The sequence below is a fragment of the Vibrio sp. Vb1026 genome, assembly GCF_033338745.1.
Taxonomy (GTDB): domain Bacteria; phylum Pseudomonadota; class Gammaproteobacteria; order Enterobacterales; family Vibrionaceae; genus Vibrio; species Vibrio alginolyticus.
In genome coordinates this window covers 401,077-457,386 of sequence record NZ_JAWOTH010000001.1, presented here as the reverse complement: position 1 = coordinate 457,386, position 56,310 = coordinate 401,077, and the positions used below count along the sequence as shown (strand labels likewise).

Genomic DNA, 56,310 nt, shown 5'->3' with positions numbered 1-56,310 from the left:
GGTCTCGCCTCTTTCTTCGATTTGCTCGTTTGTGATAACCGCGACACTACCTGCCACTTTTGACAATGGCTGATCGATTTTATTGGCGGTTACCACCACCTCTTCCATTGAGAAAACCTTAGATTCGGCGTGCACTTGACTGGCAGCAAGTACCAAAAGTACTGCCGCTGACACTGGGGTAAGCTTCATTTACTGCTCCGCTTTAGATGTTTTAATGAGTGATAGTAGAAATGCGTATTCTTTTGCTTGTTGTTCTTGCGCTTGTCGTGGGTCCATTTGGTGGCCCGAATTAAAATCAGTTTGCAACAAGTACGGCCCGTTGCGCTCACTTAACGCTGAAACTTTAGCCAGATACTTTGCGCCTTCCCAATATGGCACGCGCTGATCAATTAAACCGACTTGAACCAACATGGGTGGGTAAGCGTTTTTATGGATATTGAGAATCGGATCGTACGCCTTCATTAACGCCAATTGTTCAGGTTTGGTTGGGTTACCCCATTCGCCATACTGCTGTGTGGTAAGCGGAAGTGAGGTATCCGACATACTTGCAACCACATCAACAAAAGGCACTTTAAGTACGACACCTGAAAACAATTTAGGATCTTGATTAACCGCTCCGGCCACCAACGTACCACCAGCACTAGAACCGATGGCGAAAACCTCTCTATTGCCACGTTCGAATGTTTGCAGCGCCTTCGCGGCCGCGACAAAATCACCAATAGAATTGGCTTTTCGCACACCACGGCCTTGCTCGTGCCATTCATCGCCAAAGTACCCACCGCCACGGACATGGGCGATAGCGTAAATCACACCTTGGTCGAGTAAACTGATAACCTGAGGCATAAAGTACGGTTTCATCGTAAAACCATACGCGCCGTAACCGTAAATCATCACAGGAGATTGTGGGTGCAATTTGTCTTTGCGATACGCCAAAGAGACCGGGACAGAAACGCCGTCGTGCTTAATAAAAATACGTTGGGATACATAACGCTGACTATCAAAGTCTTGGTAAGCATCTTGAGAGTACAAGGATTTATTCAGCGTTTTTACATCGAACTCTTCCCACTGAGGAGGCGTAGTCATCGACATGCTTCGGATACGAATTTTGTTTGATTCAAAATCGCCCAATGTGCTTAGCCAAGCGACATTACCATCGTGTTCCAATGGCAGTATCACTTTTTCCTGCCCTTGGTAAGAATACACCGTCAATGTCGACAAATTGTTTGGCTTACTAAGTGCCACAACTCCTGCATCATAAAGGTAGAACTGTTCAAGCGGCTCACGAGGATTGGTAAAGCGTTGCCATGTTGCGCCAAGCGGTGCGAGTTCGGCTTGGTAAAGGGCGAACTTTCCTTCCAGGTTGCTTTTAAGATAAATGTAACCTTTCGCCACATCCGCGTAATATTCCACACCCACTTCAGGCTTTCGCAATGAATCGGAGACAGTGCCCATTTCTAGGTCGACAAGCTTCTGCTCTGTTGTTGACTCGTTGTTGCTTTGCAGCACAGCATAACGGCTATCTGCCGCACGATAGAAAGAAAGTAACCAATCTGACTTGGGTTCATTCCATAGGACTGTTTTTGCCAAAGATTCAGTGGAGATACGTAAGATCTGATGAGGTCGCTGAGTGCGCTTTTCTTTTGCAACGAGGAATGCCACTTTCCCGTTAGGTGACAACAATACGCCACTATCGACGTGCGTCGCCAGTTCCGTAGATTGACCGGAGAGTAAATCAACAACCACAGCACGATATTGTTCGCTGCCGTCGATATCTTCCGTGAAAAGTAGCGTGTCACCATTCACTTGCCATTGACCAAGTTGGTAGTACTGATGCGCAGATTGTCGTTCATCGAAATCGAACACCACGTTTTCTGGTGCATGTTGACTCGCACGGGATAATAGTAAGTAACGACCATCGCGACGCATTAGCGTCCACTCTCTTCCACTCACGATCGACCATGGCTTATCACCTTTGTCTGCCACAATGGTATCCCACTGCGTTAGTAGGTTTTTTGTCAACGTCTGATAACTTTTTTGGTGCTGTTCAGTTTTGTGGTTTTGTTCTGTTAGGTAGGTAAGAACTCGCTCATCTTTACGAGCATCATCTCGAAGCCAGTTGAAATCATCAGCAGCAAAGCCAGAACTAGAGGTAATTATGAGCCCTAAAAAAACATGAGTAAATTTCATATAGAGAGCGAATTCATTTATAGGATTAATACAATGGCGCGTATTCTGCCCTTAAATAAAAATGAGATCAATTATCATTTTCATAATCATGTGAGATTTTTATCTAGTGTGTGAGGAAAAACGTTTGCTTTGACCGAGGTTATAAAACTTAATAACTTCCTAAATTAGCGTTCTATGCTGTTTATATACAACCAGACAGATATAGAAGCTGACTAACGAGTGAGTATGGAAAGACGCTATTTCACCTAGCGACAGACATAAAAAATCCGAGTGCGAACACTCGGATTTTTAAGAACTAAAATCAATGGGAAACTACAGCAGCTTTTACTCTTCAGAGCTCGGTGCCGCTGGTTTTTTCTTAGGGATGAAGACATCATCACCCACAGATACGTTTTTGTAGAAGCTCTTGTCACGCTTAGCTGGTTTTTTCGCCGATTTTTTCGCTTGAGGGCGAGCTTTCTTTGCGGTCGCTTTCTTATTGCGGAAATCTGGTTTAGGTGGCTTAAGGCCTTTAAACTTACCTTTCAAATCTTCGAACAATGAAAACTCAAGATCTTGTTGTAGGTATGCTTCTACACGTTTAAAGCTATCCCAGTCTTTTGGACCAACAAGAGAGATTGCATCCCCTTTATTTCCAGCACGACCAGTACGACCAACTCGGTGTACGTATTCTTCGGTATGCTTTGGCATATCGAAGTTGATGACGTGTGTCACAGTTGCAATATCCAAACCGCGGGAAGCAACATCAGTCGTTACAAGGATCTTAAATACTGCGCGCTCAAACTGACTCATAATGGTGTTACGTTGAGTCTGGTTCAAGTTACCACTTAGTGCTACAGCCTTCAGTTTCTTTTCGTTCAGCTTTTCTGTTAGTCGCTCAGTATCATCACGCGTTGCCGTAAAGATAATAACTTGACGGTATTCAGCCTCAGAAAGAACACGATCTAAAATTGCCTCTTTATGATCTAGGTGATCACACAAGTAAAATTTTTGCGTGATATCTTTATGTTCTTCGTTAGAAACGCCGATAGCAATTCGCTTTGGCGCATTGAGCATTTCAGCCGCGATTTCATTGACGTCTGCATGATCTAATGTCGCAGAGAACATCAACGTTTGACGACGACGATGCTTGGCTGCTTTATGAATGCGACGAAGCTCTGGTGCAAAGCCCAAATCCAACATACGGTCTGCTTCGTCAAGAATCAGCGTTTCCAAACCATCCAGATAAAGCGAACGATGATCTAAGTGATCAGCCAAACGTCCTGGTGTCGCCACGATAAATTTCGGGTAACGACGCAGAGCTTTTACTTGATCGTTAAAGTTCTCACCACCCAAAATCAGTGCTGCTTCATAAGATAGGCCAGCTAGCATAGAACGAAGCTCACCATATACTTGTTTCGCTAGCTCACGAGTAGGAGCAAGGATTACCGCGCGAGGGTCTTTCGCAGAAAACGATTTTGTCTTTAAAGACTTATGAAGCATTGGCAATACAAACGCCAAAGTCTTGCCCGAACCTGTTTTCGAAGATGCCAATAGATCCTTGCCTGCAATCGCAACAGGAATCGCCTGCTGCTGAATGTCAGTCGCTTTTTTAAAATCGTAGTGTTTTAGGTTCTTCAACAATCGGTTGTCTAGGCCTAGATCTTTAAATTGCAAAGTATTCTCCAATAAATCAGTCAGCGTCTGAGCGCTCTGTAGTGTCGTTTCCGCTCTAACGCAGCAAAAAAATAAAGCTCGGTATAATACCGCAAATCATAGGAGTATAGATAGAGATCACACAAACTAATTCCCTGTGGTAACGGTAAAACATCATTTGTGGCTCAGTTCAGAGTAAAGACTAGCCTTTTTGATGAGCAGCTGGACAGGAAGTTTAGAGAAAAGCCGTTCAAATATGCCTTCTATCCATCAACAAAACGACTTAAATAGCAGTTATTTGGGCCAATAAACTTTCATTTGTGTCAATATCGTCTAAATTATTGATATCAGGAACGTGGCAAATACACCTGCTATGAAAACTGTTGTGAGAACGAAATAAAGGATAGGTAGTTAAACTTTGTTAAGTTCAGGTAAAAGTTGACGTCAGGTACTCCATGAAATTCTTGGGTTTTTTTGACTTTTGCTACATCATGTACTGATAAAATGTAACCACATTTAACCTCGCTACTGTATAAAATAATAGTTAGTAGCGAGACTTTCACTATAAGCAAGGAGTTCTTATATGAACAAAACGTTGATCGCAGCTGCAGCAACTTCAGTACTTCTACTAGCCGGTTGTGCTTCTTCTGATGACGCAGCTACAGCAAATGCAGCAAAATTAGACGAACTAAGCAACCAAGTTAGCCAACTAAGCCAAGACGTACAAGCTCTTCAATCTGACGTTCAAAAATCAGGCGCAGCAGCAATGGCTGCTCAAGAAGAAGCTGAGCGTGCTAACGAGCGTATCGATAACATCGCTCAGTCTTACACTAAGTAAGATTAATGCACAAAAATATCCTAATAGTATCAAATGCTTAGAATATAGCTACGTGTAACATGGCGATAGAGTGGCGACATATTTTTATGTCGCCACTTTTGTTTTTACGGTTGTACTACCGCATCAGAAGAGTGACGCAATAAATCCGGCTTAAGCCTACTTTGCCTTGCTAACCAATTTCGGTTACGGTGATTGATAATGTGGTCTTACCAACGCAACAAGAATAAATCATTTAAAATCAAGATGATAAACAAAACAAGATCACTAATTGTCCACAAAATGACTACAACCAAGCACAAATCACACAAAACTTTCGGTCAACGACAATCAACTAAACATAAATTCCTATGCTTATCCAACAAATACAATAGTAATGAAATTCTGTCAGCATTGTGTAAAATTAGGCAATTTGTCATATGTATGCATATGTTATGTAAGGAAGTAATGTGAATAGACGCTTTGAGGTTTTGGATAGTTTACGAGGTTTATGCGCTATAGCCGTCGTAATCTTTCACGTCAGGTTAGAGGGAAGCATAACCGAATGGAGTTTTTTTAGAGGAAGTTATCTCTTTGTAGAACTGTTCTTTGTTCTGAGTGGGTTTGTTATGGCTCACGGCTACGCCACTCGAAAACCTGTCGGTTTCTCACCTTTTGTAACAGCCAGATTTTTTAGAATATTTCCTCTTCATATTTTCATGCTTGCAGTTTTTGTACTTTTGGAATTGGGGAAATATCTAGCTCATACAAAGGGGATCGTAACATTTAATAACCCTCCTTTCACAGGAATGGGAGACCCTTCTCAGTTGATTCCAAATTTACTTCTTGTCCATGCTTGGACCCCTTTCACAAATGTTGGTAGCTTTAATTATCCCTCATGGAGTATAAGTATAGAGTTTTACACATATCTGATTTTTTACGTGACTCTAATAATTGGAGGAAAGAGAAATTGGATTACCTGGTTACTTCTATCAGTATCAATGCTTACGCTATTGGAAAATGGAAGTTCCGTGTTGGAAACTAAGGTTATGCAAGGAGTATCCTCTTTCTTCACTGGTAGCTTAACATATTTAGTCTATTTGAAATTGAAGGATTTAAAGATTGGTATAGCTGTTGGCACCGCAATAGAAATTATCATTTTGGGCTTAGTTATTCTTATGGTCTCTGGTGAAATAAGTCATAGTTTCACCAGCCTTATTGCATTATTTAGCTTGACTGTGTTTATTTTTTCTTTTGAATTCGGATACTTATCAAGTTTTTTGAAGCTAAATCCTTTCCAAATTGCAGGTAAGCTCTCTTACTCAATCTACTTAACTCATGCAGCATTTCTTTTCTGTTATACGGCTTTATTTATGGTCCTATCAAAAATAGTGGGCACAAATTTGACTGTCATGATTGATGATGTGAGATATGTAACTACCGGTTCAGTGGTTGGAAATAACCTCGTTCTAGTAGCGATCATTGCTTTTGTTTTGCTTCAATCGGTATTCAGCTATAAATATATCGAAGTACCATTTATACAAAAAGGTAAGAAGATAATACAGTCCAAAACCAGAAAGGTGGCTACATCTGTTTAGTTGAAAAGGCGGCTTAATGCCGCCTTTTCAATAAGATAGATTGATGAGCATCGGTTTGTTAGAGCTAGAGTAAAGAAGTAACAAGGATACTCACAGAATCCCAAACGTCCACACCTCAATTTTGATACTCTCGATTAAAAGCATGTTTTCCGCCACGGTTTTGTTCTGTTTTGTTGCTTGCTTCTAAAGCTTAATCCTATGAACATTTTTGAAAAAGTGAAACGTCCATCAGGTTAACAGTGAATCCTTGCTACATCTGGCTTTATCGCCACCTAAAGAGATCCTTAACCTTACACACTAGATCTTTTAAAAACTAACAAAAACCAACAAAATCCATTTAAAATCAATAACTTGAAATTGCACACAAGATCGTCACAGATCGTTATTATTGCAATTTATCGAAAAAAAACGCAATTGTTGAAATTCTCTTAGGCGCTTTATAATCCATTTCTGGCTGCGTTTCGTATCACTCGAACCCCTTATAGCAAAAGGCTTTAGCGCATATTCTACTCTTCGCTTAGCCCCGTAGTTTTTCACCAAATCAAAACTGCGAAAAAGCAAGATCGAAAACGTCGCAGGTGGGGAGGAGGAGTGCGGATTACGTCACCGAAAGGTTCGTTTACGTGGCTCAGCGTTTCTGGTTGCCACTCAGACGTTCGGTGTTTGGGATTGCGCTCGATGTTCAGACAAAAAGAAAAGCGCCCGTTGTGGGCGCTTTGGTGTGGTTAAAACGTTATCTAGATGATTGAGTACTTTCCTTTTGAACTACCGCTTGTTACATCTGCTTTGGCATTCTGTGTGATTTCATCATACACAGCATTGGCAATCGCCTCTGCCATCTTGCCTGCCATTGCGAACTCACCAGTAAGGACGAAGCCTTGTGCTTCCAATTCATTTCCTAACTTTTGTTTGAGTGACTCTTTACTCATTGCCATGTTATTTACCTGCCTTAACTGTTTTAGATACATCCACATGATTCTTACCAGAGAACGGGCAAACCGTTTGCCCAGTGCATACACCCGTGCCGCCGTTCATGGTGATGAGATCAGCCACTTCAATGATTTTCTTTGCGGATGTGGACTTTATGTTTTTGACGACTTCCGTGTGGTTGTGGTTGATTTGAACAATCTGGTCTTCCAATACTTGCACCCGTTTATTCAAGCATTCGATGATGTCGTCTTTGTCGGTCTTACTTTCAAAGTTGCCTTCTTCATCAACTAACTGATAAACACCTTGTCTTTGTTGGTATCGGCTTTCACCTTGCTTGATGGCTGGCAACTTAAAACCAAGCGGCAGTACACAACGGATAAAAGGTTTGTCCGGTTGACCGAACATAAAACCAATTTCTACGATGCTACCGATCGCAGGTGGTTCCAGTCTTCCTGCGTACTCACCAACACCTGGTATCGGTAATGGCACCGCTTGAAGTGGTGCTTTGTTCTTGAACTCCACGCCCCTTTCATCCAACAGTTGAACATCCGCTGCGTAATGAGGATAAAATCGATCGGAGATATCTCCCTCTTCTGGCAGCTCTGGTAATGCAACCACCTTTCCCCATCGTGGCAAATGCCATCGTCCGGTTAATTCTGGGAACAAACGAAAAATGATGCGCTGAATCGCTTTTACATCCATGTTAGTTTCACCTCTGTTCCTTGGAAGTCAACGCCAACTAAACGGTGACCATTGACTATCGCACCGGGTCTTAGTTTAGGAATGGCAGGAACTTTCACTGATTTAGACGCTGTTCGGTTGGTCATTAAATTATCTGGGATGTTAACCGGCTTATCAGCCCAATATGAATCTTTCCAACTTCCCACGTAAATCTGACCATTGCCTTGTTGCTGCCAAAACAAGTCATCAATGCTAAAAGCTTGCGCCAATTCATCCATGACACGGTAACCATTACCGTCACTGTAAAAGCAAGGGATTGACGTTTTGCTGTAGGCTGCTTCTGGTACCACGAACTGCAACCCCGTTTTGTTGGTTACGTCACTCAGCAGCTGCATCAATGTTGGGTGTCTCAGCGTGACATCAAGTGGCTTGAAAAGTAATGCCGCTAGTTCGCGGCAAAACAATTCTGACCATCCTTTTTCAGCAGGTTGGACTCTCTCAACATATCCGAGAAAAACACGTGATATGCTGTCACCCCAGCCGATATCGACCGCAACGATAGTATTCACTTTCGGTGAACCTTCCACCTTTATTGAGCAACGAGCAGGCGTGTTCACATCAAAAAGAACACGGTGGTCTTTTGTCTTTACCTTTTGGCTACCGAGATAAGCACGACACGTGAATTTGTTATTTACTGTCATGAGTAACCTTTAAGCCAAAGCATCATCAATTGACTTGAGCACTTTCATTAAACCTGTTAACTCAATGCTTGTGTCCGGTGGTACGTCTTCACTCTTTCCAACTTCAACCGGAGTGGTTACCCCTTGGACTTGCTGCTGTGTCGCAGGTTGGTCTTGTTGACGTTGTTCAACTCGTTCCGGTACCGAAAGATGCTCAACCAACTCAAACGCAACGCTCCATTGTCTTAGGCTTTCTTGTTCATCGGCTCGGATTGTGCCCTGAAACTTTACCTCACGAACTTTGAGCGTCGACGCGGTTTTATTACTAATGCGGTAGATTTGGCGGGCGCTTTCTTGCTGCCCACCTGCCATGTTGAAAAGGTTGCTCAAGATCTCAGGTTTACTGAAAGGGATGATGCCACTCACCGCTAACACTTTGCCCTTGTTACCTGTTTCCGCTTGGTCGGTCGCCGAGGACTGACCGGACATATCCTGTCCGGCGAGTTGTTGGCGAACGCTAATGCGCAGGTTCTTGAGTGAGATTTGAATGCCGTTTAGGGTTAGCATACATTTCCTCTAAACATAGCTAATATTAAGCCGTGCAAATGGTTCAATAGTAGCGTTACCATTTGGGTATGTTCGTGCGATTATTGATACTTCATCACCTGCTATTACGTTTAGCTCTGTACTGTAACTTACGTTATCCTGAGTGGTAATATCTCGATCTAACTTAATTAGCGGACTATCTTTCCCGGCGATTGAGATCGCGATATAGTTTAAATTTGTCCCTTTTACTAACGCATTAAAACTTATCCTAACTCGCCCACCATGCTTCAACTTAGCGATTTTTGTAGATGGGTCCCACAACGAATGCTTATCTCGTCCCGATACTGGGTTAAAATCAACTCTGTAAGCCTCATCTGAACCAACACTCTGCACCCTGTCATTAACCCCAACAAATTCGATTGCAGTTTCTGGGTCGAGATTTTTGATTTTTGATTTGCCTTTCGTACTTGGGAATAACTCTTCAAATGTCGCTGCGTGTACATCTCCTAATGCACCAACTGTCACATTCGCACTTCGAACTTGGTTCTCGTTTTCACCATAGAGCACATCTTTAACTTCTACAGGAAAGTTTTTTAGGTTGTTCATTGTACCGTCCTGTGAAAATTCCTGACGAATAGAACATCCACTACCAATATTCACAACTGCGCCTTCGATAACACTAAAATCTTCAACTCCAAAATCCTGCGGTGTCGTTTGCCCCTCATAATTGTCTTGGTTTGGGTTTGAACCTGCCGCAACATTAACACCTATGAGGTTTACACTGCATCGTTCTCCTTTAAACCTGAATGCTCCGCCAAAACCCTTTTCCATACCACAACCGACTAGGTTTACTTGAAGGCAATCTTCAAAGTCCCACCCATATTCTCCTTTACCCCAATGATCACACGCTACATTGAACCATGTTGTGTAAGAAACCTTTCTTAATGTCCAACCTTCATCACTATTCGTTAAGCCACCATTGTGGTTTTCAAATGTAGTACCACCTGGATGATTGGTAAATCCAACACAGTGTTCAAGCTCATAATCATGAATCTCACAACGGTACACGTTTCTTGTTGAATCTATGACATATTTGAAGCCATTGGCATAAAATCCCTTCATGTATACATGAGACATCCCGTGTCCATATAACAACGATATGGTTTTATCGAATCCAGAACCTCGCCCCATAAAAGAAAAGTCTTCAACCGATATGTATCGCGGTGTTGCATCTACACCACCTGGAATAAAATCACCATTTTGCCCCCCAGTTTGGCGACGGCGAGCAAAAATAAGCAACGATGGCGATTCATAACTATCTGGTAAGTCTTTCCACTTTTGTGGAAGGTTTGGGTGAATCATGTTTGTACTCGGCACAAACTGAGTCGAGAATTTACCTTGTCCTTTGAATCGTATCCCATCAGGGTTGTAGATCAACCCTGGGTAATCAACAGAAAAAATCCCTCTTGGCCATACAATGGTTGCCGATGCCTTATCAAATGTCGTGGAACTTGAAACAATTGCCTCCGCTGCATCAATTGCCATTTGCTGAGCTTCACTAAAAGAGCGTCCAATCATATATTCCCAAACGTGTACCTCTTCTGGTTGAGTGGCATACAAATCTAGGGCGTATTTTTCAGGAATTGTAATTAACGCAATAGTTTTTTTGTTTGTTACACATACTTTTGACTCTAAATCGATACTCTCGATTTTTTCACCTTTTTCTGGCTTATCACGCAAGTGATAAAATGAATCGCTCAATCCACCTATAATTTTAATGGCTTGCTCATTACCAGAAAATGCAACCTTTTTAATTCCATCCGCTGTCCCAGAGATAAAGCCAGGGTTTAAGTTCTGAGTGTCTGTTACTCGCTTCTCTGTTAATCTTAATTGCTTGACACTCTCCCCCTCAGGTCGCAAATCACTCACTGAGCCATCAGCATATACCTGCGCAATCTTACAAACGAAGTGCTTCACATCCTTACCCGTTGACGAGTCGATGTAGTCGTCTTTTTCTTCTGCGGTCACCACAAAGTTGAATAAGGTAACTTGCTCACCTGTTGGTGTGCCTTCACGGTGAGCGTCGATGTAAATACACGATGGCTTATTTGGAACCTGAACACTGCGGTCAAATTCCATAGCGACACGGTTACCAGAAACATAACCAGCACCCGCTTTGATGCTGTATGCGCTTCCCGATGGTGTTACTAAGAAACCGTCTGCGATAAACCAGTCTTTGCCGTTCTGGTCGATGATGGATTGCGCCACATCGCTGTCCATCTTCTTCATACGTTCTGTGGCGTTGTACTGCCAACTTGATGCATCCACGGTGATATTAGTGATCTCGGCAATGTCCTTGTATTCAAGAACAACCGAACGCACTAGTGTATTACCTGCGACACCTGGTTCATCTGCTGTCTTTGGTGTGAGTGCATGGTGGTCAATGGTCACCAACACGCCATATTCCGAGCAGTATGCACCTGTCCAGTTGAAATCGAACGGACCAACATCACTAGTCAACGTAGTGCTGTAAATTACCGAGTCAGCAGAAAGGCGACCGCGCTGCTCTACTTGTTCTTGGTGAACAATATGGTCAGTTGGTACCACATCATCTGGTTGTGGGTACTCTGGACGATTCGGCACATTGGCGAAAATCATCTTGTCGATCACAAGTGCTTTTTCTTCTGCGTTGAGCTGTGCCAACAGTGCTTTACCTGCGGCGGTTAAAATTGACTTATCAGTGCTGTTTGCCATTTTAAAATTCCTTACCCTTTCACTGTGGCTTGGTAATATTCGCAATCAACGTTGAGCACATTTGGAAGCATGCCAACGTTTAGTCGAGTTTTGATGTGTGATGTTGAATACTGCGCTTCTACGTTCTTGCTTCGCGCTGCCAAAGGCATTTCTACATAACTGGTGTATTGATAACGACGGCAGGTTCTGCCGTACTGTCTGATTACTGTATCTAGCAGCTTAGGAACGTTGGTTAAATCGCCGTCTCTGATTTTTAAGCTGATTACATCCCAAGGCACATTGGCTAAACGCTCGTCTTGTCCAATATGCGGATAACCCAACTTGGCGAACATGTCTTCCCAACCTGCAATCGAACCCGCATCACGTGCAAAGCCGTAGGCATGCGCCACGCGGATTCGAAATAACTCTTCCGGCTCTTGCCCTAATCGTTCAATCTCACGCTGCCAAGCAAGGATATTCACTAGTGCCATTGGTGCGGTGAGTGGGTCATGCTGTTGCAATGGCATTTCGAATGCTGCCTTTACATGCCCCCAATAGTTGCGCATAGCTCGGGCGAACTTTGCCAGCTCGCCTCTACCCATCCAGTAACGCAGCTTTATCTCAGGAATGTTCAATCGACACCTCCAACGTATTAATGCGCGGCACGGTCAGATTGTTGATGATGTCAGCGTTATCAAATTCGAGTGATTCAATCTCTGAGAACTGGGCATGTAGCTCTTGTCCTAAGCGAGAGAAACTGAATCGAAGCACCGGATTGGTCACCGTTGGCGAGTAGTCCGTGTTTTGTCGGAATGCTGCTCCGATGAATTGCTCCACCTTCACTCGTAACGCTTCGCGGTCTTCCATCGTCAAAGAGCGTTGCGGCCAAACTCGGCAACTAATATCGTGAGTGGTTTCTGGCATCGCTAAAACTTGCAGATCATCACCGTGACCGTGTTGCCCTTCAATGCGAATGTACTCATTCAAATCGGCAAGCATGTCGGATGAAGGCTCACCCGTATCGAGAAGAATTAACGCGTTGGCAGTACCTGGTCCACGTGGGGCGTTATGCTTAAAATACACGTTGTCGTCATTGATGCCTGCGCGACTAGTAAGCAGTGAACGGTAAGCAGCATCAATATGCCATCGTGCAACCGCGCTCCATTGGTTACGAACACGTAAACGAAGTTCATCATTGCTTTCTTTATCTGAACCCGCCTCGTTCAACCATTCCGCAGGATTTGTCACCGCACCAATGCCCGGTATCGCTGTTGGCAAAATGTGGTAATAACCTTCTCCTAGGTTGTAGCCTGCGCCTTCGTTCTCTGCTTCTACCTTTGCCATCACCATGGTTTCGTTTTCTGGCATCGTGGTATCAGCAAGCACCTTCACACGGTAGATGGTGCCATTAATAGGTTCGGTCTGAATCCAAATATCTTTTGGAATGACTAACGCTGGCCCTTTTGCGGCTGCACGTTGGAAGGCGATCAAACCTTTCGCTTTGGTTGCCCCTTTGCGAGTCAGTTTGCATTGCCAAGCGAGTAGGTCTAACCATTGGTCGACTGCAGTCGCCACAAACATATTTGGCAGTACATAACCCACCAATAGCGTAGTGATGAGCCACAAGGTGACTTTCACCACGGCCGATTCAATCAAGCGCCAGAACGGGGAGAAAGGCGAATCATTAGAGATAATGCACTCTTCCTTTTCCATCTCTTCTTTCAGTACTTTTTTCCAACTCGCTTCATCGGTAGGAATACCGGATTGCTTGACCAGCTCGGCGTAATCTGGTTTTGGAATATCAGACATTGGTTGTCTCCGAAGTTGTGATATCAAGAGTTACGTCGCCAAAGTCTGCAGTCGTGGCGAAAACATAAATGGTGCCTTCGGTTGGTTCTTCTAGTCGCACGGTACCAGGTACCAAACGAACATCTTCTTCAACCAACAGCTCTAACTTGGTGCGAATATCCGCTTTTTTTTGATGGGCTACGTTCTGCGATGAGCTCAACCGCTAAATTGCTTTCGATGATGGCGTGTTTAATGTCTTGGGCGATCACCGCTCGGTCTTGAATCAATACAGGGTTACGGCCTGCATCTAGCACCACATCACCGTTTTCGATTAGGATGTCTTGATAGACGTAATCCGCCATTAGCCTGCCGCCATTTCTAATTCACTTGCCATGTCCTGTGGACTGCTCATGTAAGTTGGATAAATCGCCACGCCACCGTAGTTGGTTGAACTGGTTTGATAGTTGGCAATGCTCTTGGCCGCGCCACCTGGCTGAACTTGTGCGTAAGGTGTCGCGCTTTGGACTGACTTGGATTTCACTTGAATAGATTCATCATCACCACCGAAATCTGGCAGCCAATCAACGAGCCCTTTCAGGCTTTCCCAAATACCCGCTAACTTCTGAGTGAACCAACTAAAGACGCTTCCAAAAATGTTTCGCATCGAGTCGGCCATTTCTCCTATGAAGGCAAAGCCATTGGTATCGGTAAAGCCACTCATCACCCATTGCCAACCTGCTTTGATGAACTCAAACATGGCTCTAAATGGCATCGTGATTAATGTGAGTGCACCTTCTAGTACTTGGAACCAAGTTGTGTCACCAAACGAGGCTTTGAGATCATCCCAGTAGTAAATCAGCGCTCCCACCGCGGCTGTTGCGGCAATAACCGCCCCCACAATCAAAATGATTGGGTTAGCCGCTATCGCAATGTTAGCGGCAAGCATCGCGACACGTAGCGCCGCCATGCCCTTGGTAAGTAAGAAGTTCACGCCAGCAAACAGCTTCATAGTGAGCATGTAAGTTGCCATGACTTGCTTACCCACACCCATCATCAAGGTAAACGCCCCGCCGGCGGCGGCGGCACCTAAAATCGCCATGGCAGCAAAGCCAATGTATTTGGTCAGGTTCGGGAACATCTCGGTCCATTCAATGATTTCCATCGCGCCATCGGCCAAGCTCGACACCACTGGCAAGAGAGAAGGCAACAACGCCGCACCAAAGGCGGTTCGAACGGCAAACACACCTTGTTCGAGTCGTTCCCATTGGTCGGTCATGCTGTGGGCCATCTTAATTGCCGTATTTAAGTTGCTGGCATCGTTAAGCTCTTTGACGCTTGATTGAAGATCACCCGTTTTGCCGATCAAGTCGGTAATCAGCAGCACAGCTTCATCAGAGCCGAAAGCTTGTTTTATCTGGTCGATTTCAAGCGAATCTAAATCACCAAACTGGTTGCGCAGTTTCGACATAATGTCGAACATTGGCAGCATCTTTCCGTTGCTGTCGGTAAACGCCATGCCTAGCTTGTCTTGCGCTTTGACCACACCGTTCATAAATGCTTTGTAACGAGTACCCGCTTCACTGCCAGACATAGAACCTTGCAAAAGGCCAAGAACGGCCATTTGCTCTTGAATGGCTACACCGTGAGTTTTACCCAATGCGCCGACACCCTTGAACGCATCCGACATGCCTTGACCTGTCGTTTTGAACATCTCAACAGATTTGGCGGTCATGCCTGCTACTTGCTCGGCCCAGTTATCTTTACCAATCCGATCAGCCTGGTCTTTGAACACCGAATACATGGTGCCCATGTAGTTGGTAATGGTGGCGGTATCTGCTTTAGTCGCTGCGGCCAAAATAGCCGAGCTCCTTGTGACACCTGCCAGTTCATCACCTGTCATACTGCCCATAGCGGATTTAATGTCGTAAGACGCAGCCACGAATTCAGTGGCCGACTTACCGTATTCAACCGAAAACTTCATGGCTGTTTGGGTAAGGGTTTTCAGTTGATCATCGGCAACGCCAAGTGATTTTACTTCACCTAACGCCCTGTCCATTTCAATCGCTGGCATCAAGGCTTGTTGCAATGCAAAACCAGCACCCACCATGCCTGCCGCACCTGCCACCATGGTATGGGTACCTTGGCGATAGGTGTTGGTGACATCATTCAATTGACGTTGGATATTGCCCAGAGGTTTTGAAATCTGGTCAATCAATCCAACTTGAAATCTGAGTGCTTCTGGTAACATCAACAATTCTCGACTTACTTTGCGAACGGAAGCTTGGTGGTTAACCGCTAAAGGCTTTGGCTACACCGCTAGCGGTTACGGCTAGCATGTTTTCCCAATGGTTCTTCTCTAACCAAATCGCATAAGCAAGGTTCTGATCAGTATCCGGCTCGTTGGGTAGCCACTTTCGCCGCCACGCGTACATTTTTTGCCTGTCGCTGCTCTCAATTGCAGCGACAAGCCCATCTATTTTTTTACCGAGATGGAAAGCTTAGGTGCGTACTCTTTAAGAACCGCACCATAAATCTGTGTTGCCGCGCCAGGGTTCTGCTGAGTAATTTCACGTAGCGCATCTTTTGAGCCTTCGCTAACACAGCTCATCAGGAAATTGTGGGCCGCGCTACTCGCATCACCTTGCAGAATGGTGTTTTGCGCGTCGTCGTACTCGGCTGGCGTTGGGTTGAACTCAAGGTCTGTTGTGCCAACGGTTAAAATAATTGATGTTTTCATGCTGCTTCTCGCTTAAGTGTTTCGTAAATTCGTGTTAGGCCGTTCTCCAATTGACGTTCCAGACGCTCGAAGCCGTCATTCACTTCGTCTTTTTTGGCGTAATACTCGGCCACATGGGTTTTGTATTCAGCAAGCTCTTTAGAGAGTGAAAACAACTTGCTGATAAGAGCACCGGTTAACATCACCAAAAGGGTGGCAAGGGCAACCAGTGCAGATAGCCAGGTTGGGTCCATCGCTATTCCTTCTGTTGGATTTCCTTCAAGCGTTTGCCCTGAAGCGATGCGATAATGTCGTCGACGGTTTCTTGCATCACATCGTTGGTAGTCAAGCCTTTCAGAGTTTCCAAGCCCCACACCACAGCGCGCGTTGCGAAGCGCTCCAGAATAATTTTCCAACTGATCTGAAAGAACAGACCTTTCAATACTTCAAGTAGGGTTTTGCCGATAATTCCGGTAAGGAATGCCATAGTTAATCCTTAACAATAGTGAGGCTTGCTGGCTCTCCGCCAAGCTCAGCCAACAGGTTTTTAAATGCGGCCGTAGAATTCACAACCGCCCATTCGTCCCCCACAAAGCCAAAGTCCACACCCGGCGCCAAACAGCCTTGAAGTTGCTTAGGCGAATTCGCTTTGTGAACCAAAATATGAGTTCGTAGGCTTGGCCCTAGTCGAGTCACACCAAGGTCTTTGCTTTCCAGTGCATAGCACTCACCAAACTTTGGTGATTTATGTGGGAAAAGCGTGTAGCTACCTTCTGGAATACAGGACTTAGATGGCGCGTTGTTCAGCCAAGGTCGCTCAACAACACAACAAACCTGGCTACCATCAGCACGGTGTAACGTTGAATAGGTACCGTGGGGAAAGTAACGGCGCTTTAAAACAAAATGCTTCATCGCTTAAATCTCTCTATGTTGCTTTGGCACTGGGTGCAGTACTTACACCCTGGTACTTTTTGGCGGCGTTCTTCGGGTATTGGGACGCCACATTCGCCGCATTCCTGTGCGCTTTCCCGTTGTTCCATTTGCTTAGCCCTTGCCAGTTGGTTGGCAATCGCCACTTCTGTGAATTGGGTTTCAAGGCCACTGGCATGGTCGATAACATCAGACATTACGCCCCCTGTCTATTGAACAAAAAGCTACTGAACCAAATCTTCGGTTTCATCAGGGCGCAGGTATGGAACGCCGTTGATTTTCACAAAGTCAGGGCTAGTTACTTCGAACGGCAGTTTGTGAACCAATGCACTGCCACCATTTGAATCGGCATCGAGAAGATCAGAGATTTTGATACGACAACCGAAGGCTTCAATTTTCAGCTCGTCTTTATCAATCTTGCCGTAGAACAGCGCGTCAAAATCAGGCATTCCACGCCAAGAGCCGGCTTGTTTTGCTGCCTTGCTCAACTGGTTGAATTGCTGCGTGGTAAGCTCCATTTCACCGCTTGCTTCTACATCGCCATCGACATAACCATCAGGCACACCAGAGGTTTTATTGACGGCAGAATTATCGGTAATGGATAGAGTGACTTTTTGCGCTTTGAGCTTGTAGTCACCCATTGAAAAATGCATGTTCTTGCCAGAAATACGCATGCTCATGGATTACGCCTCCGCATCTGCAGGGTTAGAGAGATCAAGCCCAATATTGACAACAATGTGTTTCGGGCAGTTATGAGGGCGAACCATTAAGCCAATGTTTACTTTGGTTTTTGTCATCCACTGAATCGACACATCTTCATCACGTGGTGGCATGATTTCACCTGGGAACTGAATGCCGCCAATTTCAGTGGTCTTCGACATATCGCGCATGTCTTTACTGAAATAGGTGCGGTTGAGCTCAATACTTGGTGGTGTTGAGTTAAGGATTCGGTCAGCAATACGACGAATCGCTTTAATACGAACGCGGCGGTTTAGTTTGTGAACTGGGCGAACGTATTCAAGGAATTGATAGTCGCCACCTTTCGCTTCGAGCGTTGAACCATCTGTCCAGTAGATGCCTTCCATATCCGCATACCATTGCAGCAATGAATAACGCGCCTCGGCTAACGCTGCAATGGTGCTCATTTCTAATGGTTTACCTGCACTATCGACAGGCATTTCACCAAGACCAAGCAAACTGCCTGTTGCAACGCGCATAGGGCTATCGGCTACAGTGACAGCACGATCACATAGGCGACCACCAAGCACACCCACGTTGTTACCATTGAGTTGAGGTACTGGTGTAACCAAATTAGCGGCAACATCTTTGACTAGGGTTAGCATGGCCGTTTCATAGTCTGACCACGTTTGTGCACCTTCACCTTCTGCCGTAATACCAGGACAAGCAGCAAGGAAGAACACCCAGCGACCTAGTTTGCTCGTGAGTTCTGTCGCCTTGTCTTGCATCGCGGTGAAGTCGGCTTTATCTGTCACAACATCGACAATACAAACACCTTCAAAAGAGTCGGTACGGTTGGCAATGTCTACCGCTTCTTGCCAAGTAGCATCAGCCGCTAAACCAAAGATGGCACCCGTCCAGTTTTGTTTGCCATTGAGCTGCGCGGCTTTGACGTTTGCGCCTAGCGCATCATCGGCCACCACATCATCAAGATTGGTCATGTTGTTTACGCGCGTGACTTTGCCTTGCAGTTCGGCTTTGTCGGTTCGCCCGATGTAGATCAGGTGGCGTTCAATTTCTGGAATCCCGCCTTGCCCTAAATTGAGGTTGTTTACCTCTACCTTTCCGGTTGCCATTGGTTGTTTCCTCGCTTATTTTCGCGTCTTGGCCTGCTCAAAGATTTTTATGAGTTGGCGGGTTACTTCGCGTTCTTTACTGCCTAATATCTGGCGTTCTGCCAATGGGATATCCCAAGCAGTGACACTAGGCTGATTGCTCAGCTCTCGGATAATTTGTCCGGCTTGGCCATGGGTAACGGTTTCCATTAACAGACGAAGGCTTGGCTTTTTCCGTCCTTTACCGCTTTTTCTCGGAACCGTGTAACCCAGTTCCCTTAGCTTTCGCGCTTGCCCTTTACTGCAAGGCGCGGAATAGTCTGGTGTTCCCCAACGCTTTTGCATTTGGCGCTTGGTCATCTTTTGCTTTTGACCAAGATGATGCCGAGCTGCAATTTTTGCGGTGAGCTTGTTGCTCCAAGTCAGGTCGAGCATGTTGGCGTTTCGTACATAAGGGGTTAACCCTTTCGCCATGCGCCGCATCACCTTGCCGCGCTTCTTACCTTTTCTTGGCTCTAACGCTTGGCCGTGAATATCTTTTTGTTGCTGAATGCGTTTGCGTGTATTGGCTTTTTCCCAACGGCCAAGGGTTTTCAGTATCCAAACTCGCTTCTTTGGTGGCAGTGCTAACATGGCAAGCTTTTCTTGCATGTTGAGCGCATCCCTTTGATTCGCATTAATTGTTGGTTTCATTCACCAACTCCGCTTCTTCTGCGGTGTAAATCTCTACGGCTTGAACTCGATATTTGATTCCGCGCCAGGTAATCATTCCTGCCTCTGCATCTGGTACCAACTCGATAGGTTCCATCAGCTCAAGCTCTATGCTCACATCAGCCAGCTCACTGCTAATCACATCAACCGAAAGTGTTGGGTCTTCGAGCTCTTGTTCGTTGCGGTCTTCTTCATGGTCGCTTAACCAACAGGCCACAAGAGCAAGCAAACAGCGCGGGTCTAACAATCGGTGAGGAAATTCCTCTACCGAGATCACCGCGTTGTATTTCCAGTAACACGCGATGTAACCATCGTTGCCTCGGTCTTCACCACTTGGGACAATCGAGCCGTTCTCTTGCCAAGCATCAATTTTGTTGTCCAGCACGTTGCTATTGAGGTGACTAACAATGTATTCCGTTAAATGCTCAAGCTTGGTCTTGTTGTAGGCTGTATCGCTCATATCGAGTCAATCCCATTTGCACTGCGGCCAAGGAGCGCACGCACATCTTTGTTACTCTGTGCGAGAAAACGTGCCTCTTGTTCCGGTTCATCCGTTGCCACGCTTTCACCTTCTTTGCGGCGGTCTTGAGTCGCAAACTCTTTCATCAGTTCGGCGTGAGCCCGACCATAAACCGCACGCTTGTAGAGCATGATTTTCGGGCTGCTCAGCACTGGTTTTTCGCCATCTACGATCAGGCTTTCTAATCGTTCTTGAATATTCAGCGCGGCGATGGCCACCGCGTAGTTCAAAGAGTCGTTATCAAACGTATGGGGAACACGGCGTAAACTGCGAAATTCAGCCGTAGATAAATCCGGCCATCCTTCACCTGGTATGGCGATATCGACTGCACTGTTAACATTTCCGCCAAAGCTCATAACGGTCCCTTGATTAGTTAAATTAGGGCGCCTCTAGCCACTGGGTCGACGGTATCGAGTTAGCCGGTTAGCTTCTCTTACCTCACCAGCCGAGGCGCGGTGGCGTAGGAGTCTTTACAGATTCTTGCCTTCGTTAATGGCGCGAATACGGGCTTCAATCTTCTTGATTTGGGTACCCACCCCCACTTTGCTGTTCTTATCGTGCGCGTGGTGAAGCAGAGCCAATGCTTTTTCTAATGTTTCTACGTTGCCAACAGCTGTGGCTTGCGGCTGGCCTTCTTCATTTCGGATCAGGTATAAACCCGCGAACTTGTACCACTTAGCGTGAACCTTCTCGTGCAAGCGCCACTCTTTCTCGACCTTATCGAACACCTGGGTGAAGTAAGGCTCAATGGAATGACCACGTTCAGATTCTTTCTCCGCCCATGCCAACACTTCGTCAGCACAGAACGTCGGCCAGTCACGGCGGAAGTTTTCTGGCGTAGGCAAATCTAGCTCAATGGCTTTCATGCACCACTCAATCGCGGCATCCAGCTCTTTGATGTCGAATAGCCAAACCACCATGTTGGTAAAAATTGGGTTTTCGAACGCTTCGCCACTTTCTAAATAAGCCTGAACATACGGCTTGTATTTCGGTACCAGCACTTCACGCTTGTGCTTAATTCGATCAGCGATGGCGTTAAATGAGCGCAAATACTTGCGGTCTTCTTCAAACTCAATCAGCTTGATGTGCAGGCTGTCGGTATCTGCACCGGAAATGACTTCCGGTACAGACTGGTTAGCTTGCTGTTCAATGAGCTTTCGACGCTGTTTTGCTAATGGGCTAACCATGCATTACTCCTTAAGCAGCAGGCTCAACAACGGTCACCGCTTCAATCGCAGCGAACTTGTTCAGGTTACCGATGGCGTAACCTTCCATACGGATGTGGTTTTGTTTGAAGCGAAGCGTGTCTTCATCATTCTTTTGCTTACGCCATTGCGTGCCTTCCTGCGTGAGTACTTGCAGGTTTTTGGTGTTGGTTACCCAAACCTGATCGACTGGGAAGAACGGCGCTTGATAGGCTTTCTTACCTGCAATGGTTTTTGCCAGTTGTTGAGCAGCTTTGTGCTCGGTAGGCGTGTTTGCCGCTTCCAGTAAACGGTGCTGCTCTGCTGCGACCAAGTTTGAACCGACGAGAACCACAAGATCAGGGTCTTGGCGGTGCTCTGGCGCAATCGTGGTATTGATCAGGTCTTGAACCAACGAATCTAGGTTTTTGTAAGAATCCGCGGTTGCACCTGATGAGTCGAGTTGGGCAGAAGCAAGGACTTGGCTCGCTTTCTTCTCTTTCGCGATAGTCAGCCAACCTTTGTTGACATCCTGACCAAGTGGATTTGCGACTGGGTCTGTTACCGTTGCAGCCGATGTACCATTGAAGCCAACACGTAGAATATCGAGAGCAAAACGGCGCGAGATGGCATTTTGCATCATCTTCAACCATTCATTTTTAGAACCTGAGTTCGCCCATTGAGTCATGGTTTCCCAAAGAATGTGCGCACCAGAATCAGTTTTAACCAACTCGTAGGTGTTACCACTTTGGCCTACTTCTACGCTAAAGCGCTCATTGTTGCCGCGGCCTGTTGATAGACCATCGTTACCAACATCAACAACCTGACCTTTGATTTGCTGTACAGGCAGCATCGCGATCATGCCCAAGAAGGCATCTGACTGCATAATTGCCTGACGCAGCTTAGTTTCCATTGGCGGCGTAAGGTTAAACATCGTTTGACCTGCTGACGCGCCTGCACTTGTCAACATAGTTGCAGAAAACTCTTGCAGGTATTGAGTTGAAATTGCGTTCAGCATTAAAACATCTCCTTAGCTGAGAATTTATCGTCAGCGCCAGAACCATCTGGTTCTTGACCCGGAACTTCTTTTGAAAGTTCAGCGAATTGGTTTTCGAGACCGTTCACTTTCTCGATTAACGGTTTTAGTTTTTCGTCCAGAGTGGCAGAGAACAGCTCAACGCTTGTTCCCTTCTCTTCTGGCTCTGGCGTTTCTGGTTCGTCTTGCAAGTTGAACTCTTCTTTCAGTTCTTGCTTGAACTCGCCTTTGAATGCAGAAAACTGCTCTTGCAGTGCTGCTTTTAGTTGCTCTTCGGTCACGTCGGTGTCCTCTACTTTTGATGGAGTTTCTGGCCCTTCATCGCCAGAAGAGAAAAATTCATTGAATGCCGCGAAAAAGCGGTCTTTGCGCGTGAAACACTCAGAAAAATCGACTTCTTCCAATGCGCTGCATTCTAATTCGGTGGTTTCGCCAGATTGACGAGAAAATTGAAGGAGCGAAGTACCCGTGGAGGCTGGGGAGTCAGTCGCAGCTAGGCCCATTAAATAGCAACGTCCTTCGCCCTTGTAATCAGGATTTGGTTCGATGGATGTGAATAGCTTTTGCTTTTTTCGGTTGGCTTCGAGCATGAAGTCGTTCGGCTCTAACTTCGCGAACAGACGCATTTTGCCGCTTTCTTCCTCCGCTTTGAGCTCAATAACTTTGCCCCAGTTATCACCGTAACCATAAAATCGACGGTGCTCTGGCCAGATGAGCGCGGTGTACTCTTTTGGGTCATAGCTTGCCGCCATTTGCTCAATCCAATCACGGGTAATTTTGCGCCCGTCTACGGTTGGCCCCTCAGTAGCAATGATTTTCCAGTCACTAATCTTTGGCATTTTGGTACTCAAACTTGTCATTCACATATCGGTGTGAGCAAACAATACGCCTTTGAATAACGGCTTTCAGCCACTTCAATTCCTACCAATTCGGATTTAACCAAAACCCGAATTTTCAGGAACTTATCTAGGTCATCTGTAAGTTTTCGGCGCGTATGATGCAGCTATGGCATATTCAGATGAAATAAGAGAAGCCGCGAAAAAGCTCTATTTACGCGGTGTTCCTCCGAAAGAAATTGCTGCGCAACTGAACCTCAATAGTGAGCGCATCCTTTATACCTGGGCGGAGAAATTCGGCTGGGCGTTGTTGTTGGATGAATTGTCTATAGAGCAGATGATTAACCGCCGTTTAGCGGTGCTGATAGATAAGGATGAGAAAACCGATCAGCAGCTCAAGGAAATGGACAAGCTAATCGATCACCACGTTAAGCTGTTAAAAGCTCACGCTGATGCAAAAGCCAAAGCGGAGCGACACCTTTCGCAAGGCAGCTCACCAAAGAGTGATGGTGACTCATCAAAGCAAAGCAGCAGTAACGGCAACCGTAAAAGGAGCCGTAAGAAGAACAGCATTGAGCACCTAACAGAAGATGACTTTAAAGGCTGGCACGAATCCCTGTTCGAATACCAGCACACGATGCGCAACAACATCAAACAGCGCATTCGTAATATTCTCAAGTCTCGCCAGATTGGTGCTACTTACTATTTCAGTGGTGAAGCATTAGAAGATGCGATTCTGACTGGTGATAACCAAATCTTTCTTTCTGCATCACGCGCACAAGCTGAAGTTTTCCGCAGCTACATCATTGCGATTGCCAAAGAATTTTTGGACATCGAGTTAACCGGTAACCCTATCATTCTCTCCAACGGTGCCGAACTGCGCTTTTTGTCCACGAACAGCAAAACCGCGCAGAGTTACCACGGTCACGTTTATGTCGATGAATATTTCTGGATCCCTAAGTTCGATGAGCTGAACAAACTTGCTTCGGCAATGGCAACGCATAAGAAGTGGCGCAAAACTTACTTTTCTACACCATCGTCGAAAATGCACCAGGCTTACCCGTTCTGGACTGGTGACCAATGGCGAAAAGGGAAAGACTCACGTGCCCACGTCGAATTCCCGACCTTTGATGAATTTCGAGATGGTGGCCGACTCTGCCCAGACAAACAGTGGCGTTATGTTGTCACCATCGAAGATGCGGCAAACGGTGGTTGTGACCTGTTCGACATTGAAGAGCTACGAGAAGAATACAGTGATGATGACTTCAAAAACCTGTTTATGTGTGTGTTTGTCGATGGTTCGCTGTCTGTCTTCAAATTCTCTGATCTTGAAAAAGGCATGGTGGATGCCGCTCACTGGCAAGACTTCAAACCAAATAACAAACGTCCCTTTGCTCATCGAGAAGTTTGGTTGGGTTACGACCCAAGCCGAACTCGAGACAACGCCTGCTTGGTGGTTGTCGCTCCACCAGTTGTACCAGGTGAACGCTTCCGCGTACTGGAAAAACACTATTGGAAAGGACTGAACTTTCAGTATCACGTGTCAGAGATAGAAAAGGTATTTCAGCGCTACAAGGTGACATACATCGGCGTCGACACCACGGGAATTGGTGGCGGTGTTTGGGACTTAATATCGAAGAAATACCCACGTGAAGCACACGCAATCCATTACAGCAACGAAAACAAAAACCGCCTTGTGATGAAGATGATTGACATCGTAGAAGCCAAACGCCTGCAGTTCGATGCGCAGCACAAAGACATTGCGATGGCATTTATGGCGATTAAGCGCGTGCCAACCGCTAGCGGTAACGCCATGACCTTTAAGGCCGAACGAAGTGAAACGACCGGACACGCCGATGCATTCTGGGCAATCTCTCACGCCATCATTAACGAACCGCTAGATCACTCCACACCAACGAAATCAACCTGGGCCACAGCAGCATGACCGAGCAAATGAACACTTTAGTTAGACAAGAAGAATACACGCCAGAGTCGGTCTACCACATCGACTCTTCGCCAGAGGCCATCGACTCCAACAGTTGGATGACCACCTATTCAGATTTGTTTTACAACGATGGTGACGACTATTGGGAGCCACCAATTTCCCGCAGTGGCTTGGCCGATATTGCTCGAGCCAACGCCTATCATGGTTCACTGCTTATCGCTCGAGCAAACTATGTAGCGGGACGCTTCCAGAGTGGCGGTGCAACTCGACGCCGACATATACAAGCTTTTTGCCGAGATTACTTTACCTTTGGCGATGCAGCGTTTCTTAAAATTCGAGATGGTTTCAAACGTGTAGTTCGTTTACACCCATTACCTGGCATGTACCTTCGTAGACGTAAAAACGGCAATTTCGTCATTCTGGAACGCGACAACCAGCAACGTGAATATCGCAAGGAAGATGTTATTTTCTTGCCTCAGTACGACCCACAGCAGCAAATCTACGGTTTGGCGGATTATCTTGGTAGCGTTCAAAGCAGCTTGTTGAATAAAGACGCTACTTTGTTCCGCCGTCGCTACTATAAGAACGGCGCACACATGGGCTTTATCTTCTACGCCACCGACCCAAACCTTAGTGAAGAAGATGAAGAAATGTTGAAGCAGAAGATCGCCAGCTCTAAGGGTGTGGGTAACTTCCGCAGTATGTTCGTAAACATTCCGAACGGCAAAGAGAAAGGAATTCAATTGATTCCGGTCGGTGATATCGCGACTAAAGATGAATTCGAACGCATTAAGAATATTACCGCGCAGGACATTCTTGTCGGCCACCGATTCCCTGTTGGTAAAGCTGGCATTATTCCTCAAGGCACGACCAGTTTAGGCGACCCAACGAAGATAGGTAGTGAGTACGCCAAGGATGAGATCATCCCTGTGTGTGAGCTGATTATGGATGAGGTGAATTCAGACCCCGAGGTACCTAAGCACTTGCGCCTTAACTTCAATTTAATACATGGAGATACGGCCTAAAACCGCCCCCAAAACTGTATAAAAACACAGCCTTTTGACGTATGATTATTAAGTCAGTCAATAAGCCAGGTGTTTTATATGAGAGTGTTGTGTCCAGAATGCGGCGAAAAAAGTCGCATCCAGAAATCAAATAGAATGAGCACAAAATATGCTGATTTATATTGTTCGTGCAGTGACCCGGAATGTGGGCATACCTTTGTGATGAATTTATCTTATAGTCATACTCTAAGCCCTAGTGCCAAAACCACCTCGCAATTAGCTTTTAATATAGTTAAAGCCCTAGCACCAGAACATAGAGAAGAGTTAAAACAGCAGCTTTCGATTTTATAACTTAAAAGTAGGGCTCTCTGCCTCATCAGCCATCCCAATTATCGACTGGATGGCTTTTATTTTTTCGTCATCCAGTAAGTGAGAAAACCGCGGTAATATTCCCTCTAGTAAAACTCGCCCCGCTTCCTCTCTTCCCTCACCTACAGCACTGACGGCCACCCCATCAATGATTATATCCAGAGCGGATTGAAACAACTGCTTTTCTTTAGACATATCAACACCCTTACCAATTATAAGTAAAATATACTGTATATTAATACAGTATTCCACAGTGGTTTTTAAACATAATTCACTCATTAAGAATTTTCCTTTGTTACTTCGAGTTAATAGAAATCACGCTGCCACATCATTTAAACGAGCGGTAATGCATTTCCTAAATGGGTAAATGCTTTGTTTACCAAACCAAGCTAGCTTAGGTTCTCGATCACGCAAGACCTTAGAAAGTTGATATAAATCACAAAAACAATCTAGAAATCGAGCCTGCGGAATTGGATAACCGTGTTAATGACGCAGCTGTGCTTAATTGAAAAATTCAGATGAGGAATTGGGGAAGGAGTGTGTATTTATCGTTACGATCAGCTGTCTTAATGTCAAATGTCACGAAACAGTCCGATGTGTGTTTTTGCCAACTATATTTGCAAATGCACACATCAAACTGTAAGAAATAATCTTTTTTGATCTATAAAACAATACCTTAACCAAAAAAATCACACTATTTCTAAAAGTGTGATTTTAGTCTAAAACGGACATCTCGGCCCATGCTTGGCTAACACCTTGCCGATGTATTCCCATAGTTCGTTCAGGTCTCGGTATTCTAAATAGAAGTTGCTATCCACGAACTGTGATCCACTGGATGAAAAGTTTGGCTGGTCGTTGCCCTTCTCTCCTGTACTCAGTTCAAAAGTTGCTGAGAATTTTCCGCCTCTAGGTCTTACATCGAATTTGATGTGATATGTCCAATGGCTTTCGGATTCGCAACGGCGGTATAAAGCAAGGATCCAACCGGAGTCGTAAAAGTTTGGGTAAGTAGAGCTTGGGAGCTGATTGCCATCGAACGGCGGAAGTGTTGGTAAGTTAGAGCGGAGTTGATTGGCCATTTGGTTAAAGGCAGGTGTTAATGTAGGCTTCTTTGATTTCTTCGGCTTTCTTTCCGGTAAAAACCATTACTAAGAACATAAAGCCTTCTTTGGTCATTTGATAGGCTTTACGAAATTCACCTTTTTTGTCTAAATAATCAACCACCGTAAAATTGCGGGCGTTAAAGTCTTCTGAGCAATCAATATTTTTCAGCTTGCACAAAACATCATGATGGCGCTTGCCAAATGCATCTGCAGCTTTAAGTGAAGTAGTTCGAAGATCGCCGTGGTTTTAAACAACGGCATTTTCAGGAAGAAGAGTAATTGTGGTCATAGCGCGACCTCCTATGTCGATTCAATTTGAATCACCACACAAAGGTCCTAATCTTCGGGTGGTGAGCTGGACAAGGTTAGGAGTACCGTGACATAGGAAACGGCCAGCATAAAGCTGCCTCGCCCAGCCCACCATAATGCAGATAGTACGATTTCTACGCGAAACGTCTACGTTTAGAGGTGCCGAAGCCACACATAAAAAACCAGCAGAAAGCTGGCGTCTATACGCCTATATCAAAACGGGGTCCTAATCCCGACTCTGGATTTTGCTAGTGCATTAGTGGGTTAGCCGATGTGAACTATACTAGTCAATGATGTGTGATTAATATTGGTGAACATTGACGCATATTGGTTAAGTTTTGACAATGTGACGATTGTTTGAAGATTTGAACTGGGGTATAGTTCTTTGCCTAAAAAACAACATATATTGTTTTTTACAAATCTACTCCATCCTCAGATTAGAAATACTTAAAGGACAGGTCATTTGCATACTCCTGCTGCGCAACAGAATACTAATGAGATTTTGTCAGTCATCCTAGATGCTCTTGGGTCTGGTGAAGTGCTTGATGAAATGTCTAAGTTCAGATTGCTTAAAGAAGCTGATAATCAAGTAGAGCTTGAAAGGGGCTTAGCCCTCAAAGCTCTTACATATACAGCGGCACACGATCGCGAAAAAGCTAAAGAGTATGCGTTAGAAGCACTAAAGTATGTTAGTGACCCTGCAACCTTGAGCAACTGTCTGCGAGTACTTCAGATCAATGCATACTCTAAAACGCTGTTGGAGCACGTTGACCTCAGTTTGAACTACTTTGAGCATGCCGACTATATTTCTAGTTTTGGTACCGTAATTTGTTCTTTCCCAAACATTTTACATGCTTCATTGATAACAGAGAATCTAGCTAAAATGGACCTAGTAGAACAAAACAAAGACTTGTATTTGTACTGCACTACGTTAACAAATACTGCAGATGAAGCAGCAAAGAAACTCTCTTTAGATAAAGGGGTTTACGCTGCGTTATCAAATGTAGCTGCTAACGTTGCAGAACGTTATTCTGCGGTCATAAATAAAGCCGAAATGCTCATCCCACCCGAATCTGATTGGGTAAGCCTGGTGTATTTCGTTGAGTCGGATGACGTTAACCAACTTTTCGATATGAACTTCCAACTGGCGGATGATGTAATTGACGCAGAGTTAGATACGCTGCCTGTGGTAGTTAGATTCGAGCCACTTGAACCATCATCTACTACGGTTGTGGGGAATTATGGCATCTAAACCAGAAGACTTTTTAGAAACAGCGAAGGGAATTCTTGAATCAGAGAATTGTTCAGAAGCAGATCAGCGTAGTGCAATAAGCCGTAGCTACTACGCTATGTATCATAAAGTGCTGTCTATTCTTGATAACGAACCTTGGACTTATAGTGGGAAAGGCTGCCATGCGAGCTTAATAACCTATTTGGAAAAAGACTCAGCAAACGAAGAGTCCATAGACCACCGCCAGCTTCGCCGCCTCTCATACCAACTAAAGCAATCTAGGGATAACAGAGTAATTGCGGATTACGAACTAGGAAAAGAAGTATCCCCACAGTTGGTAAACTTGTCGATTGTAACCGCAGAAAAATGCATTGACCTTGCCGATCAACTCGCAGATTCAGGCAGTAGCAACAGCTCTGCTGGCTAAAACACACGCTTTAATTACATTACAAAACCCTAAGTATTTACGTAAATACTTAGGGTTTTGTAATGTATGCGGCTACTCAGAATGATCATCTTCCCTCACACCAACGGCCAGTCGTCTCCATCAGGGAAGAACGACAGGTCTGGTTGTTGATAGTCTTGCTTTTCTGGTTGGGTAAACAGATTGTCCCATCCTTCAAAATCCATCCATTTCAGATCATCTGCAGGTACGCGGCTTACTTCGACTAGCTGCGCCGGACGTATATTGCCGTGCTCGTCTACCTCCGCAGGGCGGATTTGAATACTGGTTGCATCGTCGATGCGAATTGAACTGCCTTTTAGCAGTTCGGCCAGTGCCGTTTCATCAATATTTGGCGGATTATTCGCCCGACTATTCACCGGGTCTAACATTCTGGTTAGCTGCTCGCTGACCTGTACCTCGCGATGCTCCGTACAGTTATTGACAGAACTCCGAGAGGAGCCAGAGGCTCCAATAGCGGTCGCTGCGCTCCCTTGGGTGATCGCTTCAGCTTCTTCGATCACCTTTGATTTCTTCTTAATCGTCCAGACCTTAGTGCGAGTTTTAACGATCGCTTCCGGTGTTTGGAAACCTTCCACCTTGCGCACGTCTTCACCGTGAGGTGATGCGAAAGGAAGTACTTGATATGAGTTTGTGATCAGCAAATCTTCGCGTTTAACGAATGGCCCACCCTGCCCCATGATGTAGCCTTGCCAGTTGCCATGGTCTGCTGCTTTCATTGTGTCTAAGATGCAAGCTTCATCAGATTGGATTCGTGCCTGGTAGTTTTTGCCGATCACTTCCACCAACTCTTTGTTGGTTAGCAGGTGATCAGGTTTTACCGGACCAACCACATGGCGGATCAGCATGTGGTACATATCCAACAGGTCAGCGCGTTCTTGCATGAACACGTATTCCATAAACGCTTTTTTGTTTTGGCTTGCGAAGCGGCGCAGCTCTCGGTAAGTCGTAACCGGCGCACCACCGAAAAATTGAAACTGGCGAATCGCCCAGCGACTTTTCCATGCGCTGACGTTCTTCGCCATGTCTTTGACTGATTTGCCTGTTTCATCGGAGACTTCATCGTCCATAGCAAAACCGTCGATATTCTTAGAAATGTATTTAGCGATGTAGCCTGTTGCTGTGCCTTTTTCTGGGTCGATGTAGCCAAAGTCACAACGAGGGCGGTAATCCATAGGACCAACATAAGCACACTTACGAAATGGCTTTTGTTTTTCCTTTTCGTACTGCGGGTGCAATTCTGCGCGGTCTTCTTGGGTTGCGTACGAAATAAAGATGTCACGCACTTGCGCCACATCTTCTGGTTTTACCCAGATAAGTAAATGCCAGTGTGGTGTACCATCGTGATGAGGCTCAGCAACACGTACGCCAAACCAGCGGATTTCTTCACGACCTAACTTGGCGCGGATACGCTGCCAAGCATTGTTTAAGTATGCTTGCGCCTCTCGTGGGCTAGCACCGTTCCAATGCTCAATGAAACCGCCTTTCTTGTATGAGTTGTGGTATTTCGACGGCGTGGTCAGGGTCAGGAACAAGCCTTGTAAACCAAGTTCATTACCGATGTCTTCACAACCACGACAACGCACCATCAATTCATGACGGCGAATAGCAGGGTTGGACACACTTTTCAGAACCATTTCGGACAGGTCTGCTTTTTCTTCGGTTTCTTCGTCGAAGAGTTCACACTGCTTGATGTATTCCCAGTTGCGCTTTTGTTGCTCTTGGTGCTCACGAACACAATCCCAAGAAGCATAAGCAGAAGCTTTTGAAGATACTTGCCCCATTGCAATGGCTAGGTGCTCACGCATAATTTTGCGAGCTTTAACCAAACGACCAAGCCACCACTTTTCGCTAATCATGCGAGAAATGTCTTGCAGTGCAGAAAGCTCATTTTGCTTCTTGTATTTACAAGGAGGCTTAATGCCAAACTGAGAAGTGAAAGCCGCTAATTGATGGTAGCCTTCAACGACAGGACAGAATGTTTCATCCTTTTCCAATTCAGCTTCTGTAACGCTTTCCAACTTAGAAGAGGTAATTTGGAAACGCACATTCATGATTTTTCCAATCTTGAACGCCATCTCTTTGATTTCGTCCAGCTCCAATTCCGCCAAGATGCGGCTTTTTACTGGCTTGCGGTTTTTCTCCGCCTTATCGAAATCAAAGCGAAGTTGAGGTTTTGCTATCTCTGGATGTGCAGACGTAAAGTCGCTTTGGTCAGTGTTATCGAGTTCTTCACTGAGCAAAGATACCTTTTGGGGTGTTGGTAACTTTTTGTATTTGCGTAAAACCATAACGGCGCGATCAGCAGCTGGGCCCATGCGCTCACGCAAAAAGATGTTTGCTTCTCTTCTACCTTGCTTTTCGAAAACTGAAATGTATCGAGTGACAAAGTACTTGGTTAAATAGTCTGGCAGGCCATGGATTTTGTCTTTTGCCCACTCAAAATCATCTGGGTTTGCTTCAAATAACTTACGTTCCAGAACACTGAGATCATCAGGCTCAATAGTTGTGTTATATCGACGGGCACCAAAGCAGCCCGCTTCAACTTCCTTTAAAGGGGCTTGCCATGGAAACTCGTATAAATCGATTTCGGTTGGTTCGGATAGATAGTTAGACACGATTGTTCTTATCCACCCAAACCTAGAGCCAAACGCCAAAGCTCTGGAATTTCCGTTGGTTTCTTAATACCTACCTGCTCTATTGGCTTAGCTTTAGATTTAGCGCGAAACTTGCGAACTTGCTCAGCCCGCTTTTGGCTTTTCTGAACCTTGGCGACCGCTTCATCCAGAGTGCAACCTGCTTTCAAATGCTTGTAGATTGTGGTGTGCGTGGTACCAATAGCTTTGCCGATATTGTCGATACCTTTGATTCCCTTCCACTCGTGAGTAGCAACACCGCAATTGTTTTCCCGGCCATCAACAAAATGAACAGCTTCACGAATCGTCTTGCCGTTACGTAGGCGAGATTTCAAAGTACCCAGTGGAACGCCAAACGCTTTCGCGATCGCGGATTGACCTATGTGGCCGTCTAGTTCGTAGATGTAATCTTGTCTCATACCGCCTCCAACTCTTGCGTAGTCACTACCATAAAACCGCCTTTTCCGTTGCCCTTGCTCAACACACCTTTGGTTAGGTGAGTACAACTAAGGGAAACACATGCCTGTTCGATCGCCTGGTCTAGTGAGTCGAAGTCGCCAACCATTACATTGGCAACTTCTTGAGTGTCTTCATGACGAACAACACCACCATCAGGGCAAAGCATGATTGCTGCATATTCCATTAGCCCACCTCCACAACACTTGGGCCATCAACTACAGTAAGCACCCCTTCATCATCGAATTGAAACAACTGACCTCGATATAAAACACCTTCTTCAGTGAAAAAATGATTCGCTACTTGATCGCATTTTCCTGCTTCTTCGTGCAGATAAGCAGAGATTAGGTCTTGGGCTGTTTGGTATTTCTGCGATGCTTTCACTACGGCTTGACGCGCTTCTTTTTGCGCATTACCACTATCAATAACGTTATCTAGTAAGTGTTGGATATTTTGCGAAATGGTTATTGAACTCATGCCCCCACCTCCGCTTTCGCTTCGGCAGCTTCACGGGCTTCGATGATTAGTTCTGTTATCTCGCTTTCGATTGCTAATAGCTGAGTTCCGGTATCTTCTTCACCAAGTCGAGCTCGCGAGTCAAACAACGGTTCATCAGTAACGTCGTATTTACAGCCTTTCACAAAAACTCTTGCCTCAAACCAATTGACGCTAGCTACATACCCAACGTGAATTTCAATCACATCGTGATTACTGATCGCCAGCGCATTAATAGCGTTAACAACGTCTAACACTTCACGGTTGGTGTTCAGTCCGCTAAATAACTTTTGCTTTTGCGCTAGTGCTTCTGCTGGTAAATCCGCATGCCCAATCGTTCCTACATTACGGTTGAGAATTTGGTCTATGAGGTTTCTTGCTTCGGTTAACTTTTGATTGGTATTCATCTCTCTGTTCCTACGCTTAGACGAAAAAAGGCCCCCATGGATACTGCGGGGGCAAAACGGCTGGCTTGGTGATTAATGGGTGTTACTGAATTGGTAGTGTTTGAGGCGACGAACATCGCCGAGCGTGTTGTCAAAGCCCACGATCATCTCTTTGAGGTACTGCATTCCTGAACGGATTTTTTGCAGCTCTAAATCATCGAAGGACTCAAACTCACGTTGGTAATCTTTTGGAGACATGCCGCCAGCGATAAGAACTAAGCCACGGCTTTTGTCTGGCAGTTCGTTGAACATCTTTCTCAGCTTGCCGCGTGTTGCGGAACCGTTGAAAAGTGCTTTGCATGCGGCAATGCTTTCACTTGCATCGGGAGCACTCGGTTGGCGCTCTTGTTGTTGAATAGCTAACTGACTCATTATTGCTCCTTAGGCTAAACCTGGAAGTGGTGCACCGTTGGCAAGGAAATCTGATCCCATTTGCATGAGTGGCTGTAATCCTGTGGTGCGGTTTTCGAGGTCATTGATAAGCAAAACCAAGTTGCCTAAAGCCGCTTGAGCCTTGGCGAGTGTTTTGCGTTTGGTAGATCGCGGTAAACGCTCTGCGGTGCACATTGCCAACGCATCGCTAGAAAGCTCACCGGAATGGATGTTTAGTTTTAGAAATCGTTCAAGCAGGTTCAGGTCATCTTCTGCTTTTGGTAGTGGGACAGTCACCACCCCATCATCGGCAAATAACGTGTTTACGATTGAGTAGTCGCCTGATACTCGGCTTATAGAAGCAAGCACAACGGGCTTAAGTACGTGCGGTTGATTTGGGTTCAGCATGTTGCGAAGCATGGTACCGCTCAGTTCTAGCTTACGGGCAATAGCTTCAACATCGTGATTAACGACAAAATCACAGCAAGCCGCATCAAAAGCTTGTTGTTTGCGTTCACGCAATACGCACATTGAGTTATTTGCGTCCATATCGAATACTCAAATGAAGAGAAACGAAAACGAATGACCACCCAACGATATTGAGCCACAGCGTGCATTCGTTTGGGTATTTGTCTTCCCATGACTCACTCGTGTCTTGCTGAGTGAGTTTGGTTTTACGTGACGTTGCGAAGGTCATACTTTTTGCTCCGCTAGCTTTTCCATGTACTTGACCATGTTCACCATAATCAGACCCTTAGAGGCGTATTTAGGAACAATAGGAATGTTGCCAAGGTCTTTTTGGCGATCAAATGAAGAGGAAGACATGCCAGTACGACGCAAAAATTCCTTTTTTGTGCATACAGGCGCATCAATTGCTATTTGCAGTGCTGCCATAAGTGGTATCCTACTTGTTTGAAATTTTAATGATGGTTATTGAGTGAGATTGATAAACCATTTTCGTATTTGAGTAATTATTAGATCAAAAATTCTGCTTTGACAATTTTTATTTTCACAATAGAAGTTAAAAATTGCATTTGAGCAACTAATTACTCATTTAACCAAGAATAGATAGAGGCTTTTTCTCTAATGAGCAGAATTCCAGCCAAGGTACCACCATTTGACTACCTTAGTGGTCGAGAATTTACCGAAAAACTAAAGACGGTAACTGAGTGCAAAACATATGAATTGCTCAGTGATTACTATGGTGTTCCTAACTCTACGTTTTCTACATGGCACACGCACAACCGAACTGGGTGGGAATTGATAATCAGAACTCACTTGGCTACGGGAGCTTCTGTTCGTTACATGGCCTTAGGAGAGGGCGAACCTTTTCCTGAGAACAATAATTCCTCATCAACGAGCAGTATTGATAAGTTCATCATCGCAAATGGGCAGCTAGAAAAGGCTGGTACTGTCGATCTTGGATTGTCGACTCTTAAAGACTTCGGACTAGTCAAAGGTGAGCTGTTTGTGATTGAGCAAAATGGAACTCACCTATACGTAAACACCGCTGAACAAAAGCCAGCTTCTGGTGACTACGTTCTTGATATAGATGGCGTAATCTCGGTGAACTATCTGCAACGTTTACCAGGTAAGAAATTAGCGATCGCGTTTGATACTTCAACAATTGAAGTGTCTGAACAAGATATAAAAGTCCTTGGCCGCGTGGCTATGGAAATGAAGAAGAAGTAGCCCATCAATAAAAAGATTAACACCATGAAGCTTGCAGCCAAAGGAATGATACTTGTCGCAATGGTTATTGGATTAGTTTTATATGGCATGCACACCGTGCAAACACTGGCCAAAATTGGACAAAGCATAGGCAAGTAGCAATATTACTAAAACTCTTCAACATCATTGGCATCAACAAGCTTTTTCAAAAACACTTAAATGAACCTGTCAATTGGGTAGCTTTTATTAAGCGCCACAATTTATCACGAAAAGAACAAATAGAGTGGCGTGATCGACTTAACCTGGACCATCATTTCGAGGGTGAGTTTAGGGGCTAGCGGTTCGCTTAATTAGCTGCTCTAAAAATTTACTCACTATCCTTATCATAACCTCTCAATATTCATCATGGTGCATTTATTTGCATTGCAAACCATTGTAGAATAACGACAGGTCTAACTAACTAAAAAGAATTCTTAATGGGCGTCGTCAACAATCAAAACTCGTCAGTTCAATCTACAAATCCACCAGTGAATAAGCAACTAACAAAGCTGATTTCTTCCCTTGGGGATCATGATGGGCTTAACTATTTTTGCTATATCGCATCACAATATGGCTTTAGTACTGCGGGAAGGTGGTCTACCCTGCAACAACGCATAGCTAGTGATATTCAGTCTACTTCTCAAGACAAAATTCGCTGTACTGAAGACAATCTAGAAAAGGCAATTGATCGCTTTATTAGTCAAGCTGATCACATCTACCAAATCGTTGAACTCGATCAATTACAGGCGAGTGCGATTAGAAAAAAAATCGCTCAGTTAGGCAATAAAGTCAGAACTTCTGACGCTGCAAAACTATACCCTTGTAAGTTTAAATTCACAGATGGGCAAAGCTACCCAATCGGTTTCAGCCTATGTAAGGTATCAGATCTAGGTGACGGCTACGCTCTCGTCTATTCATCCGTAAAGGTTAAGCGAGTTTACAATCGCTTTGACGAATACAGTCAATGGCTACACACTGTTTTCATCCCACACGCATGCGATAGAGTAGAATACAGACTATCTTCGAACCTTCCCAAACGCTCTGTTAATGACGAAATGAAAGAGCTGAAAACATCGTTCATTAATGATCTTGAAATGAGACATTCAGGGGCAGACTCTGACACCATTAACTTTTTCAACGCCATACAGTCATTGTTTGATGATACAAATGTTGGAAGAGTCAGTTGGGGAAGGGTTGCCACATTCGAGGAAAAACCATATCAATCCTCTAGTGCCAGTAACGATCCTGGTCATTGCTGTAGGCCTGAATTAATGACTCACAAGCTTAGTGCGAACAATAACACCTACCATCCTTGGCAAATGATCCTACAGATTAAGTATAATCAAACTCAAGATGAAGAAATGCACCTTGAATTCTCACCAGGTAGACAAGAGTGGCGTGACAAAAAATGCTACAGCCTAACTATACGAGAGCCCAAGGACAGCATGACTCTCTCAAATACACTCAGCAACATTATTTCTAGGTCTTAGTATGAATCGCGTCGGACGAGTTAACATAAAACGATTTACAGAGCGAATAGCCTATGCCAAAGAGAAGGCTAGAGGTCACACGAGTGTGCGAGAAATTCTCAATACCCTACAATTTTTATATGAGCATCCAAACCAAACATACTACTCCATCGTTGATTTACTTAATATCGCTGAACCAGATGGTTTAGAAAACTTAATGGATAGCGTTTTATTTTTATCTTCTAAGCCAATTAAAATCTTCTCGCTTCAATTTTGTTACTTCCCACCAGATAGTGATGAGACAATTGAAATTACAGCGGAGTCATACTTCGAAGCTAAAACCCATGGTTATCCACCTGTTGACACCAAGGGACGAGAGTTAAACGATATAAACCTCAAAAGGCTAGGTTTTTCATGTTTCATTCACCCGGAGCTTAGAGAGGGATGAACGAAGGTGATATTTTTGAAGCTATAACCGATAGTGTCAACGTAGAAAAGCAAGCAGAAGTAGCCCTCCCCAATGCAACTTACCTACAGTATGATGATTTTGTCGCTGTTCTTTACAATAAGCTTGGTAAGTATATTCAAGCCTTAGAAAACGACGCAGATCAAATGCTAGGCAAGGATGAGGACTCACTAACATCCGATCTCATTAGGCAGCTTAACGCCAGTGAGTTGTTTGATGCTGAATCACAGGTTAAAAGAGGTGGCGGGGCAGTAGATTTAGTTGTCAAAGGTTTTGGGCAAGAGTGGATTGCAGAAGCCAAAAAGCTTACGACTAATGATAAAGTGTTTGAAGGTATTTTACAGCTGGTCACCCGTTATGTAAGACAGGACCAAAAAGCTGGTTTATTAGTATACATTCAAAGTGGCAACTTTGCTGCTAAAGTAAAAAATTGGAAAACTTTCCTATCTGAGCAAGGAGATTGGAAAAAATATGTTGAACAACGAGTTGAGGTAGAATATCGAGATGATATAACCAAGTTGTTTGAATCCCACGATTTCCTAGAACACAAACCCTATACTTCTGATGCTAAAATTGCTTTAGATAGAGGAACTGATCTTAATATACGTCACTTCTTTTGTAATTTTGTCTATAAACCCATGGATAAAAGTGCAACTCAGGCAAAAAAAGTCAGGGAGGGGCTAGCGATGGAGTCTCTTAGAGAGATCTACGACCATAGTATATCTGTTAACCCTAAAGCAATTGAAGTATCTGAAGTTCAAAAAGCTCTTTCACTACTGTTTAGAGAAGTCGAAAAGTAGAGTTTTTCCTTTAGCGACAAACATGAAGTTCCGCAAGAATGTCTGTTCGTAAAATAGAAGACAATAACAAAAAACCTTGGCTCTGCGAGTGTTACCCGCAGGGCCGTTCTGGTAAGCGTATTCGTAAACGCTTCGCTACTAAAGGCGAAGCGCTTGCATTTGAAAAGTTCACCATGGCCGAGGTTGATGATAAACCTTGGCTTGGTGAAAAGAAGGACTTACGCACACTCCAAGACTTGGTCGAGCTCTGGTACAAACTTCACGGCCAGTACCTTAAATCGGCAGAAAAAGTGCACCCTCGCCTATGCACCATCGTTGAGGAACTAGGCAACCCGTTTGCAATCAAGTTTACCGCAAAAGAATTTGTTCATTGGCGTTCTAGCCGAAAAGCAAAAAACCGATACGGGGATGTGACTACTGCAGGGAAATCGATTTCCGCACCTACTAATAATCTCGATTTGAGATATTTACGAGCCGTCTTCAATGAGCTTATTTCCCTTGGCGAGTGGACCCAGCCAAACCCACTTGCCAGTGTTAAATCGATTCAAGTTACTGAATCAGAAATGGGCTTTTTCTCAAATGAAGATATTACGGCGCTATTCGACAGGATCAGCAAAAGTAAACGAGCCAAAGAATATGAACTAGTTTGCAAGATTTGCTTGTCTACTGGTGCACGTATTTCCGAAGCTAATAACCTTCGTCTTACACAGATTACGAAATACAAGATTACGTTTCTTGATACCAAAAGTAAAAAGAACCGTACTGTGCCAATCACAGAAAAACTCTATGGCGAGTTGATAAAGTTTAAGCGAACGGGCGAAAAGGATAAATTATTTAAATGCTGTCTTCACGGCATCGCGTATATTGTTAACAAATCATTTCCTGACTTACCCGAAGGACAAAACACGCACGTGTTTCGTCATACGTTTGCCAGTCGGTTTATGGAAGCAGGTGGAAACATTCTGGTACTACAAAAAATCCTCGGTCATAGTGACATCAAAATGACAATGCGTTATGCCCATTTTTCACCCGATCACCTGATTCAAGCAGCCGAGTTAAACCCCATTTCCAGCTTGGGATTGTAGCGGTACATTTAAAAAAAGTGGCGGCAAAATGGCGGCAAACTTTCCTGATACTGGTGATTATTGGACTATATTGGCAAAAGCACCATTTCATAAGGCATTGATATAGTTAGATAGCCCTTGTTCTTACAGGGCTCACAGAATGGCTATGTATTACACTAAGTAAGATTTAATACCGCGTCTTAACGCCCGTTAAGGCGCGGTTATTTCGATAGGAACCCCATTCTGTGCAGCGATTGCTGCTTTAGCCTTCACGTTTTTCATACCGAATTCATCCAACCACCACTTTAACTCTTTCGGCACTTTGAGTTCATCTTTCTCGCCATTACTACGAGTCAAAGGCTCATGTGCTTCTAAGAACACACTTCTGTCAGGCTCAAGTGTCATTTTGATAGGCTGGTTAATGATGTTAACGTCTTCACCGTTACGAACCTTGTCAAATAACCACTCAATGTCACTTGGGTCCATACGAATACAACCCGCGCTGACCCGCATACCAATCCCAAAGTCCTTGTTGGTACCATGAATTAGGTATTCGCCATTCCCGTAAGCTAAACGCAATGCAAACATACCAAGTGGATTATCAGGCCCCGCAGGAACAACGGCTGGTAGGTCAATGCCCTTTGCTTTGTACTCGGCACGAATAGAGGCTGGAGGAGTCCATGTAGGGTTCGGTCGTTTTTGGCTGATACGCGTTGTCATTACTGGGGTATCGCGCCCTATTCGGCCAATTCCGACAGGAAATACATGGACAATATCCTCTCCTTTCGGAAAGTAATATAAGCGCAGCTCGGCTAGATTAATAACGATACCTTTATAAGGTACGTCTGGGAGGATTAGCTGTGTCGGAATAGTAAGAACATGCCCCTCTTCTGGTAAGAAGGGATCCACGCCTTTGTTTGCGGCCATTAAACCTAGCATACCCACATCGTAGAGCTTAGCGATATTTGCCATGGTTTCGCCTTCTTGCACGACGTGGTTTTCAAGGCGACCAATTAAACGGCTTCCATCCTCTGGTAATTCGTACATCTTAGCGAATGATAGACCACTCACTAAAGATAACGACACAGATAGCAGGGTACGTTTTGCGAAACTCATTGATCGCTTTTTGCTAAGCATTTCACTCTATTCCTTGGCACTTTTAAAGAGCTGTAAGGTTATCTCTCTTTCTGTCTTGTGATCAACCATCGGCTTGTGATATTCCAGTAAAGAAAAGCCCTCCCAAGTCCAAGGTTTATGGATGTATTTGTTCGGTACACTTTTGATTTCTGGTACCCAGTGGCGCACAAATTCACCATTAGCATCGAACTTTTCGCCTTGGCTTATCGGGTTGAAAATACGAAAGTATGGCTGCCCGTCACAGCCCGTAGAGGCAGACCATTGCCAGCCACCATTGTTCGCTGCAAAATCGCCGTCCACCAGCTTACTCATGAAGTACGCTTCTCCCCATCGCCAATCAACATGTAAGTCCTTGGTAAGAAAGCTCGCGACAATCATACGTAATCGGTTGTGCATCCAGCCTGTTTGATTGAGCTGACGCATTGCTGCATCAACGATTGGGTATCCTGTTGTTCCTGTCTTCCATCGCTCAAAGGCTTTCTCATCATAGGACCACTGGATTTTATCCTCCCAATCGATAAATCCTTTGCCTTTGACGAGTTTTGGTTCGAAAACCAATAGGTGCTGATAAAACTCACGCCAAATGATCTCACTTAGCCAAGTTGCTTTCCCTTCTGTAAGGTCATTTTGTTGATTTTCAGCATACAAACGAGCAATACACTGCCTTGGTGATAGCGCGCCAATCGCAAGGTATGGAGACAGTTGGCTAGTGCCATCAATAGCTGGAAAGTCTCGCTCGCTTTGATACGCGTCACTGCGCTCCCGTGCAAATTCCCTAAGCTGCTTCAAAATATCATTAGTCGAAGCCAGCCAGTCTTCACTGGATTCTCGAGGATAGCTAAATGTGAAGCTTGAATTAAATCGAGCCGACTCTAATTGTTCGAGTACCTTTTTATTGAGTGGCGCTTGCTCGTGAGGTTTTACTACCGTCGGCATATGGAACTGCGTTAACCAAGCACGCTTGAATGGCGTAAATACCTTAAAATATTCGCCTTGCTTATTAAGAACCGTCGTTGGCGCGTGCACACATTTGTCATGAAACAGTTCAAATTCGATATCGTGAGAAGCTAACGCTTCACTTACTTGTGTATCCAGCTCTCGTTCGTTCACCTCATAATGAATGTTTGCCATAACAGACGTGGCTTCAAGTGTTTCCGCCCACCCACTAATCACATCTGTACAATCGAAAAACGACGGCACCTCTTTGTACAAAAAAGGAATATTAAGGCTTTCAAGCTCCTCGTTAAGACAAGCTAAGCGACGAGCAATGAGGTCTGCCTGCATCGGCGCCATGTGATGCTCCCGCCACTGCTCTGGCGTCGCGATAAAGCAAGCGACAACAGGCTGACCTGAATCCAACGCCGCTTTGAGTGCCGTGTGGTCTAACGCACGTAAGTCACGTCGAAACCATACTAAAACCATGGTAGCTCCTATCTTTTGTCTACTAAGTTAGGTGTAATTTCTCTATCACTTCAGAGCACCCCATCCGATCACCTAACTGTGCGTGAAGCATTTTGATGGACGCTACTTGTTTAGCAGCTAGCGCTTTGTTGGAGAAAAGGTAGATAAACGAACCATTTTCAACGACCTCGTGATCTAGTAGACCAGAAACATCATCAACCTTATCGATCAAAGTCGTGTGATACCCTTGTTCGCAAAGCTTCGCTGCTTGAATCCAACTCTCAGACTCTCTGTTTTGTTCAAAGCTAATGAGCAGACACTTTCCTTTGGAAGCGGCTTTGTTTTCAGAATCGATAACAAGGGCAAGTCGAATGATCAAACAAGTCTGAAATAACCCTACCTGTAAAGATCGCAGCGATCCTTTTACCATGTCTAGCGCATCAAATACTGGGCTAATAAACTGATCAATAACGAGTTTTAGTGGATACTCTTTAAGAACAGAGGCAAGTAAACTCTCTGCTTTTCCTCGATTCAGGGTAGACAGCGCAAGCAGCATGTTTTCAACTTCTTCGAGTGTGCGAACCTCGTTTTTGACTTCGACATCGGCGCTTTTTCCTAGCAGCCCCTTCACTTTACCAATCGAAATCCCCTTCGCGAGCCAGCTCTGGACTTCGCGAATCGTATCGAGATCTTGCTGGCGATAAAGTCTGTGTCCTTTTTCAGTTCGCTGAGGTTGGATCAAGTTGTATCTTCGTTGCCAAGCTCTCAGCGTAACTGGTTTTACACCCGTGATTTCTGCGACATCTCGGATCGCGTATAGTTTTTCTTCTGAACTACAAACCATAGCGTAATCTCATCTCCTGCGGATACGGTTCTAAAAACTTCTGTTTTGCTAAATATTCGTCTGGGTAAGTATTTAAGTAATGCTTAATCAATGTAAGTGGTGCTAGCAGAGGCAGCATTCCGATACGGTAGTCGTGAATCACTGTCGCTAACTCTTCTTTTTCTTCTTTAGTTAGTGAGCGTTTGAAGTACCCTTGTAAATGCATCAACACATTTGTGTTGTTTTTGCGGCTAGCCCGATTCGTTAACGCCTTCATAAGTCCTAAACGATACTCTTGGTAAAAGTCTTCAATTTCATAATTAGCGACATCAGCGACTAAGCGGCCAAGGGAGCGGTATGACTCTGGGTGGTGTGCCATTAACGTCAGTTTGTAGCGCGAATGAAAGTCGATGATTTTGCCACGAGTAGGCTCACCATCCATCGAGCCGTAAAAGTCATTTAGACAAAATACTCGAGTAATAAAATTTTCTTTCAATACAGGATCGTTAAGTCTGCCATCCTCTTCAACAGGCAACCAAGGCATTTTTTGCATCAATGTTTGTGTATACAAGCCAACACCTTCTTTCGCAGCACTGTTCTTGCTGTAAACCTTGACTCGCTCCATGCCACAAGTTGGTGACTTGGCACAAACGATGTAACCACAAAGCTGCTCGCTTTGAAGTTCATCTACTTTATTGGCCGAGTAAGTGAGCATATTGTCGGTATGATCATTTTCTGGATTTTTGGTTTCAACCAATGCAACACGCTCTTCATTAGAAACAAGACGAATTGTTGGACGGGGTACTGGCATACCTACGCCGACTTCAGGGCATACCGAAACAAAGTCAAAATACGGGCTGAGCTCTTTAGTCACAAAGTTGCTCACCTTATGACCAGAGTCAAAACGCACTCGTTCACCCAAAACACACGAACTGATACCTACTTTGATTGAAGATTCCATGATGACGCATCCCTATACAAAAAGTTTTGTTGTATAACTTATAGCAAGCCTTTCCAGATTGTACAAGAAAATAAGTTGTACAATTTAATCGTTTTACTTCACTCGAAAGTATTTCGATCAACCAGCTGTCAGAAAAAAGTTTGGCCCAAAAACAAAGAATTTGTGCGCGCAATCGACAAACTGCTCAAAAGCAAATCGATTGCTCTTTTGATTTCAACAGATTTGGTTATCAATAGTAGTTGCAGTTTCTAAATGCGTGGTTTTTGTGACTAAGCTCTCAAGGGGCTACTGTACGTCCCGATATTATTGCCTCAACGAAAACGAACAAGTTCAACAGAATTGGTAATAGCGTTCTATAATAGAGGCGTTTTATCAAAACAAAACTTTGGAGAGCACTTATGGCAACCCCACACATTAACGCACAACCAGGTGATTTCGCTGAAACAGTTCTAATGCCAGGCGACCCGTTGCGCGCTAAATACATCGCTGAAACGTTCCTAGAAGATGTGAAACAAGTTTGTGACGTTCGCAACATGTTCGGCTTTACTGGCACTTACAAAGGCAAAAAAGTTTCTGTAATGGGCCACGGCATGGGTATCCCGTCTTGCTGTATCTACGTACACGAGCTAATCGCTGAATACGGCGTGAAAAACGTTATCCGTGTGGGTAGCTGTGGTGCAGTACGTGACGACGTGAAACTAATGGACGTTGTTATCGGTATGGGTGCTTCTACAGACTCTAAAGTTAACCGTATCCGTTTCAACAACCACGATTTCGCAGCAATCGCTGATTACGGTCTTCTAGAAGAAGCAGTTAACCAAGCGCGCGCTCAGGAAGTGCCTGTAAAAGTAGGTAACGTATTCTCTGCTGACCTGTTCTACACACCAGAAGCAGACATCTTCGAGAAGATGGAAAAACTAGGCATCCTAGGTGTAGACATGGAAGCGGCTGGTATCTACGGCGTAGCAGCTGACCTAGGCGCGAAAGCACTGACTATCCTGACAGTTTCTGACCACATCATCCGTGGTGAAAAACTAAGCTCAGAAGAGCGTCAGAAGTCGTTCAACGACATGATGAAAGTTGCACTAGAAACTGCAATCAACATCTAAGAACAAATAGTAAGTAATAATTTGCAGCCAGAGTTATGCTGGCTGCCCGAATTATCCCGAGGGGGCGATTGTGTCTAACGGCGAACTGCCAAAAGACGCAGATGGGTTACAACTCAACTTTTGTAAAACATTGGCGTGTGACAACTTTGGATTGAGTGATGCAAAGCGTTACGTTCTGCAACATGCGAACCCTAAGCGTCCGGCGATGGTATGCCGTGAATGTGGAGCTTTCCCCCCCTTACTTAATAATCGCGATGTCGTGAACGAACTTCATCGCCTGCGGCACGTCCACAGTGACGGGTTGCCTGCTTGCCGTAATGATGATTGCGACAACTTTGGACTTTCTGTCCACACTCACAAACACCTCTATCACGCTTTCGGTTACAGTGGCGATCGCCAACGTTACCGCTGTAAAGTGTGTCAAAGTACCTTTGTCGACAAGTGGTCTGGTGCCAACAAGAAGCTTCAATTTCAAGAGAACTTGATGGGCTTGTTGTTTACGGGATATTCCGTACGAGAAATCTGCCGTAAGCTTAGTATTAACCCAAAAACCTTTTACGACCATGTTGACCATATAGCTAGCCGCTGCCGCCGTAAGCTGGCAACCATTGATGCGCGCTGGGTAAACCACGCAACGCATTATGAATTGGCCTCAAACTATATTGCATTGCAACCGAACAGCAATAATGGTGTGTATTGGATTGTTTCTGGCGAAGCGCATTCTGGCTATATTCTTTGCCAGCACGTCAATTATTCCGCTGATGAAGAGCCAATCGCAACTCTCGATCATAATCCTTACGATGAGGTGTCTCGTTTTGTTTCCCAGGAGTACGTAGCGGAAGCAAGTGAGCCGCTTGCGGAACCTTCTTATCACCTCAGAGAGCGAATTGACCAAAAATACCAAACAATTTTGGCTCGCGGTAACGTAGAAGACCCTCTTGGTAATCTATCTGTATTTCATTACCCTTCAAAAGGGGCATTAGTCCGTCCGCCATACACCTCGTATGCACACTATTTGCACGTACTTGATATGTGCTGCCCAAACAAACGTGTATCTCTATACATGCCTCAAGATCCCCTACTACGTTCAGCTGCACTGAGCGTTTGTTTACCTCGTATTAAAGAGAAAAGTGTCGACTTGATGTACGTAGAAGAGGACGCTAGTTGGGACATGAGCACTCCCTTTGGCAAAGTCGATATCGCCTATATGAGTTGGTGGCGCGATCGTTGGGCAATCTCTAGTCAAAACGAAAACCACAAAGGCATTTGCTACCTCGCTGGCGATCAAAATGAGCCTGAAAAATGGTTTAACGTTGCGACAACTCGTCATGTGAAGTTTTATCAAAACCGCTTTCAGATTCTTTTCGAAAGCTTCATTAACGAGCCACGTCGCAAATTACGACCTGCTGGTATTTTACCTCTTTTAGATATATTCAGAGCTTGGCATAATTTGTGCTATCAGGATAAACAAGGTCTTACCGCTGCACAAAGGTTAGAAGTCTCTGATGCACCTTTGACAATCAAACAGCTCCTATCGTAGCTATTCTATTGGTAATTTAGATGTAGTAATTAGGGGTTGTAACGGTATACATTACGGCCCCTGATCGTTTACCAAAACGTTATCCGCATCGCTTTGGTAAAGAAACATGCATCTAACCACTTAATATTAGGTGTGATTTCCAGTTCGATAGTCATGGATGTGAACGTTGGATAAAAACCAAATTCAGCTAGAAGATGATCTCACTAAGCTTAAAGGCCAAATAAAATCGGCCCCTAAACATACCTTTAATATTGCGCAGCAATATCGTATCCGCGCGGAACAAATTTTATTTGTGGACGGAGAGATCAAAGCCTTACTCATCATGGCGCAATGCTGTTGGTGCCTAATGGATTACCGACAAGGCTTAAAACTCGTCAAAGACGCTTACAGCAAACAAACACAGCTTGAAACCGACGATCATCTCCCGGAAATTCTCCATCTTTTTGCACTCCAATATTGGGGCCAAGCAAAGTATTATTCCGCGCAACAATATTGGATTAATGCGCTCGAACAATCTGCTCTTGTTGATGATGTTGAAATTCAAATCGAATCTCTAATTGGGCTTGGTAATGTATGGCGCATCACTAATGAACACCAACTTGCCGCTTCAACTCATGAGTTAGCCGTTAAAGTGGCAAACAATGTTCGTATTGCTTGGTTAGAAGGCAAAGCGCGCATCCTATTAGCTTGGGACTATTACATACTAAATAAGTTTGTCGAGATGCTTACGGTACTAGATGGAGCAACCGAAGTATTAAAAGATCATGATGACAGTACGTGGCAAGCCGAGATCTGGGACTTTAAAGGGTTAGCACTGCTTGGACTAGAACGCCTTGATGCGGCCGAAGAAGCCACCCAAAAAGCCCACCAGCTTGCCATTGAGCATGACCTCGTTTGGATGAAAGCACACTCTTTTATTAGCCGAGCAAGACTTGAGCTTTTGCGCCAAAATACAGACAGCGCTGCCAAGTTGCTACTTGCAGCAGAAGAATCTGCACTCAGTTTCGACCACGGTGAGCTACTCAGCCAAATTTGCTTCCAACAATCACGAGTCGCTGAAGAACAAGGTGACTTTGAGTCTGCGTTTAACGCGTTCAAGAAATACCGTAAGCACGCACTCAAAATGCTCAAAGAACAAACTCATCGAATCAGCATGGATAAAGCAAGAGGCTCTAAACGCCAACTAGAGCAGCGAGCACGTAAGCTGATCAATCATATTCGCTCTCAACACGAATACGACCCTGAAAAACAGTTCTCTAATGTCGTTTCTGAGACCTACTGGTGGGAACAGTTAGTTTTGTTTAAAACGGAGCTCAAACGCTCTAACCACGCCATCATTATGATTCAGCATTCAAACCCCGAAGTTCTCGATGTTTGTACCGAGCTCGTTCATGCATTGACAACCTCCAGCGACCTCATCTCGAGAATTTCCAGTAACAGGCTAGCAATGTTAATTGCAGAAAAAGGTCAAGCAGCAGAAGAGGTCTACCGCACTGTCCAAGCGATGTTAGACATCTATCCATGGAAGCGACGCGGAATCAAAGGCCCTAAACCGATACTGTATTTGCAAGATATCCTGACCTTCCCATTCACGTTAGAACAGCTCGAAGAAAGTTATATTGAGGTAATGAAGAATGGAACAACTGCTTAGCAAGGTGACTGACGCAGGTATCGATCCTTCTTCCGTTTCAGGTGAAGAAGCGATTACGCTATGGGAACACATAGGGTTACATATTGCGTCAACAAACCGAGAGAAAGCGCATTGCTATATCATTAGCGCCGAGTATCGAAGAGAGATCAAACAGCTCAACGACAGCATTAGTGAATTGAAACAAGCGCTTGAGTTGCTTGTTTTACCAGAGGATGTAGAAGATATTCTTTCAGTGAAAGCAAGCTTGAGTGAGCGTTTAGTTGAAGTAGGTGACTACAATGCGGCATTAACCGAGTATGTTGCTTCAACCAATATCGCCGTCGAGTACGGCTATATTGATGAGTACGTATTGGCCATTATTGGAATGGGTAATTTGTGCGATGCCTATGGGGATCACCAACGTGCATTACGTTATTATCAAAAAATAGATGCTATCGATCACGCTATTGGCAGTCGATCCCTACGCCTTCGTTACAAGCTGTACATGCTTGCATGTTATATCAGCTTAAACCGTACCGCAGACGCCAAAGAACTATTGAGTGAATGTGAAGAACTGAGCATTCTCGTCAGTGATAAAAACCTCGCCGCACAAATTCACCTCTACCGAGCCAAATTACATCGTCTGCAAGAAGACTACCCCAATGCGTTGCTGGCTATTTCGAATGTTCAGTATACAACGGGTAGTGCCACGACATACTGGTTATCCACGATGGTCAAAATTGAGACTGCGTATTGTCTAAACGGTGTAGGGCACACTTCTTTAGCTAATTTAACGTTGGACTCCATCAGTAAAAGGATTCAAAAGCAGCTATCTCCTATCGTTACTCAGCATTTTTATAACGCGATGAGTCAAGTTTACGCCTCTCAAGGGTTGTATCAAGAAGCATTAAATTGTGAAAAAAAAGCGCATAGAATCGAATCTGATCTTGTAAAACATATTCCGATCGGTGAGTTAGGGTCTGCTCAACTACGCCGACTTTCACGCTTTGAGTTACAACTCAAACTCATTTTGTCAGAGCTAGAAAACAAAGAACTAAAAGAAACCACCAAGCAGCATAAAAATACTGTTGCTCAGCTACAGCAGGACGTCTTTACCGATCCACTTACGTCTTTACACAACCGACGCTGGTTAGAAGTTAAACTAAAAGATCTACTTCTGCACGATACTGCATTTGCATTGATGGTCATCGATATCGATCACTTCAAATCCATCAATGACGAACTAAGCCACTTGGTTGGCGACAAAGCGATCAAAAGTGTGTCACAGGAACTGGCGTCCTACTTCAGATTTAAAGGCGCATCGTGCGTACGATTTGGTGGTGAAGAGTTCCTCGTGATCCTTGAGAATACCCAACTGGAACGCGCAGAAATGCATGCCGAGAATTATCGTGAACGGATTTATCAATATGGTTGGGACGATATTCTTGGTGAACGGGGGCTGACCGTATCCATAGGGATTACCTTGCATCGAGAAGGCGAGAATACTCAGCGAACTTTTTATCGTGCAGACAAAGCTCTTTATCGCGCCAAAGCCAATGGCAGAAACCAAGTCTGTACCGAACTTTAAACCATGCCCCGGTTGACACCTGGGGCTTTAGTATACTTTTTACTTATCCTTCCTATATCACTTCACTGCTTGTTTAAATAAGTACTCAGCAACACCTTAGCTGCCAATAAACATCAGTGGATACTTACATCGCATAAACATAATTCCTACATAAAAACCGCTTGATTCATCTGTAGTTAAGACAAATACTTAAATTGTTAATTTACGTAGATTTTCCATTTCGCAATACGCACAGGTAGGTAAGATGTTTCTAGACTATTTTGCACTTGGGTTACTCATCTTCGTTGCTTTAGTGATCTTTTACGGAATCATTGTCATCCATGATATTCCATATGAAATCGCCAAAGAGAGAGAGCACCCGCACCAAGACGCAATTCACTACGCTGGCTGGGTCAGCCTTTTCACTTTGCATGCGCTGTGGCCATTTTTATGGATCTGGGCAACATTATGGCGCAAGGAACGCGGCTGGGGTTTTAAACAACTAGAACAAGAAACACACGACATTCATCACCGCCTTGAAGAACTCATCGATGAAGTCAACGAACTCAAAAACGAAGTATCGATGTTGAAACAACAAAAGATTCAGCAAAAGCCTTTGCCTGAACAAAGTAAAGAGGACGAATAATGGACTTATTGCTGATTCTGACTTACGCAGCTCTTTGTATTGCCATTTTTAAAATTTTCAATATTCCTCTAAACAAATGGACCGTTCCAACCGCCGTACTTGGCGGCGTAGTGTTAGTGGGCACACTCGTGCTGCTTATGAACTACAACCACCCATTTACTCAATTGGGTAACCAAGTGTTCCCGACTACGCCTATCGTCTCTGGCGTGCGTGGCCGCGTGGTGGAAGTGCCAGTCCAGGCCAACCAACCGCTCAAAACGGGCGATATTCTTTTCAAAATCGATCCTGTGCCTTTTGAAGCAGAAGTTGCTCGCCTGGAAGCGAAAGTCAAAGAAGCAAGCCAAGGTGCGTTGGGCTTAGAGTCTGATCTAAGAGAGGCAGAAGCTGCTGTATTGAAAGCGCAAGCGGACAGAGATAAAGCACAAAGGGAATTTAGCCGATATCAAAGGGGCTTTGATCGTGGCGCGTTTACTGAACAAGATTTGGATACTCGACGCCAAGCGTATAAAGCGGCAGAAGCCATGTTAGACGTTGCGATTTTGCAACAAGAACAAGCGCAAATCGCTCTGGACTCTGAAATCGGAGGCGAAAATACCCAAGTCGCGCAACTTCTTGCCGAGCTGCGTAAAGCAGAGTTTAACCTAGAGCAAACCGTCGTTCGTGCGCCAACCGATGGTTACGTTACGCAATTGGCTTTACGTCCTGGAGTGATGGCTGTGCCGTTGCCACTTGCCCCGGCAATGACCTTCGTACATACCGAAGACATTACGTACACCGCGGCATTCAGACAGAACTCATTACAACGCTTGAAGCCAGGCTTTGAAGCAGAATTTATGTTCCGCGCAATTCCGGGCAAAGTGTTCCGTGGCGAAGTCATTGACGTGATTCCAGCCATTGGTGAAAGCCAAATTCAAGCGCGAGGCGCTCTGCTTGGGACTGATGCCTTGCGCACGAGCGGACGTGTTTTTGCGAAGCTGAAAATTACCGACGACTTGAGTGGATACCACCTACCAATGGGTACTGCGGTTGAAGTTGCAGTTTATTCAGACAGCTTTACTCACGTATCAGTGATGCGCAAAGTGCTTATTCGTATGAAGAGCTGGCAGAACTATTTATACCTCGACCATTAATGAACATATAGCGCATTCATTTATTGGTAAAAATAACATCAAACCGTGTAATCAGGGGCTGACGATCAGCCCCTGATTCATTCTAGCCATCCAGATAGATAGCATTCCCACTTTTATTAATATTCTGTATAATGCGCGCCTTATTTTTAATGCTTGCTAAAACCAAAGCCAGTCAAAGGGATGCGTGAATCAAATCACACATTTCCTGAAGAAAAATAGAGCAAACAATAAGCAGCTTGGTTGTTTTGAATATATGTTACACAATCAAATAACTAACGCTTTCCAACAATATAAATGAACGTTCTTTAAAATCGACTATTGAACTGAGGTTATCTATGAATCTTTCCGCTAAAACTGTTGTGGTTATTGCAATCGGTGCTGCTCTTTACGGTATCGGCGGCTTACCTATGTTTGGCATCCCTGTGTTTGCAAACACAACGCTAAAACCAGCAATGGCAGTATTAGCATTGTTCTCAGTACTATTTGGACCACTTGTTGGCTTCTTGGTTGGTTTTATTGGTCACTGGGTTACTGACCTATTTGCAGGTTGGGGCGTATGGCTCACTTGGGTACTTGGTTCAGGTATCGTTGGTTTGATTATCGGTCTATTCCCTTCTCTAACGCGCTACCGTTTGGAGAAAGGTGATTTCAATATGAAAGACTTCGCGTTATTCGTAGTACTTGCGCTATTAGGCAACGTATTTGGTTACGGTTGCTCTGCATTCCTCGACACGATTTTATACGCAGAACCGTTCACTAAAGTGTTTACCCAGCTTTCTATTATCGCGATCGGTAACACCATTCTTATTGCTATTGTTGGCTTCTTCATTCTTAAGTCTGTCGCTAAACGTAACAAGCAAAGCCGTAACTTAACAGAGGCTTAATGTCGAATGACAATCGAATTTTCTAACTTCTCTTTTAGATATGAGTCGCTGGACAAACCGACGCTAAAAAATATCAATCTAAGGATAGAGAAAGGAGAGAAAATCGTCATTATCGGTCCAAGTGGTAGTGGTAAATCTACTCTTGGGCAATGTCTTAACGGACTGATCCCACACGCAATCAAAGGGGAAACCAGTGGAACATTGACCATCAATGGTCAAGACACCGCCCCTTTCGACATGCACCAATACACTGAGCAAGTTGGCACCGTACTCCAAGATACGGACAGCCAATTTGTCGGTTTGAGCATTGGCGAAGACATTGCATTTGCGCTGGAAAACCAGCTAACTTCTAACATCGACATGTACCCATTGGTCAAAGCCACGGCCAAAATGGTCGACTTGGAACAGATGCTAGAACGCTCACCCCACGATTTATCTGGCGGGCAGAAACAGCGTGTTTCTTTGGCGGGCATTCTCGTCGATGACGTCGATATCCTTTTGTTTGATGAACCACTAGCTGCGCTTGACCCTAAAACGGGTAAAAAAACCATCGAGATCATCGATGATCTACACCGCGAAACGGACAAAACCATCGTAATCATTGAGCATCGTCTTGAAGACGTTCTGCATTGCTCCGTTGACCGTATTATCTTGATGGAAAGCGGCGAAATCATTACCGATACAACGCCAGATGAAATTTTAGCGTCGCCTCTGCTAGAAGATTACGGCATCCGCGAACCGCTTTATATTTCAGCACTGAAAGAAGCAGGCTGCGCGATTGAGGGCGATGCAAAACCTTCTAGCTTAACTACCTTACCATTGGAGCTATATAAACCGGCAGTACAAGCATGGTTTGATGGTTCAACAGCACAACCGCCCAAAACGCCAGCCGAGACTTTGCTTGAAGTCCGTGGCCTCACCTATTCTTACGACGGTGAGAAAAACGCGTTAGAAGACGTGAGTTTTGACATCAAGCGTGGCGAGTTTGTCTCTGTACTTGGCAAAAATGGCTCGGGTAAATCGACCATCACCAAACTGATTATGGGCGTTATTGAAGCGGATAGCGGCTCAATGAGCATGAATGGTCAAGATCTTAACGAACTGACCATCTTCGAGCGTAGCCAGAAAGTGGGTGTGGTGATGCAAAACCCGAATCACATGATTTCCCATCACATGATTTTCGACGAAGTGGCCTTCGGCCTCCGTAATCGTGGCGTTGAAGAGAAACAAATAGACGCTAAAGTACTTGAAGTCCTAGAGCTGTGCGGTTTGAGCAAATACCGTCACTGGCCAATCGAAGCATTGAGTTATGGCCAGAAAAAGCGCGTAACCATTGCGTCAATTTTGGTCTTGGAACCAGAGCTTCTGATCCTTGATGAACCGACGGCAGGTCAGGACTATCGAAACTACACGTCTATGCTGAGTTTCATCGAAAAGCTCAATCGCGAGTTGGGCGTAACCGTAATGATCATCTCTCATGACATGCATTTAGTGTTGGAATACACCTCGCGCTCTATCGTGATTGCAGACAGTAAATTAGTCGCGGATGCACCAATGACGCAGGTATTCAGCAGTCCAGAGCTACTAGACCAAGCAAACCTCACTACCACAAGTTTGTTTGAGTTGGCTACGAAAGTTGGTATCGAGGACACCAATGGCTTTATGCAGCATTTTATCAATGTAGAAAAAGCGCACCGCCAACAAAAAAGCGACGACGTAAACCAACTAGAGAAAGCAGTGGCATGAAAGACAACAAAATGAAGTTTGGTATCAACTACATCGATACCCAATCGCCACTTCATAAGTTGAATGGCATTACTAAGTTCTTGCTTTTCATTGCTTGGGTAACGGTGGTATTGACCACATTTGACTTGCGAATCATCGCGCTGTTGATCGTGCTGGGTTTGGGCTTATTGAAAATGACCAAAGTGCCCTTTCATGTCTACAAACCGCTGTTATTCGGTACAGGCACGGTATTACTGATCAATGCCCTGTTTATGTTCGCGTTAGCACCGCAACAAGGTACTGAGTTCATGGGTTCATCAACGGTTTTACTCTCGTTACCCGGTAATTACTCGCTCACTCAAGAGACATTGTTTTACCTAGTAACAGTGACGTTGAAGTACTTCAGCATGTTCCCAATCGCGTTGGTGTTTGTATTTACCACTCATCCGACAGAGTTTTCAGCCAGCTTGAACCGTTTAGGTGTGCCTTACAAAATCGCCTATGCTGTGAGCTTAACGCTGCGCTACTTGCCGGAAGTGAAAAAGGACTTTGTTAACATCATGCACGCGCAACAAGCACGCGGAGTAGAACTGAGTAAGAAGGCTCCGTTGCTCACTCGTATGAAGAACGTGGCAAAGATTCTTGGCCCTCTGATTTTCTCTAGTTTGGACAGAGCCGATCAAATCTCAAACGCGATGACGCTACGTGGGTTTGGTCGTCACTCCTCTCGCACTTGGTACAGCTTAAAACCACTGACCAAAGCCGATATGATCTGCATGGCTGGGATTGCGGTGATAGTGATTGCGGCGATCAGCAAGCGTGTTATCGACACACAACTGTTCTGGTATCCGTTCTAAATTCTTAAGTTTCAAACAGAAGATAACGTGCTTAGTATTGCGAACACGTTATCTTCCCGCTTTCCCCTCGATAACTCGCCTGTTGGCTTCTTGCTTGCGAGTGTTCAAAAGAAGCGGTAATTTCAGCGGCTCGCTGATGTGCCAGAAAGTTGCTTATTTAAACGACCAACATGAACTAAACTCATCAGTTTTATCAGGGGCTTAATGATCAACTGCGCACTGCCCACGATGAAAAGCCAAGTACCACTTTCAATCAACGAATCATTCAAAAAGAAAAAGCTACCAATTAAAAACCAAATAGCAATGAGTAGGTCGTTTGCAGCACCTAACGCCTCATAGCGGCGCTGAATAACGATGTGACGGCTACCTAGATCTAAATCCAACTCTCTGCCATGTATCTGCACTGTATAGCTCCCCTCTTATTGTTTCGCGTCAGTTATGCCCAAGTTATTTCGAAATACTTAGTTCTAAACCCTAACGGACGTGGCATGCATTGACAACCATTGGAGGGATTATCTATTTGCAATAAAAAGAAAAGGGCGCATAAGCACCCTTTTTAGCGAGTCTAATTACAGGTATTCGCTTTAATGATTAGATAGTGAGTACCAACTTAACTCCACTTCAACAAGCGAGTTTCGTTGCCTTCTTCCGGCTTCGCTGGAATATTGAGTGACAACAGCAAGCTCACTGCTGCCATACCAGCGCCGATGTAAAATACGCTCGCAGGTGAAACAAGCCAGATGACACCAAACGTAACAGGTATTACAACTGCAGCAATATGGTTAATCGTAAACGCAACGCCTGCGGTCGACGCCATATCGGCAGGATCGGCAATTTTCTGGAAGTAGGTTTTAATCGCAAGCGCTAACGCGAAAAATAAATGATCGACAACATACAATGCTGCCGCCCACTCTGCCGTTTGCACCAAACCGTACCCGACGAACACGAAGATCAAACCGACGTATTCAAACATCAACGCTTTGCGCTCACCTACAACGCCGATAAAACGGCCTATTCGCTTCGCAAACAAGAAGTTAAAGACATAGTTAATCAGGAACAGCAACGTAATATCTGCGGCGGAGTAACCAAACTTTTCTACCATCAAGAAACCAGCGAACACCGTAAAAATTTGACGGCGTGCTCCACTCATAAACGTAAGCGCATAGTATAACCAGTAACGTTTACGCAGGATGAGCTTCTTGTTCTGAGGCACTTTTGTCTTAAATTGTGGGAAGGCAAATGCC

General features: G+C 44.8%; 63 protein-coding genes and 1 pseudogene (2 of these 64 cut by a window edge). 21 read left to right on the top strand and 43 right to left on the bottom strand.

All coding sequences use genetic code 11. The features are described from left to right. The 3 genes from R7E47_RS02145 to R7E47_RS02135 all read right to left on the bottom strand — a co-directional run. On the bottom strand, positions 1-189 hold the beginning of the coding sequence (locus R7E47_RS02145; RefSeq protein ID WP_054574924.1) for a TonB-dependent hemoglobin/transferrin/lactoferrin family receptor. The gene continues 1,953 nt to the left of window position 1, outside the view; the window shows 189 of its 2,142 coding nt (coding positions 1-189); it begins with the start codon at positions 187-189; the stop codon falls past the left edge of the window. Further along, positions 190-2,187 (bottom strand): prolyl oligopeptidase family serine peptidase, encoded by a 1,998-nt coding sequence (locus R7E47_RS02140; RefSeq protein WP_318083672.1) that lies wholly within the window; start codon positions 2,185-2,187, stop codon positions 190-192. A 324-nt stretch (positions 2,188-2,511) separates the two neighbouring features. Next, positions 2,512-3,855 (bottom strand): DEAD/DEAH box helicase, encoded by a 1,344-nt coding sequence (locus R7E47_RS02135; protein WP_031812859.1) that lies wholly within the window; start codon positions 3,853-3,855, stop codon positions 2,512-2,514. A 550-nt stretch (positions 3,856-4,405) separates the two neighbouring features. Here R7E47_RS02135 and R7E47_RS02130 point away from each other — a divergent pair. Both R7E47_RS02130 and R7E47_RS02125 read left to right on the top strand, forming a co-directional pair. After that, the gene (locus R7E47_RS02130) at positions 4,406-4,660 is read left to right on the top strand and encodes an Lpp/OprI family alanine-zipper lipoprotein (RefSeq protein WP_005375145.1); all 255 of its coding nucleotides are present in this window, start codon (positions 4,406-4,408) and stop codon (positions 4,658-4,660) included. 446 nt (positions 4,661-5,106) lie between these two features. Beyond that, a complete protein-coding gene (locus tag R7E47_RS02125; RefSeq protein WP_193292464.1) occupies positions 5,107-6,234 on the top strand; it encodes an acyltransferase family protein in 1,128 nt (375 codons plus the stop codon). 737 nt (positions 6,235-6,971) lie between these two features. On the opposite strand, the gene R7E47_RS02120 is transcribed toward R7E47_RS02125, so the two are convergent. The 23 genes and pseudogenes from R7E47_RS02120 to R7E47_RS02010 all read right to left on the bottom strand — a co-directional run bounded on the left by R7E47_RS02120 (position 6,972) and on the right by R7E47_RS02010 (position 23,321). Beyond that, positions 6,972-7,169: a hypothetical protein gene (locus R7E47_RS02120; protein ID WP_318083671.1), complete on the bottom strand. Its 198-nt coding sequence runs from the start codon at positions 7,167-7,169 to the stop codon at positions 6,972-6,974. Between the two features lies 1 nt (position 7,170). Continuing rightward, on the bottom strand, positions 7,171-7,866 hold the full coding sequence (locus R7E47_RS02115) for a hypothetical protein (protein WP_318083670.1): 696 nt from the start codon (positions 7,864-7,866) through the stop codon (positions 7,171-7,173). Further along, positions 7,857-8,546 carry a hypothetical protein gene (locus R7E47_RS02110; RefSeq protein WP_029822494.1) on the bottom strand — a complete coding sequence of 230 codons (690 nt, stop codon included), beginning with the start codon at positions 8,544-8,546 and terminating at the stop codon, positions 7,857-7,859. The genes R7E47_RS02115 and R7E47_RS02110 overlap by 10 nt, the downstream gene beginning before the upstream one ends. Before the next feature lie 9 nt (positions 8,547-8,555). Further along, entirely contained in the window at positions 8,556-9,092 is a 537-nt protein-coding gene (locus R7E47_RS02105; protein WP_318083669.1) for an adenine glycosylase, read from the bottom strand. Between the two features lie 9 nt (positions 9,093-9,101). After that, positions 9,102-11,825: a phage tail protein gene (locus tag R7E47_RS02100; protein ID WP_318083668.1), complete on the bottom strand. Its 2,724-nt coding sequence runs from the start codon at positions 11,823-11,825 to the stop codon at positions 9,102-9,104. A gap of 11 nt (positions 11,826-11,836) precedes the next feature. Beyond that, positions 11,837-12,439 (bottom strand): phage tail protein, encoded by a 603-nt coding sequence (locus R7E47_RS02095; protein ID WP_052719886.1) that lies wholly within the window; start codon positions 12,437-12,439, stop codon positions 11,837-11,839. Beyond that, the gene (locus R7E47_RS02090; protein ID WP_318083667.1) at positions 12,426-13,613 is read right to left on the bottom strand and encodes a baseplate J/gp47 family protein; all 1,188 of its coding nucleotides are present in this window, start codon (positions 13,611-13,613) and stop codon (positions 12,426-12,428) included. Before R7E47_RS02090 ends, R7E47_RS02095 begins: the two co-directional genes overlap by 14 nt. After that, positions 13,606-13,954, bottom strand: a pseudogene (locus tag R7E47_RS02085) (DUF2590 family protein). The gene R7E47_RS02090 and the pseudogene R7E47_RS02085 overlap by 8 nt, the downstream one beginning before the upstream one ends. Beyond that, on the bottom strand, positions 13,954-15,840 hold the full coding sequence (locus R7E47_RS02080; RefSeq protein WP_318083666.1) for a phage tail tape measure protein: 1,887 nt from the start codon (positions 15,838-15,840) through the stop codon (positions 13,954-13,956). Before R7E47_RS02080 ends, R7E47_RS02085 begins: the two are co-directional and overlap by 1 nt. Positions 15,841-15,880: 40 nt before the next feature. Beyond that, positions 15,881-16,024, bottom strand: coding sequence for a DUF6890 family protein (locus tag R7E47_RS02075; protein WP_267334794.1), 144 nt, complete (start codon positions 16,022-16,024; stop codon positions 15,881-15,883). Positions 16,025-16,065: 41 nt separating this feature from the next. Continuing rightward, positions 16,066-16,329, bottom strand: coding sequence for a putative phage tail assembly chaperone (locus R7E47_RS02070; protein ID WP_318083665.1), 264 nt, complete (start codon positions 16,327-16,329; stop codon positions 16,066-16,068). Continuing rightward, complete coding sequence (locus R7E47_RS02065; protein WP_025589374.1) at positions 16,326-16,562, bottom strand: hypothetical protein; 237 nt, start codon at positions 16,560-16,562, stop codon at positions 16,326-16,328. The genes R7E47_RS02070 and R7E47_RS02065 overlap by 4 nt, the downstream gene beginning before the upstream one ends. 2 nt (positions 16,563-16,564) lie before the next feature. After that, positions 16,565-16,795 carry a hypothetical protein gene (locus R7E47_RS02060; protein ID WP_267334795.1) on the bottom strand — a complete coding sequence of 77 codons (231 nt, stop codon included), beginning with the start codon at positions 16,793-16,795 and terminating at the stop codon, positions 16,565-16,567. Between the two features lie 2 nt (positions 16,796-16,797). After that, entirely contained in the window at positions 16,798-17,220 is a 423-nt protein-coding gene (locus tag R7E47_RS02055; RefSeq protein WP_318083664.1) for a DUF5675 family protein, read from the bottom strand. Further along, on the bottom strand, positions 17,217-17,435 hold the full coding sequence (locus R7E47_RS02050; protein WP_029837920.1) for a TraR/DksA C4-type zinc finger protein: 219 nt from the start codon (positions 17,433-17,435) through the stop codon (positions 17,217-17,219). The genes R7E47_RS02055 and R7E47_RS02050 overlap by 4 nt, the downstream gene beginning before the upstream one ends. Before the next feature lie 27 nt (positions 17,436-17,462). Beyond that, a complete protein-coding gene (locus tag R7E47_RS02045; protein WP_020841105.1) occupies positions 17,463-17,918 on the bottom strand; it encodes a phage protein in 456 nt (151 codons plus the stop codon). Between the two features lie 3 nt (positions 17,919-17,921). Continuing rightward, a complete protein-coding gene (locus R7E47_RS02040; RefSeq protein WP_318083663.1) occupies positions 17,922-19,052 on the bottom strand; it encodes a DUF2586 domain-containing protein in 1,131 nt (376 codons plus the stop codon). A gap of 15 nt (positions 19,053-19,067) precedes the next feature. After that, the gene (locus R7E47_RS02035) at positions 19,068-19,724 is read right to left on the bottom strand and encodes a virion morphogenesis protein (protein WP_318083662.1); all 657 of its coding nucleotides are present in this window, start codon (positions 19,722-19,724) and stop codon (positions 19,068-19,070) included. After that, complete coding sequence (locus tag R7E47_RS02030; RefSeq protein ID WP_053321695.1) at positions 19,708-20,202, bottom strand: phage tail protein; 495 nt, start codon at positions 20,200-20,202, stop codon at positions 19,708-19,710. Before R7E47_RS02030 ends, R7E47_RS02035 begins: the two co-directional genes overlap by 17 nt. Continuing rightward, a complete protein-coding gene (locus R7E47_RS02025) occupies positions 20,199-20,618 on the bottom strand; it encodes a head completion/stabilization protein (protein ID WP_065870467.1) in 420 nt (139 codons plus the stop codon). Before R7E47_RS02025 ends, R7E47_RS02030 begins: the two co-directional genes overlap by 4 nt. A 114-nt stretch (positions 20,619-20,732) precedes the next feature. Continuing rightward, the gene (gpM, locus tag R7E47_RS02020; protein WP_262661969.1) at positions 20,733-21,449 is read right to left on the bottom strand and encodes a phage terminase small subunit; all 717 of its coding nucleotides are present in this window, start codon (positions 21,447-21,449) and stop codon (positions 20,733-20,735) included. Between the two features lie 10 nt (positions 21,450-21,459). Continuing rightward, positions 21,460-22,464, bottom strand: coding sequence for a phage major capsid protein, P2 family (locus R7E47_RS02015; RefSeq protein WP_065870465.1), 1,005 nt, complete (start codon positions 22,462-22,464; stop codon positions 21,460-21,462). Further along, positions 22,464-23,321, bottom strand: a complete 858-nt coding sequence (locus tag R7E47_RS02010) for a GPO family capsid scaffolding protein (RefSeq protein WP_318083661.1) — start codon at positions 23,319-23,321, stop codon at positions 22,464-22,466. Before R7E47_RS02010 ends, R7E47_RS02015 begins: the two co-directional genes overlap by 1 nt. 166 nt (positions 23,322-23,487) lie before the next feature. On the opposite strand from R7E47_RS02010, the gene R7E47_RS02005 reads away from it, so the two are divergent. The 3 genes from R7E47_RS02005 (at position 23,488) to R7E47_RS01995 (ending at position 26,618) form a co-directional block, all read left to right on the top strand. Next, positions 23,488-25,263 carry a terminase large subunit domain-containing protein gene (locus R7E47_RS02005; RefSeq protein WP_318083660.1) on the top strand — a complete coding sequence of 592 codons (1,776 nt, stop codon included), beginning with the start codon at positions 23,488-23,490 and terminating at the stop codon, positions 25,261-25,263. Next, entirely contained in the window at positions 25,260-26,288 is a 1,029-nt protein-coding gene (locus tag R7E47_RS02000) for a phage portal protein (protein WP_318083659.1), read from the top strand. The genes R7E47_RS02005 and R7E47_RS02000 overlap by 4 nt, the downstream gene beginning before the upstream one ends. A 78-nt stretch (positions 26,289-26,366) precedes the next feature. Then, a complete protein-coding gene (locus R7E47_RS01995) occupies positions 26,367-26,618 on the top strand; it encodes an ogr/Delta-like zinc finger family protein (protein WP_193233266.1) in 252 nt (83 codons plus the stop codon). On the opposite strand, the gene R7E47_RS01990 is transcribed toward R7E47_RS01995, so the two are convergent. Beyond that, a complete protein-coding gene (locus tag R7E47_RS01990) occupies positions 26,613-26,915 on the bottom strand; it encodes a hypothetical protein (RefSeq protein WP_318083658.1) in 303 nt (100 codons plus the stop codon). The two genes, R7E47_RS01995 and R7E47_RS01990, sit on opposite strands and share 6 nt — an antisense overlap. Before the next feature lie 804 nt (positions 26,916-27,719). Then, positions 27,720-27,917, bottom strand: a complete 198-nt coding sequence (locus R7E47_RS01985; protein ID WP_318083657.1) for a Rha family transcriptional regulator — start codon at positions 27,915-27,917, stop codon at positions 27,720-27,722. Positions 27,918-28,511: 594 nt separating this feature from the next. Here R7E47_RS01985 and R7E47_RS01980 point away from each other — a divergent pair. Beyond that, complete coding sequence (locus tag R7E47_RS01980) at positions 28,512-29,300, top strand: hypothetical protein (RefSeq protein WP_318083656.1); 789 nt, start codon at positions 28,512-28,514, stop codon at positions 29,298-29,300. Continuing rightward, complete coding sequence (locus tag R7E47_RS01975; RefSeq protein WP_318083655.1) at positions 29,290-29,706, top strand: hypothetical protein; 417 nt, start codon at positions 29,290-29,292, stop codon at positions 29,704-29,706. The genes R7E47_RS01980 and R7E47_RS01975 overlap by 11 nt, the downstream gene beginning before the upstream one ends. 95 nt (positions 29,707-29,801) lie before the next feature. On the opposite strand, the gene R7E47_RS01970 is transcribed toward R7E47_RS01975, so the two are convergent. From R7E47_RS01970 to R7E47_RS01930, 9 genes are all read right to left on the bottom strand, one after another. Beyond that, positions 29,802-32,360: a replication endonuclease gene (locus tag R7E47_RS01970; RefSeq protein WP_318083654.1), complete on the bottom strand. Its 2,559-nt coding sequence runs from the start codon at positions 32,358-32,360 to the stop codon at positions 29,802-29,804. Positions 32,361-32,368: 8 nt separating this feature from the next. Further along, on the bottom strand, positions 32,369-32,797 hold the full coding sequence (locus R7E47_RS01965) for a hypothetical protein (protein ID WP_318083653.1): 429 nt from the start codon (positions 32,795-32,797) through the stop codon (positions 32,369-32,371). After that, positions 32,794-33,021 (bottom strand): hypothetical protein, encoded by a 228-nt coding sequence (locus R7E47_RS01960; protein ID WP_318083652.1) that lies wholly within the window; start codon positions 33,019-33,021, stop codon positions 32,794-32,796. Before R7E47_RS01960 ends, R7E47_RS01965 begins: the two co-directional genes overlap by 4 nt. Further along, positions 33,021-33,311, bottom strand: a complete 291-nt coding sequence (locus R7E47_RS01955) for a hypothetical protein (protein WP_318083651.1) — start codon at positions 33,309-33,311, stop codon at positions 33,021-33,023. Before R7E47_RS01955 ends, R7E47_RS01960 begins: the two co-directional genes overlap by 1 nt. After that, entirely contained in the window at positions 33,308-33,736 is a 429-nt protein-coding gene (locus R7E47_RS01950; RefSeq protein WP_318083650.1) for a hypothetical protein, read from the bottom strand. Before R7E47_RS01950 ends, R7E47_RS01955 begins: the two co-directional genes overlap by 4 nt. Positions 33,737-33,808: 72 nt before the next feature. Next, positions 33,809-34,147 carry a hypothetical protein gene (locus tag R7E47_RS01945; protein ID WP_318083649.1) on the bottom strand — a complete coding sequence of 113 codons (339 nt, stop codon included), beginning with the start codon at positions 34,145-34,147 and terminating at the stop codon, positions 33,809-33,811. Between the two features lie 9 nt (positions 34,148-34,156). Beyond that, a complete protein-coding gene (locus tag R7E47_RS01940; protein ID WP_318083648.1) occupies positions 34,157-34,696 on the bottom strand; it encodes a phage regulatory CII family protein in 540 nt (179 codons plus the stop codon). Further along, the gene (locus R7E47_RS01935) at positions 34,683-34,844 is read right to left on the bottom strand and encodes a hypothetical protein (protein ID WP_318083647.1); all 162 of its coding nucleotides are present in this window, start codon (positions 34,842-34,844) and stop codon (positions 34,683-34,685) included. The genes R7E47_RS01940 and R7E47_RS01935 overlap by 14 nt, the downstream gene beginning before the upstream one ends. After that, on the bottom strand, positions 34,841-35,041 hold the full coding sequence (locus tag R7E47_RS01930; RefSeq protein ID WP_318083646.1) for a hypothetical protein: 201 nt from the start codon (positions 35,039-35,041) through the stop codon (positions 34,841-34,843). Before R7E47_RS01930 ends, R7E47_RS01935 begins: the two co-directional genes overlap by 4 nt. A gap of 192 nt (positions 35,042-35,233) precedes the next feature. On the opposite strand from R7E47_RS01930, the gene R7E47_RS01925 reads away from it, so the two are divergent. The 5 genes from R7E47_RS01925 (at position 35,234) to R7E47_RS01905 (ending at position 39,677) form a co-directional block, all read left to right on the top strand. Next, a complete protein-coding gene (locus R7E47_RS01925; RefSeq protein WP_318083645.1) occupies positions 35,234-35,839 on the top strand; it encodes a helix-turn-helix domain-containing protein in 606 nt (201 codons plus the stop codon). A gap of 455 nt (positions 35,840-36,294) precedes the next feature. Then, on the top strand, positions 36,295-37,347 hold the full coding sequence (locus tag R7E47_RS01920) for a hypothetical protein (RefSeq protein WP_318083644.1): 1,053 nt from the start codon (positions 36,295-36,297) through the stop codon (positions 37,345-37,347). A 1-nt stretch (position 37,348) separates the two neighbouring features. After that, positions 37,349-37,774: a hypothetical protein gene (locus R7E47_RS01915; protein WP_318083643.1), complete on the top strand. Its 426-nt coding sequence runs from the start codon at positions 37,349-37,351 to the stop codon at positions 37,772-37,774. Further along, complete coding sequence (locus R7E47_RS01910) at positions 37,771-38,592, top strand: hypothetical protein (RefSeq protein ID WP_318083642.1); 822 nt, start codon at positions 37,771-37,773, stop codon at positions 38,590-38,592. The genes R7E47_RS01915 and R7E47_RS01910 overlap by 4 nt, the downstream gene beginning before the upstream one ends. A gap of 38 nt (positions 38,593-38,630) precedes the next feature. After that, positions 38,631-39,677, top strand: a complete 1,047-nt coding sequence (locus tag R7E47_RS01905) for a tyrosine-type recombinase/integrase (RefSeq protein WP_318083641.1) — start codon at positions 38,631-38,633, stop codon at positions 39,675-39,677. 189 nt (positions 39,678-39,866) lie between these two features. Here R7E47_RS01905 and R7E47_RS01900 read toward each other — a convergent pair whose 3' ends face one another. From R7E47_RS01900 to R7E47_RS01885, 4 genes are read right to left on the bottom strand one after another with little or no spacing between them, the layout of a single operon-like run. Continuing rightward, on the bottom strand, positions 39,867-40,793 hold the full coding sequence (locus R7E47_RS01900; protein WP_025768560.1) for a L,D-transpeptidase family protein: 927 nt from the start codon (positions 40,791-40,793) through the stop codon (positions 39,867-39,869). Between the two features lie 6 nt (positions 40,794-40,799). Then, positions 40,800-42,215, bottom strand: coding sequence for a deoxyribodipyrimidine photo-lyase (gene phrB, locus R7E47_RS01895; RefSeq protein ID WP_258669823.1), 1,416 nt, complete (start codon positions 42,213-42,215; stop codon positions 40,800-40,802). 22 nt (positions 42,216-42,237) lie between these two features. Next, positions 42,238-43,038 (bottom strand): MerR family transcriptional regulator, encoded by an 801-nt coding sequence (locus R7E47_RS01890; RefSeq protein WP_318083640.1) that lies wholly within the window; start codon positions 43,036-43,038, stop codon positions 42,238-42,240. Further along, positions 43,028-43,978, bottom strand: a complete 951-nt coding sequence (locus tag R7E47_RS01885; protein ID WP_053350049.1) for a YbgA family protein — start codon at positions 43,976-43,978, stop codon at positions 43,028-43,030. The genes R7E47_RS01890 and R7E47_RS01885 overlap by 11 nt, the downstream gene beginning before the upstream one ends. 398 nt (positions 43,979-44,376) lie before the next feature. On the opposite strand from R7E47_RS01885, the gene deoD reads away from it, so the two are divergent. The 9 genes from deoD to R7E47_RS01840 all read left to right on the top strand — a co-directional run bounded on the left by deoD (position 44,377) and on the right by R7E47_RS01840 (position 55,066). Beyond that, positions 44,377-45,087, top strand: coding sequence for a purine-nucleoside phosphorylase (deoD, locus tag R7E47_RS01880; RefSeq protein ID WP_005375140.1), 711 nt, complete (start codon positions 44,377-44,379; stop codon positions 45,085-45,087). 70 nt (positions 45,088-45,157) lie between these two features. Continuing rightward, positions 45,158-46,627: a hypothetical protein gene (locus R7E47_RS01875; protein WP_005375138.1), complete on the top strand. Its 1,470-nt coding sequence runs from the start codon at positions 45,158-45,160 to the stop codon at positions 46,625-46,627. A 166-nt stretch (positions 46,628-46,793) separates the two neighbouring features. Further along, entirely contained in the window at positions 46,794-48,278 is a 1,485-nt protein-coding gene (locus R7E47_RS01870; RefSeq protein ID WP_318083639.1) for a hypothetical protein, read from the top strand. Then, complete coding sequence (locus R7E47_RS01865) at positions 48,262-49,845, top strand: GGDEF domain-containing protein (RefSeq protein ID WP_053307917.1); 1,584 nt, start codon at positions 48,262-48,264, stop codon at positions 49,843-49,845. Before R7E47_RS01870 ends, R7E47_RS01865 begins: the two co-directional genes overlap by 17 nt. A 244-nt stretch (positions 49,846-50,089) precedes the next feature. Continuing rightward, the gene (locus tag R7E47_RS01860; RefSeq protein WP_005375135.1) at positions 50,090-50,470 is read left to right on the top strand and encodes a DUF3302 domain-containing protein; all 381 of its coding nucleotides are present in this window, start codon (positions 50,090-50,092) and stop codon (positions 50,468-50,470) included. Beyond that, entirely contained in the window at positions 50,470-51,600 is a 1,131-nt protein-coding gene (locus tag R7E47_RS01855; RefSeq protein ID WP_005375134.1) for an HlyD family secretion protein, read from the top strand. Before R7E47_RS01860 ends, R7E47_RS01855 begins: the two co-directional genes overlap by 1 nt. A gap of 335 nt (positions 51,601-51,935) precedes the next feature. Further along, the gene (locus R7E47_RS01850; RefSeq protein ID WP_005375133.1) at positions 51,936-52,484 is read left to right on the top strand and encodes an ECF-type riboflavin transporter substrate-binding protein; all 549 of its coding nucleotides are present in this window, start codon (positions 51,936-51,938) and stop codon (positions 52,482-52,484) included. A gap of 6 nt (positions 52,485-52,490) precedes the next feature. Further along, entirely contained in the window at positions 52,491-54,230 is a 1,740-nt protein-coding gene (locus R7E47_RS01845; RefSeq protein WP_318083638.1) for an ABC transporter ATP-binding protein, read from the top strand. Then, positions 54,227-55,066, top strand: coding sequence for an energy-coupling factor transporter transmembrane component T family protein (locus R7E47_RS01840; protein ID WP_136976847.1), 840 nt, complete (start codon positions 54,227-54,229; stop codon positions 55,064-55,066). Before R7E47_RS01845 ends, R7E47_RS01840 begins: the two co-directional genes overlap by 4 nt. A gap of 122 nt (positions 55,067-55,188) precedes the next feature. On the opposite strand, the gene R7E47_RS01835 is transcribed toward R7E47_RS01840, so the two are convergent. After that, positions 55,189-55,470 (bottom strand): YrhK family protein, encoded by a 282-nt coding sequence (locus R7E47_RS01835; protein WP_025768568.1) that lies wholly within the window; start codon positions 55,468-55,470, stop codon positions 55,189-55,191. A gap of 206 nt (positions 55,471-55,676) precedes the next feature. After that, on the bottom strand, positions 55,677-56,310 hold the 3' portion of the coding sequence (locus R7E47_RS01830) for an MFS transporter (RefSeq protein WP_005375129.1). 548 nt of this gene lie beyond the right edge of the window; only the last 634 of its 1,182 coding nucleotides appear in the window; its start codon lies beyond the right edge, outside the window; its stop codon occupies positions 55,677-55,679.

What these genes read in the sequence shown, in the direction of transcription:
- R7E47_RS01840 (WP_136976847.1), top strand. Translation starts at nt 54,227, where the DNA reads ATGAAAGACAACAAAATGAAGTTTGGTATCAACTACATCGATACCCAA.
- R7E47_RS02025 (WP_065870467.1), bottom strand. Translation starts at nt 20,618, where the DNA reads ATGAGCTTTGGCGGAAATGTTAACAGTGCAGTCGATATCGCCATACCA.
- R7E47_RS02065 (WP_025589374.1), bottom strand. Translation starts at nt 16,562, where the DNA reads ATGGACCCAACCTGGCTATCTGCACTGGTTGCCCTTGCCACCCTTTTG.
- R7E47_RS01960 (WP_318083652.1), bottom strand. Translation starts at nt 33,021, where the DNA reads ATGGAATATGCAGCAATCATGCTTTGCCCTGATGGTGGTGTTGTTCGT.
- R7E47_RS02060 (WP_267334795.1), bottom strand. Translation starts at nt 16,795, where the DNA reads ATGGCATTCCTTACCGGAATTATCGGCAAAACCCTACTTGAAGTATTG.
- R7E47_RS02140 (WP_318083672.1), bottom strand. Translation starts at nt 2,187, where the DNA reads ATGAAATTTACTCATGTTTTTTTAGGGCTCATAATTACCTCTAGTTCT.
- R7E47_RS01930 (WP_318083646.1), bottom strand. Translation starts at nt 35,041, where the DNA reads ATGGCAGCACTGCAAATAGCAATTGATGCGCCTGTATGCACAAAAAAG.
- R7E47_RS01905 (WP_318083641.1), top strand. Translation starts at nt 38,631, where the DNA reads ATGTCTGTTCGTAAAATAGAAGACAATAACAAAAAACCTTGGCTCTGC.
- R7E47_RS01850 (WP_005375133.1), top strand. Translation starts at nt 51,936, where the DNA reads ATGAATCTTTCCGCTAAAACTGTTGTGGTTATTGCAATCGGTGCTGCT.
- R7E47_RS01910 (WP_318083642.1), top strand. Translation starts at nt 37,771, where the DNA reads ATGAACGAAGGTGATATTTTTGAAGCTATAACCGATAGTGTCAACGTA.
- R7E47_RS02105 (WP_318083669.1), bottom strand. Translation starts at nt 9,092, where the DNA reads ATGCTAACCCTAAACGGCATTCAAATCTCACTCAAGAACCTGCGCATT.
- R7E47_RS01965 (WP_318083653.1), bottom strand. Translation starts at nt 32,797, where the DNA reads ATGAGACAAGATTACATCTACGAACTAGACGGCCACATAGGTCAATCC.
- R7E47_RS01995 (WP_193233266.1), top strand. Translation starts at nt 26,367, where the DNA reads ATGAGAGTGTTGTGTCCAGAATGCGGCGAAAAAAGTCGCATCCAGAAA.
- R7E47_RS01845 (WP_318083638.1), top strand. Translation starts at nt 52,491, where the DNA reads ATGACAATCGAATTTTCTAACTTCTCTTTTAGATATGAGTCGCTGGAC.
- R7E47_RS01915 (WP_318083643.1), top strand. Translation starts at nt 37,349, where the DNA reads ATGAATCGCGTCGGACGAGTTAACATAAAACGATTTACAGAGCGAATA.
- R7E47_RS01940 (WP_318083648.1), bottom strand. Translation starts at nt 34,696, where the DNA reads ATGGACGCAAATAACTCAATGTGCGTATTGCGTGAACGCAAACAACAA.
- R7E47_RS02035 (WP_318083662.1), bottom strand. Translation starts at nt 19,724, where the DNA reads ATGAAACCAACAATTAATGCGAATCAAAGGGATGCGCTCAACATGCAA.
- R7E47_RS01860 (WP_005375135.1), top strand. Translation starts at nt 50,090, where the DNA reads ATGTTTCTAGACTATTTTGCACTTGGGTTACTCATCTTCGTTGCTTTA.
- R7E47_RS02075 (WP_267334794.1), bottom strand. Translation starts at nt 16,024, where the DNA reads ATGTACGCGTGGCGGCGAAAGTGGCTACCCAACGAGCCGGATACTGAT.
- R7E47_RS02030 (WP_053321695.1), bottom strand. Translation starts at nt 20,202, where the DNA reads ATGAGCGATACAGCCTACAACAAGACCAAGCTTGAGCATTTAACGGAA.
- R7E47_RS02055 (WP_318083664.1), bottom strand. Translation starts at nt 17,220, where the DNA reads ATGAAGCATTTTGTTTTAAAGCGCCGTTACTTTCCCCACGGTACCTAT.
- deoD (WP_005375140.1), top strand. Translation starts at nt 44,377, where the DNA reads ATGGCAACCCCACACATTAACGCACAACCAGGTGATTTCGCTGAAACA.
- R7E47_RS01975 (WP_318083655.1), top strand. Translation starts at nt 29,290, where the DNA reads ATGGCATCTAAACCAGAAGACTTTTTAGAAACAGCGAAGGGAATTCTT.
- R7E47_RS01900 (WP_025768560.1), bottom strand. Translation starts at nt 40,793, where the DNA reads ATGCTTAGCAAAAAGCGATCAATGAGTTTCGCAAAACGTACCCTGCTA.
- R7E47_RS02090 (WP_318083667.1), bottom strand. Translation starts at nt 13,613, where the DNA reads ATGTCTGATATTCCAAAACCAGATTACGCCGAGCTGGTCAAGCAATCC.
- R7E47_RS01885 (WP_053350049.1), bottom strand. Translation starts at nt 43,978, where the DNA reads ATGGAATCTTCAATCAAAGTAGGTATCAGTTCGTGTGTTTTGGGTGAA.
- phrB (WP_258669823.1), bottom strand. Translation starts at nt 42,215, where the DNA reads ATGGTTTTAGTATGGTTTCGACGTGACTTACGTGCGTTAGACCACACG.
- R7E47_RS02000 (WP_318083659.1), top strand. Translation starts at nt 25,260, where the DNA reads ATGACCGAGCAAATGAACACTTTAGTTAGACAAGAAGAATACACGCCA.
- R7E47_RS02010 (WP_318083661.1), bottom strand. Translation starts at nt 23,321, where the DNA reads ATGCCAAAGATTAGTGACTGGAAAATCATTGCTACTGAGGGGCCAACC.
- R7E47_RS01950 (WP_318083650.1), bottom strand. Translation starts at nt 33,736, where the DNA reads ATGAATACCAATCAAAAGTTAACCGAAGCAAGAAACCTCATAGACCAA.
- R7E47_RS02130 (WP_005375145.1), top strand. Translation starts at nt 4,406, where the DNA reads ATGAACAAAACGTTGATCGCAGCTGCAGCAACTTCAGTACTTCTACTA.
- R7E47_RS01925 (WP_318083645.1), top strand. Translation starts at nt 35,234, where the DNA reads ATGAGCAGAATTCCAGCCAAGGTACCACCATTTGACTACCTTAGTGGT.
- R7E47_RS02100 (WP_318083668.1), bottom strand. Translation starts at nt 11,825, where the DNA reads ATGGCAAACAGCACTGATAAGTCAATTTTAACCGCCGCAGGTAAAGCA.
- R7E47_RS01865 (WP_053307917.1), top strand. Translation starts at nt 48,262, where the DNA reads ATGGAACAACTGCTTAGCAAGGTGACTGACGCAGGTATCGATCCTTCT.
- R7E47_RS01945 (WP_318083649.1), bottom strand. Translation starts at nt 34,147, where the DNA reads ATGAGTCAGTTAGCTATTCAACAACAAGAGCGCCAACCGAGTGCTCCC.
- R7E47_RS02005 (WP_318083660.1), top strand. Translation starts at nt 23,488, where the DNA reads ATGGCATATTCAGATGAAATAAGAGAAGCCGCGAAAAAGCTCTATTTA.
- R7E47_RS02050 (WP_029837920.1), bottom strand. Translation starts at nt 17,435, where the DNA reads ATGTCTGATGTTATCGACCATGCCAGTGGCCTTGAAACCCAATTCACA.
- R7E47_RS01920 (WP_318083644.1), top strand. Translation starts at nt 36,295, where the DNA reads ATGGGCGTCGTCAACAATCAAAACTCGTCAGTTCAATCTACAAATCCA.
- gpM (WP_262661969.1), bottom strand. Translation starts at nt 21,449, where the DNA reads ATGGTTAGCCCATTAGCAAAACAGCGTCGAAAGCTCATTGAACAGCAA.
- R7E47_RS02045 (WP_020841105.1), bottom strand. Translation starts at nt 17,918, where the DNA reads ATGAGCATGCGTATTTCTGGCAAGAACATGCATTTTTCAATGGGTGAC.
- R7E47_RS02115 (WP_318083670.1), bottom strand. Translation starts at nt 7,866, where the DNA reads ATGGATGTAAAAGCGATTCAGCGCATCATTTTTCGTTTGTTCCCAGAA.
- R7E47_RS02070 (WP_318083665.1), bottom strand. Translation starts at nt 16,329, where the DNA reads ATGAAAACATCAATTATTTTAACCGTTGGCACAACAGACCTTGAGTTC.
- R7E47_RS02040 (WP_318083663.1), bottom strand. Translation starts at nt 19,052, where the DNA reads ATGGCAACCGGAAAGGTAGAGGTAAACAACCTCAATTTAGGGCAAGGC.
- R7E47_RS02110 (WP_029822494.1), bottom strand. Translation starts at nt 8,546, where the DNA reads ATGACAGTAAATAACAAATTCACGTGTCGTGCTTATCTCGGTAGCCAA.
- R7E47_RS01855 (WP_005375134.1), top strand. Translation starts at nt 50,470, where the DNA reads ATGGACTTATTGCTGATTCTGACTTACGCAGCTCTTTGTATTGCCATT.
- R7E47_RS02015 (WP_065870465.1), bottom strand. Translation starts at nt 22,464, where the DNA reads ATGCTGAACGCAATTTCAACTCAATACCTGCAAGAGTTTTCTGCAACT.
- R7E47_RS02080 (WP_318083666.1), bottom strand. Translation starts at nt 15,840, where the DNA reads ATGTTACCAGAAGCACTCAGATTTCAAGTTGGATTGATTGACCAGATT.
- R7E47_RS01955 (WP_318083651.1), bottom strand. Translation starts at nt 33,311, where the DNA reads ATGAGTTCAATAACCATTTCGCAAAATATCCAACACTTACTAGATAAC.
- R7E47_RS01990 (WP_318083658.1), bottom strand. Translation starts at nt 26,915, where the DNA reads ATGAGTGAATTATGTTTAAAAACCACTGTGGAATACTGTATTAATATA.
- R7E47_RS02120 (WP_318083671.1), bottom strand. Translation starts at nt 7,169, where the DNA reads ATGGCAATGAGTAAAGAGTCACTCAAACAAAAGTTAGGAAATGAATTG.
- R7E47_RS01890 (WP_318083640.1), bottom strand. Translation starts at nt 43,038, where the DNA reads ATGGTTTGTAGTTCAGAAGAAAAACTATACGCGATCCGAGATGTCGCA.
- R7E47_RS01935 (WP_318083647.1), bottom strand. Translation starts at nt 34,844, where the DNA reads ATGACCTTCGCAACGTCACGTAAAACCAAACTCACTCAGCAAGACACG.